This window comes from Atopobium fossor DSM 15642, assembly GCF_000483125.1.
Classification (GTDB): domain Bacteria; phylum Actinomycetota; class Coriobacteriia; order Coriobacteriales; family Atopobiaceae; genus Atopobium; species Atopobium fossor.
On record NZ_KI519553.1, the window covers coordinates 449968 to 507638 of the forward strand.

At 44.9% G+C, this 57671-nt stretch carries 52 protein-coding genes, 1 other RNA gene and 2 pseudogenes (1 of these 55 running past the window's edge); 49 read left to right on the plus strand and 6 right to left on the minus strand.

The window, feature by feature from the left end:
• Positions 1–116 precede the first annotated feature (116 nt).
• The 39 genes and pseudogenes from G469_RS08420 (at position 117) to G469_RS08455 (ending at position 40901) form a co-directional block, all read left to right on the plus strand.
• Positions 117–1496, plus strand: coding sequence for a replication-associated recombination protein A (locus G469_RS08420; protein ID WP_084522308.1), 1380 nt, complete (start codon positions 117–119; stop codon positions 1494–1496).
• Between the two features lie 93 nt (positions 1497–1589).
• Positions 1590–2183: a DUF948 domain-containing protein gene (locus tag G469_RS0104870; protein WP_028264092.1), complete on the plus strand. Its 594-nt coding sequence runs from the start codon at positions 1590–1592 to the stop codon at positions 2181–2183.
• Between the two features lie 66 nt (positions 2184–2249).
• On the plus strand, positions 2250–2621 hold the full coding sequence (locus tag G469_RS0104875) for a serine/threonine protein kinase (protein WP_028264093.1): 372 nt from the start codon (positions 2250–2252) through the stop codon (positions 2619–2621).
• Positions 2611–3399 (plus strand): SigB/SigF/SigG family RNA polymerase sigma factor, encoded by a 789-nt coding sequence (locus G469_RS0104880; RefSeq protein ID WP_028264094.1) that lies wholly within the window; start codon positions 2611–2613, stop codon positions 3397–3399. The genes G469_RS0104875 and G469_RS0104880 overlap by 11 nt, the downstream gene beginning before the upstream one ends.
• 12 nt (positions 3400–3411) lie before the next feature.
• Entirely contained in the window at positions 3412–4857 is a 1446-nt protein-coding gene (locus G469_RS0104885) for an AI-2E family transporter (RefSeq protein WP_028264095.1), read from the plus strand.
• Positions 4844–7495, plus strand: coding sequence for an alanine--tRNA ligase (gene alaS, locus G469_RS0104890; RefSeq protein WP_028264096.1), 2652 nt, complete (start codon positions 4844–4846; stop codon positions 7493–7495). Before G469_RS0104885 ends, alaS begins: the two co-directional genes overlap by 14 nt.
• A complete protein-coding gene (gene ruvX / locus G469_RS0104895) occupies positions 7496–7915 on the plus strand; it encodes a Holliday junction resolvase RuvX (RefSeq protein ID WP_028264097.1) in 420 nt (139 codons plus the stop codon).
• Positions 7916–7926: 11 nt separating this feature from the next.
• A complete protein-coding gene (gene mltG, locus G469_RS08425; RefSeq protein WP_051353773.1) occupies positions 7927–9129 on the plus strand; it encodes an endolytic transglycosylase MltG in 1203 nt (400 codons plus the stop codon).
• A gap of 30 nt (positions 9130–9159) precedes the next feature.
• A complete protein-coding gene (locus G469_RS0104905; RefSeq protein WP_028264098.1) occupies positions 9160–9672 on the plus strand; it encodes a YqeG family HAD IIIA-type phosphatase in 513 nt (170 codons plus the stop codon).
• A complete protein-coding gene (locus G469_RS0104910) occupies positions 9669–10082 on the plus strand; it encodes a prepilin peptidase (RefSeq protein ID WP_028264099.1) in 414 nt (137 codons plus the stop codon). The genes G469_RS0104905 and G469_RS0104910 overlap by 4 nt, the downstream gene beginning before the upstream one ends.
• Positions 10083–10205: 123 nt before the next feature.
• Complete coding sequence (locus G469_RS0104915) at positions 10206–10754, plus strand: shikimate kinase (RefSeq protein ID WP_051353774.1); 549 nt, start codon at positions 10206–10208, stop codon at positions 10752–10754.
• Positions 10751–11878, plus strand: coding sequence for a dehydroquinate synthase/iron-containing alcohol dehydrogenase family protein (locus tag G469_RS0104920; protein ID WP_028264101.1), 1128 nt, complete (start codon positions 10751–10753; stop codon positions 11876–11878). The genes G469_RS0104915 and G469_RS0104920 overlap by 4 nt, the downstream gene beginning before the upstream one ends.
• Before the next feature lie 82 nt (positions 11879–11960).
• A complete protein-coding gene (locus G469_RS0104925) occupies positions 11961–13085 on the plus strand; it encodes a M24 family metallopeptidase (RefSeq protein ID WP_028264102.1) in 1125 nt (374 codons plus the stop codon).
• Positions 13086–13189: 104 nt separating this feature from the next.
• The gene (efp, locus tag G469_RS0104930) at positions 13190–13753 is read left to right on the plus strand and encodes an elongation factor P (protein ID WP_028264103.1); all 564 of its coding nucleotides are present in this window, start codon (positions 13190–13192) and stop codon (positions 13751–13753) included.
• Between the two features lie 57 nt (positions 13754–13810).
• A complete protein-coding gene (locus tag G469_RS0104935; protein ID WP_028264104.1) occupies positions 13811–14173 on the plus strand; it encodes an Asp23/Gls24 family envelope stress response protein in 363 nt (120 codons plus the stop codon).
• Positions 14174–14175: 2 nt separating this feature from the next.
• Complete coding sequence (nusB, locus tag G469_RS08430; RefSeq protein WP_084522309.1) at positions 14176–14703, plus strand: transcription antitermination factor NusB; 528 nt, start codon at positions 14176–14178, stop codon at positions 14701–14703.
• A gap of 2 nt (positions 14704–14705) precedes the next feature.
• Positions 14706–14954: an exodeoxyribonuclease VII small subunit gene (locus tag G469_RS08435; protein ID WP_035425397.1), complete on the plus strand. Its 249-nt coding sequence runs from the start codon at positions 14706–14708 to the stop codon at positions 14952–14954.
• 5 nt (positions 14955–14959) lie between these two features.
• Positions 14960–15745 (plus strand): TlyA family RNA methyltransferase, encoded by a 786-nt coding sequence (locus tag G469_RS0104950; RefSeq protein ID WP_028264105.1) that lies wholly within the window; start codon positions 14960–14962, stop codon positions 15743–15745.
• Positions 15746–15795: 50 nt separating this feature from the next.
• Positions 15796–16650, plus strand: coding sequence for an NAD(+)/NADH kinase (locus G469_RS0104955; RefSeq protein WP_028264106.1), 855 nt, complete (start codon positions 15796–15798; stop codon positions 16648–16650).
• Positions 16651–18288 carry a DNA repair protein RecN gene (locus G469_RS0104960; RefSeq protein WP_028264107.1) on the plus strand — a complete coding sequence of 546 codons (1638 nt, stop codon included), beginning with the start codon at positions 16651–16653 and terminating at the stop codon, positions 18286–18288.
• An 11-nt stretch (positions 18289–18299) separates the two neighbouring features.
• Positions 18300–19208: a site-specific tyrosine recombinase XerD gene (xerD, locus tag G469_RS0104965; RefSeq protein ID WP_028264108.1), complete on the plus strand. Its 909-nt coding sequence runs from the start codon at positions 18300–18302 to the stop codon at positions 19206–19208.
• Between the two features lie 302 nt (positions 19209–19510).
• Entirely contained in the window at positions 19511–19942 is a 432-nt protein-coding gene (locus G469_RS0104970) for a division/cell wall cluster transcriptional repressor MraZ (protein WP_028264109.1), read from the plus strand.
• A 14-nt stretch (positions 19943–19956) separates the two neighbouring features.
• Entirely contained in the window at positions 19957–20928 is a 972-nt protein-coding gene (gene rsmH, locus G469_RS0104975; protein WP_028264110.1) for a 16S rRNA (cytosine(1402)-N(4))-methyltransferase RsmH, read from the plus strand.
• 74 nt (positions 20929–21002) lie between these two features.
• Positions 21003–21521, plus strand: coding sequence for an FtsB/FtsL family cell division protein (locus G469_RS08440; protein WP_051353775.1), 519 nt, complete (start codon positions 21003–21005; stop codon positions 21519–21521).
• Between the two features lie 13 nt (positions 21522–21534).
• Positions 21535–23313, plus strand: a complete 1779-nt coding sequence (locus tag G469_RS0104985) for a peptidoglycan D,D-transpeptidase FtsI family protein (protein ID WP_035425399.1) — start codon at positions 21535–21537, stop codon at positions 23311–23313.
• 16 nt (positions 23314–23329) lie between these two features.
• The gene (locus tag G469_RS0104990; protein ID WP_028264112.1) at positions 23330–24778 is read left to right on the plus strand and encodes a UDP-N-acetylmuramoyl-tripeptide--D-alanyl-D-alanine ligase; all 1449 of its coding nucleotides are present in this window, start codon (positions 23330–23332) and stop codon (positions 24776–24778) included.
• Positions 24778–25809, plus strand: a complete 1032-nt coding sequence (mraY, locus tag G469_RS0104995) for a phospho-N-acetylmuramoyl-pentapeptide-transferase (protein ID WP_028264113.1) — start codon at positions 24778–24780, stop codon at positions 25807–25809. Before G469_RS0104990 ends, mraY begins: the two co-directional genes overlap by 1 nt.
• A 99-nt stretch (positions 25810–25908) precedes the next feature.
• Positions 25909–27315 carry a UDP-N-acetylmuramoyl-L-alanine--D-glutamate ligase gene (gene murD, locus G469_RS0105000; RefSeq protein ID WP_028264114.1) on the plus strand — a complete coding sequence of 469 codons (1407 nt, stop codon included), beginning with the start codon at positions 25909–25911 and terminating at the stop codon, positions 27313–27315.
• 176 nt (positions 27316–27491) lie between these two features.
• Positions 27492–28553 (plus strand): annotated as a pseudogene (locus G469_RS08445) (FtsW/RodA/SpoVE family cell cycle protein); the annotation flags it as partial.
• A gap of 287 nt (positions 28554–28840) precedes the next feature.
• Positions 28841–29989 (plus strand): UDP-N-acetylglucosamine--N-acetylmuramyl-(pentapeptide) pyrophosphoryl-undecaprenol N-acetylglucosamine transferase, encoded by a 1149-nt coding sequence (locus tag G469_RS0105010; RefSeq protein ID WP_028264115.1) that lies wholly within the window; start codon positions 28841–28843, stop codon positions 29987–29989.
• Positions 29990–30055: 66 nt separating this feature from the next.
• Positions 30056–31477, plus strand: a complete 1422-nt coding sequence (gene murC / locus G469_RS0105015; protein ID WP_028264116.1) for a UDP-N-acetylmuramate--L-alanine ligase — start codon at positions 30056–30058, stop codon at positions 31475–31477.
• Positions 31478–31503: 26 nt separating this feature from the next.
• Positions 31504–32694: a cell division protein FtsQ/DivIB gene (locus G469_RS08450; protein ID WP_051353777.1), complete on the plus strand. Its 1191-nt coding sequence runs from the start codon at positions 31504–31506 to the stop codon at positions 32692–32694.
• Between the two features lie 272 nt (positions 32695–32966).
• Positions 32967–34103 carry a cell division protein FtsZ gene (gene ftsZ, locus G469_RS0105025; protein ID WP_028264117.1) on the plus strand — a complete coding sequence of 379 codons (1137 nt, stop codon included), beginning with the start codon at positions 32967–32969 and terminating at the stop codon, positions 34101–34103.
• 10 nt (positions 34104–34113) lie between these two features.
• Positions 34114–34917, plus strand: a complete 804-nt coding sequence (locus G469_RS0105030) for a polyphenol oxidase family protein (protein WP_028264118.1) — start codon at positions 34114–34116, stop codon at positions 34915–34917.
• A gap of 107 nt (positions 34918–35024) precedes the next feature.
• On the plus strand, positions 35025–35705 hold the full coding sequence (locus G469_RS0105035; RefSeq protein ID WP_051353840.1) for a YggS family pyridoxal phosphate-dependent enzyme: 681 nt from the start codon (positions 35025–35027) through the stop codon (positions 35703–35705).
• The gene (locus G469_RS0105040) at positions 35702–36346 is read left to right on the plus strand and encodes a cell division protein SepF (protein WP_028264120.1); all 645 of its coding nucleotides are present in this window, start codon (positions 35702–35704) and stop codon (positions 36344–36346) included. Before G469_RS0105035 ends, G469_RS0105040 begins: the two co-directional genes overlap by 4 nt.
• A gap of 5 nt (positions 36347–36351) precedes the next feature.
• A complete protein-coding gene (locus G469_RS0105045) occupies positions 36352–36615 on the plus strand; it encodes a YggT family protein (protein ID WP_028264121.1) in 264 nt (87 codons plus the stop codon).
• A 61-nt stretch (positions 36616–36676) separates the two neighbouring features.
• A complete protein-coding gene (locus G469_RS0105050) occupies positions 36677–37357 on the plus strand; it encodes a DivIVA domain-containing protein (protein ID WP_028264122.1) in 681 nt (226 codons plus the stop codon).
• A 340-nt stretch (positions 37358–37697) separates the two neighbouring features.
• Positions 37698–40901 (plus strand): coiled-coil domain-containing protein, encoded by a 3204-nt coding sequence (locus G469_RS08455; RefSeq protein ID WP_035425400.1) that lies wholly within the window; start codon positions 37698–37700, stop codon positions 40899–40901.
• Between the two features lie 93 nt (positions 40902–40994).
• On the opposite strand, the gene G469_RS0105060 is transcribed toward G469_RS08455, so the two are convergent.
• From G469_RS0105060 to rnpB, 4 genes are all read right to left on the minus strand, one after another.
• Complete coding sequence (locus G469_RS0105060) at positions 40995–41894, minus strand: TIGR03915 family putative DNA repair protein (RefSeq protein WP_028264123.1); 900 nt, start codon at positions 41892–41894, stop codon at positions 40995–40997.
• Positions 41866–43245 (minus strand): putative DNA modification/repair radical SAM protein, encoded by a 1380-nt coding sequence (locus G469_RS0105065; protein ID WP_084522352.1) that lies wholly within the window; start codon positions 43243–43245, stop codon positions 41866–41868. Before G469_RS0105065 ends, G469_RS0105060 begins: the two co-directional genes overlap by 29 nt.
• A gap of 207 nt (positions 43246–43452) precedes the next feature.
• A complete protein-coding gene (gene nox, locus G469_RS0105070) occupies positions 43453–44814 on the minus strand; it encodes a H2O-forming NADH oxidase (RefSeq protein ID WP_028264125.1) in 1362 nt (453 codons plus the stop codon).
• Positions 44815–44934: 120 nt separating this feature from the next.
• Positions 44935–45289, minus strand: an RNA gene (rnpB, locus tag G469_RS09005) — RNase P RNA component class A.
• Between the two features lie 110 nt (positions 45290–45399).
• Here rnpB and G469_RS0105075 point away from each other — a divergent pair.
• The 9 genes from G469_RS0105075 (at position 45400) to G469_RS0105115 (ending at position 56027) form a co-directional block, all read left to right on the plus strand.
• Positions 45400–45960: a hypothetical protein gene (locus G469_RS0105075; protein WP_028264126.1), complete on the plus strand. Its 561-nt coding sequence runs from the start codon at positions 45400–45402 to the stop codon at positions 45958–45960.
• Between the two features lie 246 nt (positions 45961–46206).
• A complete protein-coding gene (locus G469_RS0105080; RefSeq protein ID WP_028264127.1) occupies positions 46207–48786 on the plus strand; it encodes a type I restriction-modification system subunit M in 2580 nt (859 codons plus the stop codon).
• Between the two features lie 2 nt (positions 48787–48788).
• Entirely contained in the window at positions 48789–49922 is a 1134-nt protein-coding gene (locus G469_RS0105085; RefSeq protein ID WP_028264128.1) for a restriction endonuclease subunit S, read from the plus strand.
• Positions 49923–49952: 30 nt separating this feature from the next.
• Entirely contained in the window at positions 49953–50138 is a 186-nt protein-coding gene (locus tag G469_RS0105090; protein WP_028264129.1) for an antitoxin VbhA family protein, read from the plus strand.
• The gene (locus G469_RS08460; RefSeq protein WP_156908409.1) at positions 50119–50787 is read left to right on the plus strand and encodes a Fic/DOC family protein; all 669 of its coding nucleotides are present in this window, start codon (positions 50119–50121) and stop codon (positions 50785–50787) included. Before G469_RS0105090 ends, G469_RS08460 begins: the two co-directional genes overlap by 20 nt.
• Positions 50780–51346 (plus strand): restriction endonuclease subunit S domain-containing protein, encoded by a 567-nt coding sequence (locus G469_RS08465; protein ID WP_051353779.1) that lies wholly within the window; start codon positions 50780–50782, stop codon positions 51344–51346. Before G469_RS08460 ends, G469_RS08465 begins: the two co-directional genes overlap by 8 nt.
• Before the next feature lie 16 nt (positions 51347–51362).
• A complete protein-coding gene (locus tag G469_RS0105105) occupies positions 51363–54521 on the plus strand; it encodes a type I restriction endonuclease subunit R (protein WP_028264130.1) in 3159 nt (1052 codons plus the stop codon).
• Between the two features lie 17 nt (positions 54522–54538).
• Positions 54539–55096, plus strand: a complete 558-nt coding sequence (locus G469_RS08470; RefSeq protein ID WP_211225405.1) for a restriction endonuclease subunit S — start codon at positions 54539–54541, stop codon at positions 55094–55096.
• Positions 55097–55100: 4 nt separating this feature from the next.
• Positions 55101–56027: a site-specific integrase gene (locus G469_RS0105115; RefSeq protein ID WP_028264131.1), complete on the plus strand. Its 927-nt coding sequence runs from the start codon at positions 55101–55103 to the stop codon at positions 56025–56027.
• Here the strand turns inward: G469_RS0105115 and G469_RS08475 are convergent.
• Positions 56024–56551, minus strand: a pseudogene (locus G469_RS08475) (restriction endonuclease subunit S); the annotation flags it as partial. The gene G469_RS0105115 and the pseudogene G469_RS08475 sit on opposite strands and share 4 nt — an antisense overlap.
• A gap of 180 nt (positions 56552–56731) precedes the next feature.
• Between G469_RS08475 and G469_RS0105125 the strand changes: the two are divergent.
• The gene (locus G469_RS0105125; RefSeq protein WP_028264132.1) at positions 56732–57283 is read left to right on the plus strand and encodes a DUF4357 domain-containing protein; all 552 of its coding nucleotides are present in this window, start codon (positions 56732–56734) and stop codon (positions 57281–57283) included.
• A gap of 69 nt (positions 57284–57352) precedes the next feature.
• Here G469_RS0105125 and G469_RS0105130 read toward each other — a convergent pair whose 3' ends face one another.
• Positions 57353–57671, minus strand: partial view of a GntR family transcriptional regulator gene (locus G469_RS0105130; RefSeq protein WP_028264133.1) — the 3' portion only. The gene runs 335 nt beyond the window's last position; the window shows 319 of its 654 coding nt (coding positions 336–654); its start codon lies off the right edge, out of view — the gene reads right to left on this strand; it ends in the stop codon at positions 57353–57355.

Here is a 57671-nt window from a genome sequence, read left to right on the forward strand (position 1 = left end):
GCGTTTAAATGTGCGAAAAATAACGCAAGTTAACAACTTCTTATTGTTATTACGTAAAACAACACTGCGGCTCTCTTAGTGAGAAAACCAGCGTTTTACTGCGGTAAAATACGCATATGGATACTTTATTTAGTAGCGCTCAGCGCATTATTAAAAATAATAACGCTCCGATGGCCGCTAGAATGCGACCTACAAATTTGGATGATTTTGCTGGCCAAGCTGCGGCAGTTGGACCAAATTCGTGGTTGCGTCGTGCCATTGAGCATGATGTTTTATCGTCTGTTATTTTATATGGTCCAGCAGGTACGGGTAAGACAACCCTAGCTCGTATTGTTGCCAACTCTACTCATGCAGAGTTTGTAGAAGTCTCTGCTATTACGGGTACGGTTAAGGATTTACGCCGTGAGATTGAGCTGGCAGAATCGCGTCTACTTACCGGTGGACGCAGGACCATTTTGTTTGTGGATGAGATTCATCGTTTTAATCGTGGGCAACAAGATGCCTTACTTCATGCTGTTGAGGATCGCATTGTCATACTCATTGGTGCTACAACAGAAAACCCTTACTTTGAAGTTAACCAAGCACTTATTTCTCGCTCACGTGTGGTTGAGCTTACGGCACTTTCGGATGAGGAAATTACTTCTGTCATTAATCGTGCGCTTGAGTCACCGCTTGGCTTGGATGGCAGGTTTACGCTAACAGATGATGCGCTTGCAGAAATCGTATTGCTTTGTGGTGGAGATGCCCGTGCCGCTCTTACCACGTTAGAGCTGGCAAGCCAATTGGCAACGCCTCGTATGTCAGGTAAGACTGCCGAGAAGCCCGTTGAGTCTACAGAAAAAAATACCTCATCCTCTACAGAACCTCTCGTTATTACAAAAGAGCATATTGCTGATGCAAATCCGCGCCATGGCCTACCATATGACAAGTCAGGTGATATGCACTATGACATTATTTCTGCGTTTATTAAGTCCATGCGCGGTTCTGATCCTGATGCAGTGCTGTACTGGTTAGCGCGCATGATTGATGCGGGTGAAGACCCCAAGTTTATTGCACGTCGTATTATGATTGCTGCTTCCGAAGACATTGGCAATGCGGACCCGCAGGCACTTCTTGTGGCAGAAGCTGCCTTTAGGGCAGTTGAGGTTATTGGCTATCCGGAGTGCCGCATTAATTTGGCGCAGGCTGCGGTGTATAACGCACTAGCGCCAAAATCTAATGCGAGCTACGCAGGGCTTAATGCAGCAATGGCAGAAATTCATAACGGTCCTTTGCGGGATGTACCATCGCATTTGCGTGACCGTCATCGTCCGGGAGCGGAAAGTTATAAAGATTATTTTTATCCGCATGATTATGCAAAGGGATGGGTTTCTCAGCAGTATTTACCCGATGGGCTTTCTAAAGGAGCCTTCTTTACGCCTTCGGAGCGTGGTTGGGAAGCATGGCGTTATGAGGCATCAAATCGCGATCACGTGGACATACCGCCCGAAGAGTAAATGTAATTGCCTTTAAATGCTAGTGTGCGTTAAGGCATGCGTCTCAAACGGGTAGAATTAAAAAGATTATTGTTCTGAGGGAAGGTTGACGCGATGTCACCAATGGAAATTGCACTTATCGTTTTGGTGGTAGCTGGTATTTGGGCAGTTATTGAGCTTGCTGTGACCCTGCGTTCTTCGCGCAAGTCTATGAGTGAGCTTACCAATACGGTTAACGATGCTGTGGCTGAGGTTAAGCCTGTGGTGCAAAAATTGGATGGTGTGATAGATGAATTGCAGCAGTCTTCCAAACAGCTTGAGCCACTTCTAGAGAAGACCTCGGTAGCTGTGGATGCTATTACAGTTGATTTGATTCGTGTAGACGATATTTTATCTGATGTGTCCACCGTTACTGCTACGGGCGCAAATCTTTCGAGTGCTGTAAGCAAGGTTACTGCAGGTGCAGCAGATAGTGTTGCTGGCATTGTAGGCAAACTTACTACTACAGCAAGCAAGACAGTGAGTTCTAAGCTTGGGCTTTCTTCCTCACAAACAACCGCAGCTCTGCAAGACAGTGCTTCTGCTGACACGCAGGATGTTAATGACGCAGATTCTATGAAGCCACACAAGCAATCCAAACCTGCATACTTTACCTATCCAGATGTATCCAATGGTACAGCTGGAGCAGACGAGGCTTCCAAAGAATAGTACGCAAATCGCGCGTTCTTGCCGGGTTTCTTAACAGGTATAAAACGCGCACGTAAAAGGAGAGATATGTCCCAACAAGTTGTCTGTTTGAGTGTTCCTGCTCAACCTCTGTTTGCTCGTTCGGTTCGTATGATGGCAGCTAACTTAGCGGTTGTTATTAATATGGACGTGGACGATGTAGAAGATTTGCGTATGGCAGCAGAAGAAGGTTTTGTATACGCCTGTGCAACTAAGCCCGAAGCTTGCGATATTGTGTTTGAGTTGGATGAGTCCAGCATTGCAATTAACTTTACTTTAGGAGATAACACATCGTCTGATGATGATGCATTGCAGTATGCAAACTTGCTTCTTTCTGCTATTTGCGATGAGTATGATGTCGATCACGCCAACAAGAAACTTCGCTTGGTAAAGGTTTCGGGCGGTGCACATGCCAACTAGTACACGACGCTCTTCGAGCAGGCTTGCGTGGGATAAGCAGCGTACCCACGCGCTTTTTCGTAAGTATAAAGAGAAGGGCGATGAGGATGCACGTGAGCAACTCATTGTTAATCACCTTAATTTGGTGCGCTTCTTAGCTGCTAAGTTTAAGAATCGCGGTGAACCGTTAGACGATCTTATCCAGGTTGGTACCGTAGGACTTATTAAGGCAATTGATCGCTTTGATATTGAGCGTGGCTTAGAATTTACTACCTTTGCTACTCCTACCATTCTGGGTGAGATAAAGCGTCACTTCCGAGACAAGGGTTGGTCTGTACGCGTTCCTCGTCGTTTACAGGAGCTTTCTGCTAAGGTCAACCAGGCAACCGATACTTTGACCGAGCAGCTTCAGCGTAGTCCTTCTGTAGAAGAAATTGCTGAATATCTTGAAACATCGGTGGATGAAGTATTAGAGGCAATGGAATCTTCGAGTGCGTATAGCTCGGTACCTTTGGAGGGCGGCTCAAGTGATGATGAAGAGGCACCTTCCGTTATCGATAAGTACGTAAGTGAAGATACGGCACTTTCTACTGCGGATGATCGCATGGTAATCGAAGAGACTATTCGTGATTTTTCTCCGCGCGAGCAAGAAGTTATTCGCATGCGCTTTGTAGAAGGTCTTACACAGGTAGAGATTGCCGAAAAACTTGGTGTGTCACAGGTACAAGTTTCCCGATTACTTCGCCGTACGCTTAGGAAGATTCAAGAAAAGATTGATCCTGAGTCTTTGATGCAATAGGAAGGTATCCGGGTGAGCACATCTTTTAATTCGCAACAGGAGAATAACCATATATCCCATAGCCGTCGCATGCTTACCCTTGTATGGGCGGCTATTGGCTGTTTAGTGCTGTTTTTTATTACCATCCAAATTTTGGGAAAAGTTTGGCCAGCAGTACAGCTCATGTTATGGGGTATCATTATTGGCTTTATTTGCAGTCCTGTTACAAATTGGCTTGAAGATCATAAGGTTCCCCGCGGTCTTGCTGCATTTTTATCGTTGCTTTTTACGCTTAGTGTGGTTGCAATGGTTTTTACTATGTTGTTGCCACCTTTTATTGAGCAAACACTTAATTTACTACGCAGTGTGCCTGGATATATCACGTCTTTGCAAAACATGTTTATTCAATTTATGCAGCAGCATCAAACTATTGCAGGGACAGATGTTCAGGCTATGGTGTCGTCAAGTTTAAATTCATTGTCTGATGTGTTAAGTCGTTTAGCAACCGATATGGCAGGAAAGCTATCTGGCGGCATAGTTACTAATATTATGGGTACGCTGTCGGACTTATTCACCATGTTTTTAGGCTTAGTCATGGCCTATTGGCTGGCTAAAGACTATCCCGTTATTATTCGAGAAATTGCAATTTTGGTTGGTCCTAAGCATCGCGAGGGTATGACCATGCTGTTTGCTGTTATGAGTCGTTCTATGGGCGGCTATATGCGCGGCATTGTTATTACGTCATTTGTGGGTGGTTTTCTCAGCTATCTGGGCTTTGTGCTCATTGGTCATCCTTACGCAGGACTTATGGGTATCACCGTAGGAGTTCTGCATCTTATCCCTGTTATTGGTCCTTGGATTGCGGCCGGTCTTGCCATGCTGCTTGCCTTGTTTACAAGTCCAGCTTTAGCGCTCTTCTCGCTTATTGTTTCTGTGGTTGCGCAAAATATTACGGATAACGTGGTTTCACCTTTAGTTATGCAGTCTGCGGTTAAGGTTCATCCCATTATGTCGCTTACGGCAATTATTGTGGGAAATGCTTTAGGTGGCGTTTTAGGAATGGTGTTGGCCATTCCTCTTTCTGCAGCTCTTAAAGGTATTTTTGTATACGACTTTGAAGCACGTACGGGCAGACAAATTGTGTCGTATGAAGGTGCTATTTTTAAGTCCACACCCTTCCATGATAGTGAAGGAAATATTCTTCCATCCTTTGATGCATTGGATGACGATAGTTTTTTTGAACGTACAAGGCTTGTGCCCCGTGTAAAGAACGTGAATGTTACGGCAGAAACACCCCCAGATTCTATTCGTCCCACCATTGCGGACGTCGTTCGCAGGTACAATGAACAACTTGGAACGACACCGTTTCATATTGGATTGTCGCGTGATGCAAACAATTCAGAAGAAACAACTAATACACGTACTGTGACATCAGATACACCTACTACCGGTACCGAGGAGCACCATGACAACGTCTGACTACAAGACAATGACCACCGCAGAGATTCGTGAGCACTATCTGCGCTTCTTTGAAGCAAAGGGCTGCAAGTTGTATCCCAGCTCATCACTTATTCCTGACGATCCTTCTTTGTTGTTGGCAAATGCTGGCATGAACCAGTTTAAGGAGTACTACCAGGGAACCAAGACCATGCGCGAGATTGGTGCAACGTCTTGTCAGAAGTGTTTGCGTACCAATGATATTGATAACATCGGTGACGCCCGTCACCTGTCCTTCTTTGAAATGCTGGGCAACTTCTCCTTTGGTGGTTATTCCAAGGCTGATGCTATTGCTTGGGCGTATGAGTTTATTACCAGTCCAGAGCATCTGGGTCTTCCCAAGGACCGTCTCTACATGACCGTTTTTGAGGATGACGATGAAGCCATTGAGCTGTGGCATGAGCAGGGTGTAGAGTATGACCACATCTCTCGCTTGGGTGAAGAGGACAACTTCTGGGCAGCTGGTCCCACAGGTCCTTGTGGTCCTTGTTCCGAGATTTACTTTGACCAAGGTCCAGAGTTTGAGGGCGAGAAACCCGGTGATGATGGTGACCGTTACCTTGAATTTTGGAATCTCGTGTTTACGCAGTATGACCGCCAGGAAGACGGCTCTATGCCTGATTTGCCTCACCGCAATATTGATACCGGCATGGGACTTGAGCGCATTGCTGCCATTATGCAACATGAGGGTTCCAATTATGAGGGAGACGTCTTACGCTCGCTTATCCATGTGGGCGAAAAACTTGCTGGGGTAACCTATCACAGCTCTGAGTCCATAGATAAGTCTTTGCGTATTTTGGCAGATCATTCCCGTGCCGTATCCTTCATGATTGGTGACGGCATTCTTCCCTCCAATGAGGGCAGGGGTTACGTTCTTCGTCGTTTGCTCCGTCGTGCTGTATATCATGGTCGCCTGATAGGTATTAAGGGTGCGTTCCTCAACACGTATTTCCATGAGGTTCAGACTTTGTTGGGCGATGTGTATACCACTCTTGTTGATAACCAGGCACTCATTGAAGGTATCATTTCTGCAGAGGAAGAGCGTTTTTCTGCAACCTTAGATGCAGGTGAAAAAAGTCTTACTTCCGAACTTGCGTCTTTGGATGCTGGTGCCGTGCTTTCTGGTGAAGTGGCTTTTAAGTTGCACGATACATACGGTTTCCCCATTGATCTTACGCGTGAAATTGCAGAGAATGCTGGTCACTGCGTAGATATGGAAACCTTTGATAAACAAATGACTGCACAGCGCGATCGTGCCCGTGCAACCGCAAATCGTGATGCGTGGGGACAGGCCAACAATGTATGGAGTGCTCTGTCTGACGAGCATGAGCCTACGCGCTTTGAGGGTTACGACTCTGATGTGGTAGAAGCCGCCAAGGTAATTGCTTTAGTTATTGATGGACAGTCGGTCGATTCTGCTCCTGTAGATAGCCAGGTAGAAGTTGTTTTGGACGCTACGCCTTTCTATGCAGAAATGGGCGGCCAGGTGGGAGATACAGGCACCATTGCTGGTCCGGCCTTTACTATTGAGGTTACAGATACCAAAAGCCGTGGCGATGGCTTGGCAGCGCATATTGGTATTGTTCGCGAGGGAACTGTTGGTGTTGGCGCTACGGTAACCGCTACGATTGATCACAATCGCCGCGAGCTTATTCGCCGCAATCATACGGCAACTCATCTGCTGGATTCTGCCCTCAAGATTGTTTTGGGTGAGCATGTGAGCCAGGCTGGCTCTTTGGTAACCCCTGATCGTCTGCGTTTTGACTTTACCCACTTTGAAGCCATGACTGCAGATGAACTTGCTCGTGTAGAAGGGCTTATCAATGCAGAGATTTTTGCTGCAGAGCCTGTGATTACTCAAATCATGAGTTTGGATGAGGCTAAATCTTCGGGTGCTGTTGCTCTATTTGGCGAGAAGTACGGTGATACGGTACGAGTCCTTTCTACAGGCACTTCCGAGAAGCCCTTCTCGCGTGAGCTTTGTGGTGGTACTCACGCTCATAATACGGCAGACCTTGGTTTGTTCAAGATTGTTTCTGAGGGCTCTGTTGGCTCCAATGCTCGACGTATTGAGGCTGTTACCAGTGCTGGTGCTATAGAATATGTAGATGAGCGCTTGCTTGAACTATCCGAGATTGCCTCTGAACTTAAGTGTCGTCCTTCCGAGATTTTGTCTCGTGTAGCTCAGCTACAACAGGAGGTTCGTGACGCTAAGAAGCGTGTAGCTGAGCTCATGAGCGGAGCTGCTTCTGATGTGATAACTGACGCTCTTAAGAATGCTGTGGATGCTGGTGGTTACAAATGCGCTCTTGTTAAGCTTGATGGTGTATCCAGCAAGGAACTGCGTGGTGTTTGGGATGGTATCCGCGAAGGCGCTAAGGGACAGCCCATTGCCTGCGTTTTGGCTTCGGCTACTCCTGATGGTCAGGTTGGCTTGCTTGCAGCGGGTACCGATGCAGCCGTAGCTGCGGGATTTGCTGCCGGTGATATTGTCCGTAGTCTAGCCGAAAAAGTTGGTGGCCGTGGCGGTGGCCGTCCCACTATGGCACAAGCTGGTGGCAAGAATGTAGCCGGCATTGATGCTGCTCTTGAAGCTGCTCGCCACATGATTGGTGCATAAGTGCGTGCACTTGCCCTAGATATTGGAGAGGTTCGTATTGGCATCGCCGTATCTGATGCTACAGGAACCGTTGCGTCGCCCGTCAAAGTACTTCCTAGTCAAGAAGTACTTTTGGGTGCGCGTTCTTTTAGATATATTTTGGAAGACTACGAGCCAGATATTTTGGTGTGTGGTCGTCCTAAGACTATGACAGGTGAGGATGGTCCACAGGCACAGTGCGTGATGGATCAGGCTCAACAGATTGCAAAGCAATGTGGTCTGCCGCTGGAATTTGTTGATGAACGCCTATCATCCAGCGAGGCTAAGCGTATCTTGCGTGAACAAGGACTTTCCGAGAAAGACATGCGCGGCAAGATAGACATGATTGCTGCATCGTTGTTTTTGCAATCGTGGTTGGACGCTCAATCTGTAGAGCACTAAAGGAGAAGCGTATGGCTACCCCTCAAGAATCTCAATCGCCTCAACAACGTATGTCACGCGGCGCACACTTTGATAATACTCAAACAAACAATCCGAGGCAGTCGTCACGTGTGCAAAGTCCTCGTTCCTATCAACGTCCTACGGCGCCCAAAAAATCAAATGGTCTGCAACTTAGAATTATTGCCATTGTAATTGCACTTGTATGTGTAGCTGTTGCTGGGTTTGTTATTCATAGTTGTATGAATAGTCAGCAGGGCAACAACGGTGGGTTGTCCGCAGGTAAAGAAGTTACGGTAACTATTGCAGAGGGTTCTGGCGCTCAGGTGGTAGCCAAGTCTTTACTGGATGCCGGTGTAATTTCTAGTAGCGAGGATTTTCTGAAAGAGCTTACGCTTAAAAATGCAGACTCAAATCTTAAGCCGGGCACCTATTCTTTTGTAACAGGTATGTCGGTCAAAGATGTTGTGCGTCAGCTTGTAGAAGGTCCTAATACAGGTGCTAATAAACTTTCGGTTCCCGAGGGGCTTACGGTAAAAAAGACTGCCGCACTGGTAGAGAAGTCCTTAGGTATTAAGGCTGATGATTTTCTCGCCCAGGCTAAAGCTTCAAAATATGTACATGATTTCCCGTTTTTGCAGGGTGTTGCAGACGACTCTCTTGAGGGTTTTTTGTGTCCTAAAACCTATGACTTTAGTGGTAAGGAAATCACGGCCGATAGCGTTATTCGTGCCATGCTCAATCAGTATGAGTTGGAGTATGGAAGTTTAAATTTTGAGGCCGCACGCGCCAATATTCAGAGTTCGTATGGCATATCTATGAGCGATTACCAAATTCTTACGCTTGCCTCCATGGTTGAGCGCGAAGCTGTAACACAAGATGATCGTCCGTTGGTTTCATCGGTTTTTTATAACCGTCTTAAGCAGGGGATGGCTTTGCAGTCGGATGCCACTATGGGCTACGTGCTTGAGCGCGAAGTCAAGGCAGATGATCTTAAGACACAAAGCCCTTATAACACCTATCTTAATAAGGGTTTGACGCCTACACCTATTTGTACACCAAGCATTGCTTCCCTTAAGGCTGCAATGGAGCCAGCAAGTACGGACTACTTGTACTTCTTTATTGTCGAGAATGGCAGCTATTCAAACCACAGCTTCTCTAAAACGTATGAGGAGCATCAGCAGGTAATCGAGGCTGCTAAAAAGGCTCAGTCATAGCGTTGATGTTTTGGCGACGTGGTGGATGCTATGGGTTTCTTACAAGCTACAAAATATGTGGCGTCTTTGCCACAGGTAAACATAGATGAGCTTGTTTGTGCAGATGTGCACTGCGTCTTGTTAGATCGTGATAATACCTGTGTACCTCAAGGTACTAAGCAGGTGCCACCAGAGGTTAAATCATGGGTTGAGCGAGCAAAACATGCTGGTTTACGTATTTGCTTGATATCTAATAACTTTTTTAGTACCGATGTGGCACAAACGGCCGATGAGTTTGGTGTTCTCAAAATTGATCACGCCATGAAGCCTGCACCATTTGCCCTATGGAGAGCTCTTAGGCGCATGGGCGTATCACGCGATAAAGCTGTGTTGATTGGAGATCAAGTCTTTACTGATGTCCTTGCAGGTAATCTAGCAGGTGTTTCTACCATTCTTGTTAGACCGCAGTCAGTCACCGATTTGTTTTACACCAAACTCTTCCGTATAGCAGAACATAGAGTCCTCAATAACGTGACGTTTGAAGGGGATGAGTTACAACAGTGATAGTAGCCGTTCTTATATCGCTATTGGCTTCTGCTCAGGATATAAGAACGCGCAGTATTGCAAATGTAATTCCACTATCGTTAGCTGTTGTGGGTCTGATATGGCGTTTTACCTGTGCGCCACAAACACTTCTATTGTATATGGGCTTCTCGGCAGCATTGTGTGTGCTTATGACTGTAGGAGAGATGGCGTTTCGTAAACTGAATAGACGCATGGCTATAGGCATGGGCGATATTAAATTTATTACTGCATGGAGTATATGGCTGGGACTTCCCGTATTTTTTGGTTTTGGTGCGGGATGCTTTTTAGCCGCAATGTTTGGCGTTATAACAAAGCAAAAAACAATAGCACTTGTGCCCTGGCTTACAGCAGGTTTTGTGTTCACCATTGTGCTGTGTTGGTTTATGTAGGGTGCTTGCAGTCTTTGTGACCTGCTGGAGGATGATAGAATCTAAAAACTAAGAACTTGTGCAGACTAAACGTAATGTTTTTGGATAAGTCAAGATAAATGTACGCTGCGTGCGAGGAGTATTGTGCAAACGCTGAATGACGGATATGTTGTGCATGAAGGGTGTGACCACGTCTTTTTTGTGGGATTCCTTGGTGCTGGCAAATCCACGCTAGCGCGCAATATTGGACGCTTGTTTAGTCGGCCATTTACGGATACAGATCGCATTGTAGAACGCATGTATCATTGTTCTTTGGCGCAGATTTATGCAGATGGTGGAGAGCAAGCTATGCGCAATGCAGAAACACACGCACTTAAAAGTCTGCAGTCGCAAAAAAGTTTGCTAGTAAGTTGCGGTGGCGGGATTGTAGAAAGTGAACATAATTGTCAGCTCATGCATGAAATGGGCACTATTGTGTATTTAGAAGGCAAGCTGTCTGACTCACTTAAGCAAATTCAGCGAACTGATCGTAGGCCAGATTTGGATTTATGTTCCAGCCCAGAAGAATTGTTTGAAAAACGTCGTCCGCTGTATCAAAAAGTCTCTGATTACTCAGTTAGTATTACTAACAAAACATTTGACGAGGTTGCACAAATTACTGCACAACTCTTGTGGGAGAAGGGCTTGTTATGAGTCAGGAAGAAGCTCAGCAATCAGTTATTCGCCAGTCCATAACCTTGCCTGGCAGTTCATGTGATATGCGCATTGGTAAAGACGCACTCTACAACATGGGGCGAGAACTTCGTTTATTGGTTGGTAAACCTCGTAAAGCAGCGCTTATTTGTGGTGCAGATGTTTCTGGTGATTTGGCAGAAGAGCTTTGTCGCCAACTGTCGGATGGTGGTTTTGCTGCTGCGGAAGCAGGTCTTCCTGCCAATGAGCACATAACAACCCTTGATATTGCTCACGAATTATTTATTTTCTTAAGCAATGAAGGCATTACAGCAGATGATGTGCTAGTTTTTGCAGGTAACGAACAGGTAGCCGGCCTTGCCTCTTATATTGCAAGTGCTTGGTGTGGTGGGATGGAATTTGCTTTTGTTCCTACTACAGCTCTTGGAGCAGTACAGGGTATTACTACACCTCCTGCATTGAGTGCCACAGCAGTCTCTGCTCCTGTGGTAGCAACTAAGGCTCGTCCTCGCATGGCTTTTTGTGATTTAACTTATATGGATCTGACTGGAGAAGAACAGTTCCAAACTGCTTTGGCATACGCTGTTTCTACTGCAGTGTGTGACAACACAGATGCCTTTGGCCGTCTAGCGGAAAAGGCTCAGAAAATCATGGAACACGATGAACAAACTATCGTAGATCAGCTAGTGGATACTATTAAATGTCGTGGTCGCATTGAAGCTTCCACCTCTTTGGCAATACGTCAAAGTAACTCCTACGGTTTTATTTTTGAAGCTGCATTAGATCATTTGTTTGATGGCATTCCACGTGCACTTAAGATTGCAGAGGGTTTACGTGTAAACGCACGCTTATCTGTAGGTCTTGAAGAAGCGGATATGGATTTGATGTATAGCCAAGATGCACTTCTTACCAGCTTGGGTATTGGTCAGATTGCGTGTGAAGTACAAGCACAAGAACTTATTGATGCACTTAAGGCAGTTTGTTTTGCACGTACCAATCGTTTTTTGTTGCCCTTGCCTTTAGCAATGGGTCGTGTGCGTTATACGGCTGTACCAGATGAGCTGCTTTACGAACACCTCCAGGCTTGGTGTGTGTTGCACAAGCAGTTGCTTTCTAACACATAAGCAAGTAGTAATGCAGGCCATCAGTAATCTAGGTCGTACGCTTAACATATTTGGATCTTATCATCGGAAAGGATGTTTACTTATGGCAGATGCACAAGTGTGTATGGCACGCATCAATCGTTTGCGTGAGGTAATGGCGCAGCGTGGTTATGATGCAGTAATCTTGAGAAATAATGCAGATTTGCGCTGGCTTACGGGTTCTGAACGTACCTTTGACAACGAAATCGCACACACTGCATTTATTACGGCAACAAACCAATATATACATACAGACTCTCGTTATTACAATACCTTTATTACACGCATGGGTGCGGATACTGCGTGGACTATAGATATGGAGCTTGTAGACCCAGCAATGTGGGCTGCAAATCTTATTATTCAGACGCAAAGTCGTATGGTTGGTATAGAAGATACTTGTGATTTGGCGTTTTACGATGACCTCACAATGAGCGTACATCGGCTTTCTGGTGCTTGTATGTTACCTCGTTTACATGGTGACATCGCGTCTTTGCGCATGGTTAAGGATGTAGAAGAGTTAGAACTTATGCAGCATGCCCAGGATATTACCGATGCTGCTTTTGAGTACATTTGTAGCTATATCAAGCCCGGTATGACCGAGCAAGACATTCGTGTAGCGCTGGAAAATTATATACTCACACATGGCGCAGACGCGCTATCGTTTGACACTATCATTGCTACAGGCGCAAATGGTGCAAATCCTCATGCGCAACCTGGCTCTACCGTAGTGCAGGTAGGCGATCTTATTGTTATTGATTATGGTGCTGGCTATCACGATTATCATTCCGATATGACACGTACTGTATGCATAGGCACTCCCTCTGAAGAACAGAAGAAGGTATACGATATAGTACGTTTAGCTCACGAGACTTGCGCGGAGTATGTAAGGCCTGGTGTTATTGGTAAGGATGTCCATAACCTAGCCGTTAAGGTTATTACAGATGCTGGGTATGGTGACTACTTTAAACACGGTTTAGGTCATGGCGTTGGTCTAGAGATTCATGAGAAACCTAATTTTGGTCGCCTGTATGATCTGCCCATTGCCGAGGGTTCGGTTGTAACCATTGAGCCCGGTATTTATTTGCCTGGTAAATTTGGCATTCGCCTGGAGGATTTTGGCGTGGTTACTGCAGATGGCTATAAGCCCTTTACTAAATCATCGCATGACCTTGTTTGTATCTCCTGTTAAGTCTGTATCGCGCTTCTCGATAAGTGGGCATACAACGGTATACTAAAATGTACCTGTGAATAATTTGCCTCAATAGGCAAATATCAAATAGAAAGTGAGTTATTGTGGCAAGCATTAGCACTGCTGATTTTAAGAACGGTATGGGTCTTAAGATTGATAACAAGTATTACACCATCGTAGAGTTTCAGCATGTAAAGCCTGGTAAGGGTGGCGCATTTGTTCGCTACAAGATTAAGGACTTGCGCGATGGTCGCACTATTGATCAGACTTGCAACGCTGGTTCTAAGTTTGAGAGCGTGCAACTTATCACCAAGGAGATGCAGTATCTCTACAATGATGGCGATGCATATAACTTTATGGATATGGAAACCTACGATCAGATTCCTGTTTCCGATGATTACATTGGTGATAACGCAAAGTGGCTCAAAGAGAATGATGTGTGTCAGTTGCTGTATGCAGACACTGAGCTTTTGGGCGTTAATCCTCCCATGTTTATCGAGGTAGAGGTAATCGAGACCGACCCCGGCTTCAAGGGCGATACCGTACAGGGTGGCAGCAAGCCTGCTGTTATTGAGACCGGTGCAACTATTCAGGTTCCTATGTATCTTAATCAGGGCGAGCGTGTAAAGGTTGATACCCGCACTGGCAAGTTTGTGCAGCGCGTCTAGTACGATAGTAAGGCGTTGCCCAGAGTGAGTGTGGCTCGTAGTGTGAAAGGAACTCCTATGGAACAGACCGAGATTTTGATCTCTGGCATTGGTATTTCTAAGAGTGTTATTGGTACCGTTGTTACATCTGCTGTAAACAAGGTAGAGGGCGTTGCTCGCGTAGGCGGCAACGATATTACGTCGAGCCTCATTTCTGTATTTACGAGTAAGACGGTACAGTCTGGTCGTGCGGTAGAGTGCGAATCTGACGAGCATGGTCTTATCGTTACGGTTCATTTGGCAGTCTTCTTTGGCTACACCTTTACCAAGTTGGCTGAGCAAGTTCGTATTGCAGCATCTCAGGCTATTACCGAGCAGATTGGCGTAAATGTAAGTGCCGTTAATGTTTGCATTGATAGTCTCGTATTTCCCAAGGAGTAGGTTTGAGCACTCCCGCTTATCAAACACGTAGGCTTGCACGTAGTCAGGCACTTCAGATTTTATTCCAGGCTGAGGCAACTGGTCGCAGTGTCTTAGATGTGCTATCGGGTGATTATGCGTTGTCCGATGGACCTCTTAACCCATATGCCCAAACCCTCGCATTAACAGTGAGCGATAAGATTCCTGCGCTTGATGGCATTATTAGTCGTTTTTCTAAGCGTTGGGAAGTTATGCGCATGCCGGCAGTGGACCGCAATTTACTGCGTTTGACTGTGTGTGAGATGCTATGCATCGACGAGGTAGACATTGCTGTTTGCATTAACGAGTCTGTAGAGCTCGCTCGCGATTATGGTACAGATGAGTCTTCTCGTTTTATTAATGGTGTATTAGGAGCTATAGCTCTTGCAGCTCAGGCTGGTGAGGATTTGTTTGCTACGACGCCAGAGCTTGATGTGAGTGTACGATCAGTCAAACATACAGATTCTGCTTTGGAACATGCAGCTCAAGTTTCTGATGAGGTAGAGGAATAGCTATGGCAAGGGTTGATACCTCTACATACAAATCTTTTGATGATATTGTTGGTCGCTTAGATGAGATTGTGGGTGTTGTCCGCGATAAGGATACATCTCTTGAGCGGTCTTTGGATTTGTTTGAAGAGGCCATTAGTTTGGGCTCTAAAGCAGTAGATATGGTAGATAAAGTAGACTTTACGGCTCAGGAGTTGGCTCAAATGGAGGAAGAGGCTCAGGCTGATTCTGACTCTGATTCTGAGATTGAGTAGTTAGTATGGCTCGTGTTCGTCTTGATGTGGAGCTGGTTAATCAAGGTTTTTTTGCAACGACCAGCGATGCCATGCGAGCCGTAATGGCTGGCGATGTATTTACCACTAACCGCAAGCTCACCAGTGCAGGTGAGCAGGTTAAACCAGGAATAGAACTCCATGTTCGTGGAGGAAATGTATATGTAAGCCGCGGCGGGATAAAACTCGAGCGCGGCTTAACTGCATTTAAAGTTGATCCTGCAGGTTGTGCTTGTGTGGACGTAGGCTGTTCCACCGGTGGCTTTACAGATTGTTTATTGCGCCATGGAGCTGCGTCGGTTTTATCGGTAGATGTAGGTTATGCTCAATTTGATTGGTCTTTGCGTAACGATAAACGTGTAACGCTTTTAGAGCGAACTAACATTGTGGACGTTGCAACACCCGAGCGTGTAGGTACTATTGATTTGGCTGTTTGTGATGTTTCGTTTACCTCGGTACGTGCTGTTGCGGGCGCAGTATGGGATTTACTGCGTGAGGACGGGACATTTCTTACTCTGGTAAAGCCTCAGTTTGAGACCGCTCGCAATCAAGTGGAAGAGGGCGGCGTGGTGCGCAGCCCCACTGTTTGGTTGGAGTGTTTGGAAACGGTAAGTCAAGACCTTTTGCACAAAGGTTTTGCTGTGCTTGATGTGTGTGCCAGTCCTATTGTGGGGCACAAAGGAAACCATGAGTTTTTGCTGCTTGCAAGTAAAGGCGAGCAAAGAAGCTCCGTAGATTTTTCTAAAGCGATTGCTCAAATCACCACTTCTTAGTATGCGGTGATACACTTTTTATGTCTGTCGTGTAGCTAAGGAGGAGCTTCATGAAGGTCCTTTTGGTGCCAAATTATTCTCGTCCCGTTGCTGTAGAAGCTGCTTCGGAAATTTCTAACTGGCTTGAGGCTCAGGGTATAGAAGTTAGCTGGGCTCACGATAAGAAAAAATATCCTACCTGTGTTACTTCCGCCCAGGGAAGTGACTTGGTAGTTTCTCTTGGTGGAGATGGTACATTGCTGCGCGCGGCAAATATTGTTTCCTATGCAGAAATTCCTTTGCTTGGTTTATCGTTTGGGCACCTTGGGTTTTTGACTGCTGGAGATTCAGAAAACGTGGTGGGCAGCGTTGCTTCTGCTTTAGCAGGAGAGATGCATGTTTCTCGTCGTACCGCTTTGGATGTTGAGTTGCATATGACGGATAAAGAAACAGGTGAGGCTGAGGTTACTCATTATTTTGCCCTTAATGAATTGGCGGTTACTCGTGGTGCCGATGGTGACATGATTGAGTTTGATGTTGAGGTTTCTGGCCACCATATTGATCGCTTGCGCGGTGATGGTGTGGTTGTTTCTACGGCTACAGGTTCTACGGGTTATGCTTTGGCAGCTGGTGGTCCCATTGTGCATCCTGATTTTAAGGGTATGCTCATTACTCCCATTGCACCGCATACTATTTTGGCGCGTTCGTTTATGACGGGTGCTTCTGATGTGGTAGAGATTGCTACTTCGCATGATCGCCCTGCTGATCGTTCCGCATTTGTCGATGGTCAGCTTGCAAATAGGGGGAAGGCTGTGGAGCTGGCATGTGTACGTCGAGGTCCTGGTGACATTGTGCTGCTTGATGGTGGTCCTTCTAGCTTTTACAATTCTGTCTCCCGTGTATTTTACGGAAGGACGAGAAAATAGATGATTGATCAGCTACATGTTCAAAATGTGGCGCTCATCAAGGATGCGTCACTTGAGTTCTCAAGTGGTCTTACTGTTCTGACGGGCGAGACAGGTGCGGGTAAAACAGCATTGCTAGGTGCGCTTAAGCTACTCATTGGCGAGCGCGCAGATAGCTCTTCTGTGCGCGAGGGTACCGAGGAGTTGTTGGTAGAAGGTCGGATATTCTCGTCAGATGATCCCGATGGACACGTGATTCGTCGTCGTGTAAGTACAACGGGTCGTGGTCGTATAGATATTGATGGACAAATGGCTTCCGTGCATGAGCTGGCACAAGGTATTGGTGCAACAGTAGATTTGTGTGGTCAGCATGAGCATCAGCAATTACTATCCTTAGCAGCACATGTGGAGCTTTTGGATAATTGGGCAGCTCAAACGGTCAATCCTGCCAAGGAGAAGTTTTGTGAGGCTTTGATTGCTGCTCGCGCAGCAGCACAAGAATTAGAACACATACAAACGGCTGCGCAAGAAAGCTCTAGTCGTTTAGATGAGGCTCAGTTTGTGCTTGCTCGTATTGATGAAGTTGCACCTCAAGAAGGTGAACTCGAGCAGCTACAATCTACGCTTGATATTGCACAGCATGCGGAGTCTTTATTTGTCAATGTAGAAAGTGCTCATAGTGCGCTTTCTGACGATGATGCAGCACTTGATAAGCTTGCGGAGGCAATTACGAGCCTTGAGACTGCAGCGCGTTATGATACAGCCTTGATACATAAGATTGAGATTCTCAAAAGTTCGCTTTTGGACGCGGAAGATGTATCTCGTGAATTGCGAGACTATCGTTCGTCAATGGAGTTTGATCCTGCGCAACTTAATACCATGCAAACTCGCATGTCACGTTTGCAAGGTCTATTACGTAGCTATGGTCCAAGTATGGAGCACGTGTTTGAACGTCGTGCATGGGCTGCGGGTGTCGTAGATGCTTCAGGTGATAACGGCCAAGCTTTACGTGATGCTCAGGCTGTCCTTGATGCTGCCGAGAAAACCTTAGCTCATGCAGCTGATGCTCTTGATGCAGCACGTTTAGCGGCTGCCCCCTTACTTGCACAGCGCATTACTGAGCAAATGCATCGCTTAGAAATGGGTACGGCAGAGCTTCAGATTGATGTGGAACGTCTTGAGCGTAATCAGTGGACGAGTACAGGTCCTAGCAGAGTAGAACTTTTGTATAAACCTGCCGCTGGTATGAGCGCGCGTCCCTTACGTCGCATTGCCTCTGGCGGTGAGGTTAGTCGTGTTATGCTTGCCTGCAAGGTGGTTTTGGGTGAGGCAGATGCAGTAGATACCTTGGTGTTTGATGAGGTAGATGCAGGTGTTGGTGGTGCTACAGCAGTAGCATTGGCAGCAGTACTGTCAGATTTGGCACGCACACATCAGGTGTTAGTAGTTACTCATTTGGCTCAGGTTGCTGTTGCAGCAACACGTCATTACGTAGTGCACAAAACAGATGGCACCAAGCAAGATACCATTCCTCAGACCTTTATTGATGAAGTAGTAGGAGAAGATCGCGTGGCGGAGGTTGCACGGTTGTTATCTGGAGATACCAACGCTGCTTCTTTGGAACATGCTCGTGCGCTGCTTAATGGGGTTTCTCACTAAAGGATATACATATGGATCTTGCTCGTGCCCTTAAAGAGTATGTGGCCTATCTTGCGGTTGAGCGGGGAAGTGCGGCCAATACCGTGGAGGCATACGGGCGAGATTTGTTGCGGTATACAACGTATTTGGCACAGCAGGGCATTTCTCAGCCAGCACAAGTGATGCGTTCGGATGTTGAACGATACCTCCAAGCGCTTAGTTCGTTGGAGCTGGCATCCTCTTCTGTTGAACGTGCCACCTCTGCAATAAAGGGTTTTCACCGTTTTATGGTGGCAGAACAAATTTGTGACTCTCATCCTGCAGTGGATATTCCACTACCCAAAAAGCCCGATCGTCTGCCAGATGTTATTTCTCCTCAACAAGCTGCGGCGTTGTTAGACCAGCCCTTTTTACAAACGTCTGCATCCCAGCGTGACCGTACTATATTAGAAGTTCTCTATGGTTGTGGACTTCGTGTGTCTGAGCTTTGTGGCTTAGACTTGCAAAATGTCTTGCTGACAGATGAAGTGCTGCGCGTATATGGCAAGGGTTCCAAGGAACGAATTGTTCCCATTATGGGAACGGCTGCGTGTGCTCTGCAAGAGTATTTGGAACAGTGGCGTAGTGGACTTGTGCGCTCGCATGTTACTCATGAGAACGCTTCGGCTGTGTTTTTGAATGTACGAGGCGGACGAATTTCTCGGCAGTCTGTGCATAGCTTGGTCGAGAAGTATGGTCGTGTAGCTGGACTTATGGGGCTGCATCCTCATACGTTGCGGCATAGTTTTGCTACCCATATGTTGCAGGGCGGTGCAGATTTGCGTGTGGTGCAAGAACTCTTGGGACACTCGGATATTTCCACTACACAGTTGTACACACATGTAGATCGTACACACGTGCGCATGGCTTACATGGGGGCTCATCCACGCGCTCATTCATAAGGTTGCAGTCATAAGCTTGCATCCACCGTGCCTACATATTTGAATCACTAATATCATAAAAATTTTTTTAAGTCACCCACCGTCTAACCCACTACTTAACCATACAAGTAGTGGGTCTTTTGTTGCTTAACCACAATATATTGTGGTTGAAAGGCTGAAAGCATTTTTATCATCCCAAAGGTGGGGAATTTGGGGGATAAAGTGGGGGAAAGTGTTGAGAAATGTTGCAAAAGAACGTATAGTTATGTATACGCAACGTGGACACGACTCCACGCAGACCGCAAAGCGAAAGGAGGGTGAGTATGTATTTGACCGACCACTACAATCGAAACCTAGACGTCAAGTCCCGTCTCACCCTTCCTGCGGACTTCCGCAAGCAGTTTGCTAATAAGGTTTGCTTGGTTCCTTTTCATGGCGCGTTGTGTGGTTTTACCCCTGAAGGACATCAGGAGTGGATGCAAAGTTTCTTTCCTGAGGGCTTTGACCCAAAGGATAAGGAGCAGGACGCCATCCGTCGTAGGCTCTCGGCGCTTACTACTACAGTTGATATTGATACTGCTGGTCGTATTGCCTTGAGTAAAGTCTCGGAACAAATTCGCGAGAAGTTCGAACTCGGCCGCGAACTCGAGATTGTGGGCAATGTGGATCACTTTGAGATCTTCAGTGCCTCTAAATGGGAGCAAATGCAAGCAAGCTTCCTGGATGACGACTTTGATTCACTCCTGTTTGGCTAGTGAAGGGGACCGCTTTGACAGAAGAATATCGGCACGTTCCCGTAATGCTTAATGAGGTCCTTCAAGCGTTGGACCCCCAAAAGGGAGACGTTGTATGCGACTGCACGCTGGGCGGTGCTGGTCACACCATACAGATGGCTAAGCTGGTAGCTCCAGAAGGCTTATCTATAGGAATTGATCAGGACGATATGGCTCTAGCAGCAGCAACACAACGTTTTGAGAAGGAAGTTCCAGGCGCACATCATACGTTTCTTAAGGGAAACTTTGGCGATTTGGATAACCTCCTCTTGCAAGCCCACGTATCTGGTGTGGATTGTTTCCTCTTTGACCTTGGAGTTTCATCTCCACAACTCGATATTCCCATGAGGGGTTTTTCGTATCACGAGGATGCCCCACTCGACATGCGTATGGATCCGGGTAATAACACCCTAACCGCAGCAGAGGTCGTAAACACCTATAACGAAGCAGATCTCGCTCGGATTCTTCGCGTGTATGGGGATGAGAGTTACGCAAAAAGCATTGCCAAGCAGATGATTTACCACAGAGCAAAAGCGCCAATTACAACAACGCTTGAGCTGGTGGAGGTTATCAAAGCAGGTATTCCTGCAGCTGCACGGCGTCATGGTGGACATCCTGCACGTAAGAGCTTTCAAGCGCTTCGTATTGAAGTAAACCATGAACTTGAAGTACTTGAACAGGGGCTTCGCGCGGCAGTTCGCTGGGCAAATGAAGGTGGTAGGATTTGCGTCATTAGCTATCACTCGTTAGAAGACCGCATCGTTAAGCATATTTTTTCTCAGCTTTCTCAAGGCTGTGTATGTCCTCCGGAACTTCCGGTGTGCATGTGTGGCCAGGTGCCGATACTCAACGTTATAACGCGTAAACCACTTGTTGCAACGCAGCAAGAGATCGAGAAGAACCCTCGAGCTCGCAGTGCAAAGACGCGCGTAGCAGTAAAGCTTTTTGCTCCGCGTAACAACAAGTAGCCACACACTTGCTCTAACACACTATAAACGCAGTATCACTACATTTGATTTACACCATAAGGAGCACCAACATCATGGCTTATCCACTTACACAGGCGCAAAGCCTTGAGGCTCAGGAGAGTAGGCGCGTTGCGCGTCAGACTCGTCCTGCCTTTGAGGTTGTAGAGGGCGCCGGCCTTGATGCGCGTGTACGCCAAGGTGTATCCGATGTATTTTTGTCTCGCGTTCGTATGGCAGCTTTAGCAATTGTGGTTTTTGCAGTGCTGGCCATTACGCGTGTAACGCTTTACGCTGCTACCGCAAGCTCTTTACAGGCAAATGCAGAGCTTCGCAGCCAAATTAAAATGGCACAAAGTCTAGAAAATGACCTTAAGGTAACGTCCTCTGCACTTTCTAATAGTTCTCGTATTGATCGTATTGCTACACAAAATTACGGTATGGTACGTGCTTCTCAAACTGAAGTTATTAGTCTTGGTGGCAGCACACAGGATAGCTTTATAGCTTCTACCGGCGATAATGACAAGCAGATTGAGGGCAGCAAAAAGAGCACTAACGAGTCCACTAAGACCAACGCTTCTACTAGCGTAAAGTAATACAATCTTTGTTGTGGGTAGTAAAAATCGACAGAGAAACAAAAGACGTGTTCGCGGCTCCTCCTATGATGAGGTGCCGCGCACTTCTCGTAGGGGCTTAGGATCTAACGAGTCCTCTAATACATTACTTGCTGTAGGTCAGTTTGGTTGGGTTCCCGTTATTTTTGTGGGACTCTTTTTGCTTGTTATTTTGCGCCTAGTGTATCTACAGGTTATTGATGCACCTCGTTTAGCTGCAAAAGCTCATGCTAACCATACCAATGTTATTACCATTTCATACAAGCGCGGTACGATTTATGATCGCAATGGTAATGTGCTGGCTACGAGTGAGGATTGCCAAACTATTTACGTTAACCCCAAAGAGGTGGCTGATGTAGATATTACCTCTCAGATTTTGGCTCAAGACTTGGGTGGCAAACAGGAAGACTATAGGGCAGTTTTATCTCAAAATACCACTTTTGCCTACATTCAGCACAAAGTTGATTTACCACTTATAGAGCAGCTTAAAGAGGACCTTAAAAAGGCAAAGCAGACCGGTATTTATTACCTAGCAGATACTAAGCGTGTGTATCCCTATGGATCGCTTGCTGGTCAGATTTTGGGTGTTGTAGGTACCGATGGTAATGGTCTTACGGGTCTTGAGCTGTATTACGACAAGATTTTGAGTGGCACCAATGGCCAAATGACCATGGAAGTTGGTGCTGATGGTACTCCTATTGCAGGTGGAGCCAATCAAATCACCGAAGCAAAAAATGGTCAGGATATCGTATTGTCATTAGACGTAGATGTCCAACAAGTAGCAGAGAACAAAATTACTGAGGCTATCGAGACATATGGTGCAGAGTCTGGCATGGTTATGGTTACAGACCCTAAATCCGGAGAAATTTTAGCTGCATGCTCTACGCCTCTTCTTAACATTACCGATCCTACATCCTATACCGATGAACAGCTGGCCTTAAAGATGGTCTCGAGCTCGTATGAGCCTGGATCCATGTTTAAGGTTCTTACCATGTCCATTGCCATTGATAACGGCATTTTGACGCCCGATTCTGTACTTACGGTACCTGCTGGTGTGAAGGTGGGAGACGATATCGTAAGGGATGACGATGGTCGTGACTACACGATGGATATGTCGCTCATAGAAATTCTGCGTCGCTCTTCTAACACAGGTTCAATTTTGGTTGGCCGTGCAAATGGTGCAGATACCTTTGCGGCGGGTGTGGAGAAGTTTGGCATTGGCTCCAAGACTGGTATTGACTATCCCGGTGAGGTTGAAGGTTTGGTGCCCAAGCGCTCCGAATATACAGGTACTACGCTGGGAACTATGTCGTTTGGTCAAGGTACCGCAATGCCCATGGTACAAATCGTACGCGCTATAGGCGTTGTTGCTAACAAGGGTGTACTCACCACTCCTCACTTCTTAATCTCCAAGGGTGGTGAGAAGGTCGATTGGTCTGGCAATAACAAGCAGGTTATATCCGAAGAGACTGCTCAAAAGATGACAACAATGATGCAGGTTGTCGTAGATGAGGGTACGGGTGCTGCTGGTAAGGTAGACGGTTATGCAGTTGCCGGCAAGACCGGTACAGGCGAGCAAGCTGGTGAGAACGGCTATAAGGAAAACGTCTACTTAAGCTCTTTAATTGGTTTTGCAAATGCCGATGACCCTCAAGTTATGGTTTACGTTGGTCTAAACGGAACGAGTTATCTGGCTTCAAGTTCTGCTGCGCCGGTTTTCTCGTCAATTATGAGTGAGGCGCTCAGCGATATGGGCGTACAGCCTGTTTCCTAAGCGTGGGGAGGATAACATGTTTACTTGGGATGTTGCTTCTATTTGTGCAGCTACAGAAGCTACTTTGCTGACTGCCAATAGTGATCGTGTGGTTAGGGGTGTAGCAATTGATTCTCGTGAGGTAACCACAGACGGACTGTTTGTTGCATTTTCCGGAGAGCATGTAGATGGCAATGCATACGCACCTGCAGCAATACAAAACGGTGCTGGCTGTGTAGTGCTTACCTCAGCTCCCACAGACGAACTTCTTGTGTTAGCAGCAGAGAAGAAATGCGCCATTGTTCGCGCAGCTCATGATGATGGGGAAGAATTCATGCTGCGCCTTGCACAAGCTTGGCGAGAAATACACGCAAACTGGTTTGTAGTTGGCGTTACAGGATCGGTAGGCAAAACCACCACTAAGGATATGTTGGCAGCGGCTATCTCTGCTCGTTATACAACACATGCTACTAAGGGCAACTTTAATAACCTTATTGGCTTGCCGCTTACACTGCTTTCTGCTCCTGAGGATACGCAAGTTATTGTGGCCGAGATGGGCATGAATCATTTTGGTGAGATTACTCGCTTGGCTGCTGTAGCTCATCCAACCTTAGCTGTTATTACCAATGTGGGAACTAGCCATATTGGTCTTCTTGGCTCGCGAGAAAATATTGCAAAAGCTAAGGCAGAAATAGTATCCGGAATGGTTCAAGACTCACTTGAGGGTATGCAAATTAAACCCTGTCTATACCTAGTGAGTTCTGATGACTTTAGTACCTATATCGATACTCAGTATGCACAACCTTCTGGCATAGTTACCTCATATATTGGTACTTCTATAGATGATAATCTGAGTGCTCGTAACATTAAGCTTACAGATGAGGGTTATGTTTCTTGTGATGTATATTATGAAAATGGCGATATTCAGCAAGCACAATTACCAATTCCAGGAAAACATTTGATAAGTGACTATCTTTTAGCGCTTGCAGTTGCCGATAAACTTAATATCAACCATCAAGCTAGTATTGAAGCTATACAAAATATGCCACAAACGCATATGCGCTTAGAAATTGTTGGTGGTAAAGATAAGCCACGCATGATTGATGATAGCTATAATGCAAGCCCTAGCTCCATGGCAGCTGCTCTTGACGTCTTAACTTCACTGCCTTGTAAGGGTAAGCGTGTGGCAGTTCTGGGAGAAATGGGCGAGATGGGGGATATGGCTGTACAGCTTCACAATTACGTTGGTGCCTATGCTGCTGCCAAACCTTTGGATATGCTCGTTCTTATCGGAAGTGAATTTGTGGGTGGGATGCGCGAAGCAGCTATCACAATGGGTATGTCTGACGATAAAATTGAAACGTTTGAAACTGTGGATGCAGCGGTTGGTGCACTCAAACCAATCTTGGAGTCCAACGATTTAGTGCTGGCTAAAGCTTCAAGATCGAGTGCGCTTGACCTATTTGTAAAGGGGGTGCTCGCATAGTGTTTGGTAAGCCAAGCTATCCGAGCTATCAAGTCTTTTTGGCAATTGGACTTTCGGCAGTTATTGTCTTGGTTTTAATGCCGTTATTTATTAGGCTCATGCGTCGTGAAGGAGTAGGCCAACAAATCCGCGCCGACGGTCCCCAGCGTCATCTGATTAAACAAGGAACTCCAACCATGGGCGGGTTTATCATCTTGCTTGCCATGGGCATTACCTGTGTACTTCTTGCTCGTTGGACATCCGATTTGATTATTGGTTTTGGTGCAACTATCATCACGGCACTTTTGGGTATTGCGGATGACATAGAATCAGTTGCTCATGGGCGTTCGCTTGGCTTGACACCAAAACAAAAGATGATTGGCCTTTTTCTTATTTCTGTTTCTTTTGGTTTGCTTGCAGTAAATTTGTGTGGCATTGCACCACTTTTGCGCTTTCCTGGTGGCTTTGATATTGATCTTGGCATTTTAACCAGTACTTTTGTAGTTAATGGTATGAACATTGCTGTACCTTGGTTATATATCTTCTTTGTATTTCTACTTATGGCTGGTATGTCCAATGCAGTAAACCTGACTGACGGCTTGGATGGTTTATCTGGCGGTACGGTGCTTGTGGTTATGCTTATGATGGCTGCTGTTGCTTTTAGCTATTCCGAAGTAAATTTAGCGGTATTTGCAGCTTCCATTGCAGGTGGTTTGATTGGGTTTTTGTGGTTTAACTGCCATCCTGCATCCATCTTTATGGGAGATACGGGTTCGCTTGCCTTTGGCTCTGCCTTTGCTGCCTTGGCTGTGCTTACCAAGACCGAGGTTGTTTCGGTAGTTATGGGTGGCTTATTTGTAGTTGAAGCGCTGTCCGTTATGATTCAGGTCTGTAGCTTCAAGCTTACTGGTAAGCGTGTTTTCTTAATGGCGCCCATTCATCATCATTTTGAGAAGCTTGGCTGGAGCGAAACCAAAGTTGTTATCAGATTTTGGATTATTTCGGCGGCATTTGCTGCCCTTGGCTTTGCTCTGTACTTCCAGCTAAAGTAACTATTGAGGCAGGAAGACAATACATGAATGTATGTGCGCTTCTGTCCAAATTGGGCGGGAGCGCCTGTGCGTAAAAGAACAATAAAAGTTAGGTATAGCATGGCTGTGTGGAACTTAGGAAACGTACTTGTACTCGGACTTGGCAAAACAGGAGTTGCTGTTTGCGAGTACCTCTTAAGCCTTGGGCCTGCTCGCGTTGCGTCTATTACTTTGTATGGTGGCGCCTCGTCTGTTGCTACCAAGAAAACCTCAGAACTTGAAGCTCAGGGTGTTTGTGTGGTTGTGGGAACCGATACGGTAAAGGGTAGGTATGACCTTGCCATCTCTTCACCTGGGATTTCTGAGTTTTGTGACTTCTTTCTAAGTGCTCAAGCTCATGCCACCCTCATTATGGGTGAACCTGAATTTGCGTATCGAGAAAGTCCTACCAATTGGATTGGTATTACGGGTACCAATGGTAAGACCACTACAACCCTGCTTACGTGCGCATTGTTGCAAAAAGCAGGCTTATCTGCGCAAACAGTGGGAAATATTGGCACCTTGAGCATTAGCCAAGTTCCTTCTCGGCAGCAAAACGAGTGGTTTGTGGCAGAGCTTTCCAGCTTCCAGCTAGCGGGCACTTCTACTTTGCATCCTCGCGTGGCAGTGTTGCTTAATCTCACGCCTGACCATATTGCATGGCACCAGACCTGGGAACATTATGCAGGCTCTAAGGAGCGCATTTTTGCCAATCTCAACTCGGATGATCTTGCAGTAATTTCTTCTGATGCCAACTTGGAGCCTATGGTAAAACGTCTTTTGGAGCGCAACATTCGTACGTGCATAATAGATGCTACATCAGATCCTCAAACCTATAACGCTGGTTTTGTTCGTAACAACATGCTGGTTGTACGTCTAAACGGAAAAGAACATACACTTATTTGTGTTGATGATTTGCTCATTAAGGGCGTTCATAATGTACAAAACGCTCTGGCTTCTGCTGCTGTTGCACTGGAAGTGGGTGTGTCTGCTACATGTATTTCTCAGACCTTGGTACAGTTTGGTGCGCTTGAGCATCGTATTGAGCCTGTGGGTCAGCTTAATGGCGTTCATTTTATAAATGATTCTAAGGCAACCAATACAGATGCTGTGATTAAAGCACTTACTGCTTTTGCACCTCAGACAGTGATTCTCATGGTCGGCGGACATGATAAGGGTACGGATCTTACCAGTTTTTGTAAGGCGGTATTGGCAGGTTGTAAAGCTGTTGTGTGCTTTGGAGAAGCTGGTAAACGTTTTGAATCTGAACTTACAGCAGCTGTTGCGGCTGCCGATATACCCGTTAAGCTAGAAGTGGTACACGCTCAGCATTTAGCAGATGCACTGGACTGTGCCTATGAACTTGCAACATCGGGAGATAGTATCTTATTTTCTCCTGCCTGCTCATCATTTGATGAGTTTTCCAGTTATGAAGAACGTGGCCGTGTTTTTAAGCATTTGGTCGCAACCAAAATTCAGGAGCGCTAAGTATGGCAGCTTCCACACGTGGCACTTCTCAACAGCCTAAGCGCACTACAGCTAACAAGCGCAGTTCTGCTAAAGCATCGGGACGCAGCACGGCGCGTATAGATGCAGCTAGCAAACGTACAAACAACAAGAAACCATTTTTAGAGCGTATAACTGCCGGTGTTCCAGCTCGCTTTATGGAGCCTCGACTCATTTTGTCACTTATAACAGCTGCACTGGTAGTGTTTGGCTTGGTTATGATTTATTCAGCAAGTTCCGTCAAGGCTCTTCAAACTACGGGTGATGCTGCTTACTTTTTTAAGCGCCAGCTTGTATATGCACTGGTGGGCGGTGGTGTAGCAATTTTGCTTGGTATAAGCAATTATCATACTTTGCGTAAAGGTCTTCGTCTGGCATGGGTGGCATCGCTTCTGGTTTTGCTTTTAACGGCTGGTTTGGGTGCTGCTACTAAGGGTGCTGTACGCTGGCTTACCATTGCTGGTTTTTCTTTTCAGCCATCAGAATTTGTAAAGGTTGTTCTTGTTCTATATGCAGCAGATATTTTGCACAGGTATTACGCAGAACACTCAATTGGTCTCACTACATTTGCTATAGAAGCTGGATTGCGCATAGCGGCCCCTCTACTTCTTATTTTGATTCAGCCCGATAAGGGAACTACGCTTATTTTGGGTGGTACCATTTTGGTAATGGCGTATCTGTCTGGCTTGTCCATGCGTTTTTTGGTTCCAGCTGTAGGTATAGCCGTAGCATTTATTGTTGTGCTTATCTTAGCGGACGATTATTCTCGTGCGCGTGTTATTACCATGTTTAATCCAGAAGCAGATCCCTATGGTGCTGGCTATCAGTTGTTACAGGGATTTTATGCGTTTGGAAGTGGCAGCTTTATGGGTGCTGGTATTGGTATGTCACGCCAAAAATACGCCTACCTACCCGAGGCACACAATGATTTTATCTTTGCTGTTGTTGGTGAGGAAACCGGTCTTATTGGCACAATTGGTGTAATTCTAGGTTTTTGTGCCTTTCTATATTATGGATACCGTATTGCCAAAAATGCACCAGATTTGTGTGGAAAGCTCATTGCTGCTGGTTGTACATCTCTTATCATCATCCAGTTGTTTGTAAATGTCATGGGCATCTTAGGTATTGCTCCTATGACGGGCAAACCATTACCTTTTTTGTCCTATGGTGGCTCGTCCATTATGTCTACTTTGGCGCTGGTGGGACTTATCATATCGGTTTCCAAGCAAAGCGTTTTGCCCGAGACTGAGTTTGATCGTAGGCGCAGCCAAATGAGTCTGGCAAGTACACCCGAACAAAATCTCTCTACTGCTGAGTCATCTGCAGACAAGCCTCAGAAGGCTGGTGTTTTTACCTTCCACACAACAGCCGAGCGTATGGGCATTACCCGTACGCAATCAGGCCATCGCTCAAATAATCAACGTATAGACTTAGGACCCAGTCCTACAGAGCGCTTACGCTCGCGCCGCTCGGATTCGTCAAAGGATAATCGCAGGAGGTAATCCAATTGACAGATACTACGCATTCACAGCAGCTTGAAGTTGCCATTGCTGCTGGTGGTACTGCTGGCCACGTTAATCCAGCTCTTGCTTTGGCAGAGGAACTTACACAACGTGGACATCATGTTACGTTTTATGGGCAGCCCAATCGCCTAGAGGCCAAGCTTGTGCCTGAGGCAGGCTATGATTTTGTTCCTTTACGCGTGACTGGTTTTGATCGTTCTCGTCCTTGGACGCTTGCAACGGCGTTATGGCGTATCCACAAGGCAAAGATAGAGCTTGACCGCCGTTTTAGCACTACTGGCGCGCCTGATGTTGCTGTTGGCTTTGGTGCTTATGTAGAACTGCCACTTATTGATTGGTGCGCCGCTCATAAGGTTCCTGTGGTGTTGCACGAGCAAAACTCTGTTCCCGGTTTAGCTAACAAGACTTCTGCAAAAAAGGCTTCTGCTGTTTGTGTAGCTTTTCCTGCGGCTACGGAAGCCTTCCAAAAAATCTTGGGTTCGCATGATGGTCGCATTAAGATAACCGGCAATCCTGTACGCAAGTCCATAGTTTTGTCCACGCGTGAGGCTGGTCGTCAGGCCATTGGTATTCCGCAAGATGCCCGTTTGTTGGTAGTCTTTGGTGGAAGTTTGGGTGCTAAGCACCTTAATGCTGCTATTGCAGCGCTTAAGTCTAAGCTGCTAGCGCGACAAGATTTGTATGTTATTCACTCAACGGGTACTGCGGATTTTGATAAAACTGTACTGAATTTGGATCTTACCCCATCAGAACAGCAGCGCTATAGGGTTATGCCCTATATTTCCAATATGGGAGATATGCTTGCTGCGGCAGATTTTGTTATCTCACGTGCGGGAGCTTCTTCCATTGCAGAAATTGCTGCACTATCGGTTCCCTCTGTGTTGGTTCCGTATCCCTTTGCGACTGCCGATCATCAAACTACCAATGCGCACTTGCTGGTAGATTGTGGTGCCGCACACTTGGTGCCCGATAGCCAGTTGGACGAAAAGATTTTCTCGCAAACGGTTATATCGCTTATTGATAATCCCGCTCAGCTTGCCAGTATGCGTGCTGCTGCAGATGGCTTGGGTTCAGCTGGTGCTGCCGCCTTACTTGCCAACGAAGTGGAGAGCGTGTCAAAGGCAGGAGCGTAGCTATCCGCACACCCTCAAGATAGGGTAGAGTTATACCGTACTTTTACTAAACCCATAGGAGATACTATGTCCCAAACCGCATCCACTTTGCCTTTTTCAAGTGCACATTTTGTTGGTATTGGCGGTGCTGGTATGAGCGGCATTGCATTGGTATTACATCAGCGCGGAGCTAGTGTGAGTGGCTCTGATCTTAAGCAGTCCCATTATGTGCGTGAGCTCGTAGAGGCTGGTATTGAGGTTCGTGTGGGTCATGAAGCCAAAAACATTGATGACCTTATGCCAGACGTAGTTGTTATTTCTTCTGCTATTCCAGAGACCAATCCTGAGGTTATTCGCGCACGTGAGCTAGGTATTCAGATTTGGCCACGCGCCAAGATGCTTGCTGCGTTGGGTCGCGGTCGTACAGAGATTGCTGTTGCTGGTACGCATGGCAAAACCACCACATCTTCCATGGTTTCTTCCATGTTAGACCACATGGGTAAGGATCCCGCATTTCTTATTGGTGGCATCGTAGAGGAGTATGGCACCAATGGTCGTGATGGTAAGGGCGGCTATTTTGTATGTGAGGCAGATGAGTCTGATGGCTCTTTCTTATATCTTGATCCTTCCATTGCGGTTATCACCAACATTGAGGCCGATCACCTTGATCACTATGGCACTATCGAGAATGTCGAGAAAACCTTCTGCCAGTTTATGGACTTGGTAGGAGAAGCTGGTTGTGTAGTTATCAATGGTGATGACCCACATTTTGTAGAACTTGCGCGGTCTGTTGGTCGTAAGTTTGTGACCTATGGTTTTAAAGATTCCAATGACTATGTTGTAGCGGCTGGTCAGCGTGGAGCTGGCATTACCAGCAACTTTACGATAACCACTCCTGCTGGTACAAGCGTTGCTGTAACTCTTACGGCTAATCCCGGCAATCATAATATGGCAAATGCTACAGCTGCTCTTGCTGTTGCAGACATACTAGGTTTTGATGTATCTGAGGCAGCTGAGGCGTTGTCGCACTTTGGCGGTGCACATCGTCGCTTCACGCATGTGGGTGATGTGGCTGGCATTACCGTTGTGGATGACTATGGACATCACCCAACAGAGGTTGCTGCTACGCTTGCTGCTGCTAAGCCCTTGGACTTTAAACGCATTATTGTATGTTTCCAGCCTCATCGTTATTCTCGCACGCAGGCTTTGGCAGATCAGTTTGGCGTAGCGTTTAATGATGCAGACCTGCTCTTTGTTACCGATGTATTCTCTGCTGGCGAGATGCCCATTCCAGGTGTTTCTGGCAAGACTATTTCTAATGCCGTAAAGAAGCTGGGGACTGTGTCCGAAGTATCTTTTGTACCAGTGCATCATGGTCTTATAGAAAAGCTGTGTGACGTATGTCAGGAAGGTGACCTGCTTATTACACAGGGAGCTGGTGATGTAACCTTGCTGGGGCCTCAGTTTATTGAGGCTATGCAGGCACGTCTTGATGGCGCTGTGCAGTAGTGTAAGTAACGAGCAGTTAGCACATAATGGCAGCCGATTTGGGTCGAAAGGGCTTAAAGCCTACACCCCGCAAAAAACCAACAAAGCGAGAAGAGAAACGCGCGGTTAAACAGCTCAAGAAGCGCGGTGCTAGTCCTGCGCGCATAGCAGCTAAGCAATCTATGCAGGCACGTATGCAAAACGTGAATGTACGTGATGCGGCGGCGGGCTTGAACAGTACTGGTACTGCAAAAACTGCAGCGGCTTCTAAAGGTTTCTCTTTTAGCTTGCCGCAGCTGTCATTTTCTCCTATCCGTGCACTGATTGGCATTGCCGTAACAGCAATTTCTTTGCTCTTATTGTTACTTATTTTGTCTCAACTGCCCGTGTTTGTAATCGAGTCCATCGATGCAGATTCTACTCAGCATATGGATTCTGAGTCTATTGCAAAGCTGGCATCTGTACCTGCGGGTACTACGCTACTTAATGTGAATACTTCAGAAATTGCCCAAAACATCCAAAAGAATCCTTGGGCGGGAGAAGTTCATATTAGGCGAGAATTTCCCAATAAGTTAAAAGTACAGGTGGAAGAGCGTAAGGCCTCTGCTATTGTGCTCATGAGCTCGGGTGATATTGCTTGGTATATTGGTGATGACGGTGTATGGATTGAGCCGTTTAAAATCACCACATCCAAAGATGAGTCTGCTACAGATGTAGCTTTGCGCCAGGCTAACCAGTTGGGTTGTTTGCTTATTACCAGCGTGCCTTCCTCTGTTACTCCTAAAGCTGCCAGTAAGACAACGGATGCAACAGTGCTTGCAGTGCTTAAATATATCAATGGCTTTAGCTCAGACTTTTCCAAGAATATAGTGAGCTATTCAGCTGCGAGTACGGAATCTATCTCCTGTGTATTATCCAGCGGGGTAGAGGTTTCCTTAGGTACCGCTTCAGATATTACTACTAAGGAAAGCGTAGTTTCTCAGCTCCTTACTCAATATCCCAATCAGATTACCTACATTAATGTACGTGTTCCTTCCAAGCCAAGTTATCGTAAAGTTGGTGCGGAATCGGTTAACCCTGGGTCTGGTGGTCGTGTGGTGAACGACGGTACGGGCAATCCTCCTTCAGATGCGGATGAAGCTGCTGCAAAGGCAAAAGAAGCGTCTGAGAATCAACAGTCCAAAAACTCCGATGACTCCAATACTTCCGAGTCTGATAAGAACTCCAATAACGGTTAAACATAACGCTTGAGTATCTATAAGTCTCAAGTAGAAGGTTTGCTCTGTGCATAATTGCCCAAAATCATGCAAAGTCTGAGGTAACCCTTTAAGGTTGAGAATGTTAGAAAGCAAACAGCTTACCTGCAATTTTCATCTTTTATACAAATTGGTTGCATCTGAAGCGTGGCTGTGTAATTATTACGCGCTTTACCTCATGCTTTGAGTTTAAGTTGAACTTTAAGGTTTGCATACTTCATGGTGTGCGCAAGCTAAATGATTTAGGAGGAACCATGGCAGACGTAGATACTCCAAACAACTACCTTGCAGTCATCAAGGTTGTTGGTGTAGGTGGCGGCGGTACCAACGCTGTTAACCGCATGATTGAGGAGGGCATCCGTGGCGTTGAGTTTGTAGCGGTAAATACAGACGCACAGGCTCTTGCTATTTCTGAGGCAGACATCAAGGTGCACATTGGTACCGATATTACTAAGGGTCTTGGTGCTGGTGCTAATCCTGAGGTTGGTGCAGAAGCTGCCGAGGAAAGCCGTGATGAGATTAAGCGTGCTCTTGCCGGTGCAGACATGGTATTTATCACTGCTGGCGAGGGTGGTGGCACAGGAACTGGTGCTGCTCCCATTGTTGCTAACATCGCAAAAAATGATGTAGGTGCTCTTACTGTTGCTGTAGTAACCAAACCTTTTACCTTTGAGGGCCGCAAGCGCGCTGGTTCTGCTGTAGAGGGTATTAAGAATCTTGCAGAGGCAGTAGATACCCTGATTGTTATTCCTAATGATCGCCTGCTTTCCATTTCCGAGAAGAAGACCACCATGTTGGAAGCATTCCGCATGGCGGATGATGTTTTATGCCAGGGCACCCAGGGCATTACGGACCTCATTACCGTACCTGGTTTGATTAATCTTGACTTTGCAGATGTTTGCACTGTTATGCGCGGTGCTGGTTCTGCAATGATGGGTATTGGCCTTGCTTCTGGTGATAACCGTGCAGCAGATGCTGCTCAGCAGGCTATTTCCAGCCCCTTGTTGGAGAGCTCCATTGATGGTGCAACTCGCGTATTGCTGTCTGTTGCTGGAAACAAGGATCTTGGTATCCAGGAAATTAATGAGGCTGCAGATTTGGTAGCTTCTAATGTTGATCCCGAGGCAAATATCATCTTTGGTACGGTTGTAGATGAGTCTTTGGGTGACCAGGTTCGTGTAACCGTCATTGCTACTGGCTTTGATGATGCCAATGCAACTCAAATGCCCGATTTGCTTGGTCGTAGGAGCGTAAGTCGTCCTGCAGCTCAGCCTCCTGTATCTGCACCTGCGCCTCGTCCAGTTCAGCCTGCTCGCCCTAGTCGTCCCGCTAACGACTTTGGCAATCAGGCCTTTGATATCCCTGAGTTCCTCAGGAACAGCCGCGCATAAGGGGAGCAACGTGTTTCCTCGCGTGAGCGAATACGAATCGTGTGGCGTGACCCTGTTGGGCGATACTGCTTGCCCGGCTGGGGTCACGCTCGCTTTTTCTCAACGACATGGGGGCTTCTCGGCAGCACCGTATGCTTCGCTTAATGTGGGTGCGCATGTGGGGGATGACCCTAAAATGGTACAGAAAAACCGTGAGCTTGTACTTAAAGCCATGGGACACGAAGAGTTTGCTTCCAACTTGGTAGTACCTCACCAGGTACACGGAAGCACGGTATGTACCATTTCCAGCATTGAGCAAATATCTGCGTTTCGTGAGCGTATTGCACAGGGTTGTGATGCCATAGTGTGCACTACACCACAGGTGCCTGTATTGCTTTGCTATGCAGATTGCACACCAGTAATCCTTGTGGCAACTCAGGGCACCAAACCAGGCTTTGCGGTTATCCATTCTGGATGGCGTGGTACGTTTGCTCGCATTGCTGCTGCGGCACTCCAAGAGCTTTGTGCTCAAACGGCAAGCATGCCCCAAAACGTACTGGCCTATATTGGCCCCCATATTTCTGGTGCAGATTATGAAGTATCGTCTGAACTTCTCCAGAAATTTGTGACCGAGTTTGGTCAGGATGTGTGCGTGGGACAGCATAACCTCAATATGAGCGCTGCTATAAAGATTTCTTTGCTTGCTGTGGGTCTTAGCTCTAAACATTTTGTGGATTGCGAGCGTTCAACCGCGAGTGAAGTAGATAAGTTTTTCTCGTATCGTGCAGAGCAAGGCGTGTGTGGACGCCACGGCGCTCTAGCATTTTTAGCATAGTCATAGCGTCAGTGTGGCTACAACGTAGTTCTTGAAGTGTTTTTGTAGTGCGAGGGGAGGGAAAGTTGGAGTATTCAGACTTTATTGCTGTAAGGCGCACACACATCATGGCAGATGTAGAGGCTGCTTGTGCCGTTGCTGGTCGTAAACCCAGCGAGGTAAGCGTAGTTGCGGTTTCCAAAACGGTAGATGTGCCACAGGTTCAGGCAGCCATTGCGGCTGGTTGGAACCATTTTGCAGAGAGCCGTCCTCAAGAGTTGGTTCGCAAGACAGATGCGTTGCCTGCTGTACGTTTTGACATGATTGGTAATTTACAAACCAACAAAATCAATCACGTGCTTAATCGTGCAACACTTATTCATTCGGTTTCATCACTTGATTTGGCGGATGCCATTAACAAGCGTGTGCTTACGCGCAATACTAATGCTACTCTGACTGCTTTGCAGCCGGTACTGGTTGAAGTCAATATTTCTGGCGAGCAAAGCAAGAGCGGTTTTACTCCCGCAGAGCTTTGTCAAACAGCACAACAGCTAATTGATCTGAAGGGGCTAGACTGGCAAGGCCTCATGACCATGGCTCCAGCTCATAATCCCGATGCTGCAAAGCGCACTTTTGAGGGTTTGCGAGAACTGCGTGACAAGTTACAAGTACAGCTAGGCCATGAATTGCCGGTACTATCTTGCGGAATGAGTGATGATTTTAAGATTGCTATTGCGCAGGGTTCAACACTTATTAGGCTGGGTAGGATTGTGTTTGATCCAAATTATGCAAAGGGAGTAACACGATGAGTTTTTTGGACACTATTAAGGACAAGCTTCGCTTGGAACCCCAAGAAGAGTATTACGATGACATCTATGATGAGCAAGACTACGATGATACTCCAGATGCATATGATCAACCTCGATATGACCAATCTCGTGATGTAGCTGGAGCTGCAAGCAATGGTCTGCTAGGTAATACTCCTCGCCCCGAGGCAGATAGCGTGTCTGTATATACGCGCTCTGGCCGTCCTTTAGGTGGCAACGGTGGCTCTGCTGGTGCAACTACCTACACGCGCGATGAAGAGTATGAGGTTGCTTCTCGGCCAAGCTATGCACGCTCTACGCCCATCTCCGAGCGCGCGGCTGCCATTCCTCGTTCTGGCAGTCAACTTCCTGCCTATGTACTTACGCCACAGTCTTACGATGATTGTCAGACAGTTGTTCGTCGCGTACGTACTAACCAGCCTGTTGTTTTGTCGTTTAGAAACACCAATGTGGATGCAGCCAAGCGCATCTTTGATTTTTGTGCTGGTCTAGCTTGTGGTGTGGGTGGTCAGATTCAGGAATTAGGCACCCAATGTTTTGTTGTTCTTCCTGCCGGTAAGGAGCTTTCGCAAAACGAGGTCGATAAGCTCATTGCAGATGGCACGATTGTTCGCAAGGATTAAAACGCATGATTGCAAGTGGTATCTCCGCGCTTTTTAGATTTTACGAGTTCTTGATTATTGCCTGGTGTATCCTTTCGTGGTTTCCTCTGCGTAGTGAGTGGAGTCAGGATTTAGGCAGTGCACTCAATGCACTCGTTGCTCCCTATATGAATTTGTTTAGACGTTTCATTCCTCCCATAGGCGGTATTGATTTCTCGCCAATCTTAGGAATTATCGTCTTACAATTTATTGCACGTTTTGTAGTCCGTTTCTTTGTAGGTATACTTTAAAAAGCACAGCTCTCTTTGCGTTGTTGCGCAAGCCGCCGCGCTCATATGAAAGGAACTAACAATGGCTATTACTCCGGCAGATATTGATCAGCTTACCTTCTCGCCATCCAAGCATGGTTATGACACAGAAGAGGTAGATGCGTTTCTTGAGCAGCTCTCTGGTGAGCTTGATGCAATGCTCCAAAAGATTGCAGACCTTAAGGGCCGTCTTAACAATTCCGAGCAGCAGCTTGCTGCGGCTCAGGACCAGGTAGCACAGCTTACCGAGCAGGCAGCAGAGGCTTCCTCATACATGACACCCGAGGCGTCAGCCGTTGTTACTCCTGCTCAGTCCGATGTAAATGCATCAGAAGCTCAGATTTCTCGCGTTCTTATTGTTGCTCAGCAGTCTGCGGATCAGATTGTTGCAGACGCTAAGGAATCTGCCGATAAAATCCGTACCGAGGCAGATCAGCGTGCACGCGAGGTTATTCGTGCCGCGTTGGCAGAGAAGCAAAACGAGCTTGATGAGATTGATCGTCTTAAGGCTTCTCGTGAGGAGTTCCGTTCTGAGTATAAGACGCTGTTGCAGCACTTTATGGATGATGCAGACGCGGCATTTCCTAATCAGGTGCTTTCTAATTCCACCTCTTCCGAGTACCACGCAGTCGCTCCTTCCGTAAGCGTTCCTAGCGCTATGGATGCAGCCTCTGTTTCTGTGCCAGAACAGACTCCTGCTATTAGTTTGGATGACTTGGACTAGGCTTGTAGTTATTGCAATATTACTGAGCCATGCTCAAGTTTTTGAGAAATTAAAAAATGAAGATATGTTGTACGTGCCTAGTGTTGGTTTCACATCAACGCTAGGCACTTTAATAATATTTTCCTTAAAAGTCCCTGTATTTAGGTACAAATAAGATATTCAGGTTAAAAGAATACAAAAAAGCTTTTTTACCTGCTTTTATAAGAGCATTGACAATATATATGATAGCTTTGATATACCTGAGTAGAAACTGCAAATTTTGTCTTGCGTTTGCCGCCAAGCTGTGAAGGCGGCTTTTCGCTGGCAACGGATGGGGCATTAAGAGCGGAGTGCAATCAAGATGAACAACAAACTGAAGAAAACTATTGGTATCACTACGTCAGCAATGATGATAGCGGGCATGAGTGTGCCAACTACCACATATGCTGATGTTACTGCTTTGCCCGATACCACTACAGCTCCCAAAAAGACAACCACAGCTACTCATTGGAGGTCTGCGCCCACCACACAAACGGAGGCTCAGCAAAACGTTGATGCAGCCAAGGCGGATGTAGATGCCGCTAAGCAAGAGGTGGACAAGAAGAAGGCAGCAAACGATGCCGCTGCTGCAGAGGTTGATGCTGCCAAGGCAGATGTTGACAAAGCAAGTTCAGACATCAGTACTGCAGACGAAGGTATGAGCAAGGCTGTCTTAGACGCTCAGGATGTTGCAAAGAAGCAAGCAGATGCAGATGCTCAGGCTGCCACTAAAGCACAGCAGGAGTCCGAGGCTGCTCAGCAGGCGGTAGACGAGGCCCAATCCAATGTTGATGCTGCAAACAATGAGCTCACGCAGGCACAATGCGATGTCAAAAATGCAAAGGCTGCAGTTGATGCTCTTGACGCCAACAAGGAGCAGATTGCAAAAAAGGCCTATGACGATGCTGTTGCCAAAAGTGATGAGGCTGCTCGCAAGGTAACCGAAGCTGCAAAGGATGTTGAGTCAGCAAAGCATGATGTAGAGGTTGCAGCCGAGCGTAAGACTAACGCTGAATCTGAGGTCCAGAAGGCCAAGCAGTATAAACAAGATGCTGATGCTAACGTAACTACAGCACAGCAGGAGCTTGATAAGGCCAACGCTGCTCTGGAGAAGGCAAAGCAGGATGCAAAGGACAATGAGCGGGCCATCGCTCATGTTCAGTCTGCGATCCAGGACGCAAAACGTGCACTTGAAACTGCAAAGCAAGAGCAGGCTGATGCTGAGTCTACCTATAAGGCAGCGAGTGAGTCTGTAAAGAGTGCAAACAATGCTGTTGACGAGGCAAACAAAGTTCTTACAGAGGCAAGCAAACATAAGACTAAAGCCGAAGAAGCTGCTCAGAAGGCCCAAGAGGCTCTTGCTGCTGCGCAGGTTGATGCAAACAAAGATTTTGATCAGACCAAAGTTGGTAAAAATGTACTTAAGGCCTTGAATGATGCTAAGAATGAACTTCGTGATGCCGAGAATTCATTTACCAAGGCAGAAGAGAAGCTCACAAAGGCTGAGGAGACACTTAATAAGGCTAAGGAAAACTTACAGAAGGTTAAGGAAGCTGCTGGTCAAACTATCAATGCAGACGCTTCTAAGGGTTCTCTTGGTTTTTATGAATGGTTATTATCTAAGGATCCATCTGCTCAGAAGGCTATTGACTTGTTAACTGATTCTAGCAAGACTGGCGTTGATAAGAATAGCGGCAAGACATTCCTGTCTTTTACCAAGATGGGTGTTGATGGTGACGCGACTTCGCTTGAGAACATGAAGAAGGCGCTTGATTTTATTAAGCAGGGGAATAAGATTCGTACAACCTCTCCTGATAAGCCTGGTCTGGCTGATTGGAAGGTTAGTGCTTTTGCTATGGCTTTAGCCCAAATTAATGCTAACTGGAGCTATCGTACTGTTCCAGATAGTAAGAATCCACATGCAGCTCACAATGGTGAAGCTGTTTATGCTGGCGAAAACATTGCTGCATCTTATGGAGAGAATAATGATTGGAATCCATATGATGGTTGGTATACTGAGGAGCGCAAGCTATGGCTCGCCGATCATAACACGAATAAGGCGGGTCATTATCACAATATCCTTGAATCTAGGAACAACCTTAATGCAGTAACTGGATTTGGGTATCATCAAAGTGCTGGAACGGAAGACGATTATAGAAATATTTTTGCCCAAGAGTTTTTCTATTATGGAAAAAATGGCGAAAGTATCAATGGCAAAGCTTATACCATTGACGAGTTTGTTGCTCTCTTTGAACAATATTACAACGCCGCAATGAACAATTCTGGCAGTTCTAATGCTATTAAGGAAGCAGAGAAGCAGGTAGAAGTTGCTCAAAAGAATTATGAGCTGGCACAACAAGATCTTAAGAAGGTAATTGATCATCTTAAGGATAGCCAGAATGTATTCAATAATGCCCAACGTTCTTACGATGACCAAAAGGCTGATTACGAGAGCAAGGCACAAGAGAATATTCTTACTGCTCAGAATAATTTGCAGGATGCTAATAATAAGGTAGCTGACGCTCAATCCAAGGTAGACGATGCCAAGTCTGAGCTTGATAAGGCAAATGACCTCCTCAAGAACGCTAATGAGCATCTTGCTACTGCAAAGAATGAGAAGAAAGCAGCTGACGCAAAAGTAACAGAGAAGCAAACTGTCCTTAAGGAAGCCGAGCAAAAGCTTGCTGATATTGAAGGCGGCGTTGATCTTGCTAAGGCTCAGGAGCGCGCAGCTTCCGCTCAGAAGGACTTTAACGTTGCCAAAGGTGCTGCTGTAACTGCAAGTACTGCATACAACAATGCATTAAATGAGGTACAGGATGCTGCTCAGGCACTTGGGCAAGCAAACAAGAAGTTTGCCGATGCAACCGTCGCACACGAACAGGCAAAAACCAATGCCGAGACTGCAAAAACTGAACTTGCTACTGCTTTGAGTGAGTACAACGGTTACAAGTCTATCCATGATGCCTATAACAAGGCCCTAAAGACGCTTGACGAGAAAAATCACCTTCTTGCTGAGGTCAGGGGTAAATATGATGTAGCCATCAAGATGGGTAAAGAAAAAGAAGCTGCAGCTCTGGACGCTACCAAGAAGGCACGTGAGTCTGCTGCCAAGCAACAGGTGCTCGCAAACGTTACTGTCGAAGGTATTCTTGATGGTACATACACCACGCCAGCAGCACTTGTTGATGCAGTTAAGGCACTTGCTCAGAAGAAAGCCAATGCAACAATCCGTCTTGATGCTGCTAGGAAACGTCATGCGTTGGCTCAGGCGCGTTATGGTATTACTGCACAGGAATACTCAGATGCAAAGAATGCTTATTTGCAGGCGCTTGTTGTGGCATTTGAGGCCAACGAGACGTATGATAAATTCCGTGCTCAGCATCCACACGCCAAGACGGTCAAGCCACAAGAACTTCCTCAGACAGGTGAAGCATCCTTGCCTATAGCGGCTTATGCAGCTCTTGGTCTAGCTAGTCTTGGCACAGGTGTTGCAGCCGCTCATATGAGGCGCAAGTCGCAATAGTTTTGCTATAGTACCTAAATAAAACCGCATCTTTTAGTCTTGGATTTTCTATCTCCAAGATTTGAGGGTGCGGTTTTTATAGTTGGAGTTCTTTTATGGTTCTAGCTCGTGTAAGTTACTCCAAAAGCGCTTGGGCACCCAGCTTGTACGTAGGTCATAACCACGTTCCAATTGATTGCGTCCACTAAAACCAATCTTTTTATAAAACATCTTCCACATATCGCGAATATAGCGCTCTTCATCAGAGAGATGTTTTGCTTGTAAGAGTTCTTGTAACAATGCTTTGTCAAGTAGCGTTATGCTACAGCGTGTATCTCCAGCTATATGGCTTATAACTACGCTATGCTTTGGGTCTACAATGGCAAAATTTTCCGTACGCAGTCTACCTGCAAAGTATGATGCTACTAGAGGAAGAACATTTGCCTTGCAACTAAAACGAGCAAAATATGATCCATCTTCCATTTTGCTCATACGAATGAATTGACGAGCATGCTCACATTCATTGCGCCCCTTACGTACAAAGTTCAAAAATGCTTCCGACTGCGGTGCTGCTAGCATAGATCGCGATTGCTTTTTGCACTGTAGCACCATGCGTATCCATTCATATACTGCTTGCGGCATAGAAGGGTCATCATAGCTGCAGGCGTAGGCAACAAAATATCTTGCTGGTTTATCGTAGTTGCGCTGTAATTGCACAAGCAAACGTTGTACTAAACCTAAATCTTGTAGTCCATCAAGAGGGCCAAGCAAAACCTCATCCAGCTGTGGTTGACAGCGGTCTTCTAGGCATAGCCGTAGGCAGTTGCTTTTTACGTTGGCATAGTACGTAAGTGCCGTGGTAACAAGAATGGATTCGATTGAAGGTTTGCATAGTAATACAACCTGTTGGCCATAATCTACAGCCATCCTAATCTTTGTAACAAGCTCTTGTGCTTCTGTTGATAATTCACAGATGTGTACATCGTTAGAATAATCTAAGCTGCTGTTCTTCAAGTTCTTTTCTTCTTTGGTTGTATGTACTGGCTTTGGCATCATTCACCACCCGATGCCTAATGAGCTGTGGATCAAGTGGACTGTGAGGGTCGCGTTTACCACAGCAAGTCAAAAAATGCCGAGCCCTTTTAAGGGTAACATGCATGCGTTTTAAATCATCAAAGGTCAAGAGGGTAGTGTGCCGCGACTGTATAATACGCCTTGCACCAACAGGTCCTACTCCTGGAACGCGCAATAACAGCTCCAATGAAGCATCCATTACCTCAATGGGAAAACAATCCAAATGTTTAAGTGCCCATGCAAGCTTGGGATCTACTTCCAAATCAAGCCACGGAGCATCGGGATTTACTAATTCATCAGCATCAAAATTGTAATACCGCATAAGCCAGTCTGCTTGATAGAGCCTGTGCTCTCTGCGTAGAGGGACGGGTGTACCAAGTTCTGGTAAGCGTGCATCTTCGAGCATGGGCATATAGGCAGAGAAGAATACACGTTTAAGATCAAACTTTCTATACAGTGAACTCGAAAGTTTGAGAATATGATTATCATCTTCGGGACTGGCACCCACGATAATCTGTGTAGATTGTCCTGCCGCAGCAAAGCTCCTAAGAGAGCTTCCTACACCTGAAGTTTTTCTCATGGTGCAGGAAGTCCCACGAGAGATAAGTGCCTGCCCAGAGCATTTAGAGTAGCCGAGGTTTCCAAAGGATTGAGATTGTCTAGCAAAAGATCTTTGAGTACTTCCTAGCAAGTGAGTTTCTTCTTCAAGTCGCTTGCTGTGGATAAGCGCCATAGGCTCCAAGAGAGAAGCAGCAGTTTTATCTGGACACAGTATGTCTAAAGAGCTGGCACTTGGTAGTTCTAAGTTAATGGATAAACGGTCCGAGAGTTTGCCAACAATGTCTATCAATTCTGGACTGGTGCCAGGAATTATTTTGGTATGAATATAGCCATTAAACTGGAGTTCTTCTCGTAAGATATGCAAGCATGCAATCATGCGTTCTACGGTAGCATCTGCTGTTCCAAGAACGCCAGAAGACAAAAATAGACCTTCAATATAATTGTGTTTGTAAAACTCAATTGTAAGTTCTGCGAGCTCACGCGGAGTAAAAGTAGCACGAGCACAGCTTGCACTCTTACGATTAACACAGTAGGCACAATCAAAGCTACAAGCGTTTGACATAAGGACTTTGAGCAGAGTAATGCAACGCCCATCTTCTGTAAAACTATGACAGCAGCCAGCAGCGTGAGTGGTACCAAGTTTGCCAGCCTTAGTGTTTTTATTGGAACCGGAAGACGTGCAGGCTACATCAAAGCGTGCAGCTTCTGCAAGAATCTCTAGCTTTGACATAGTATCCACGATATACTCCTTACTAGAACAAATGTTCTAGTAAGGATAACATGTAGATACATACAGTACAAGTGTTCTTATTTTGATAGTGGGATGTTGGACGCAGCATTAGAGCTTAATTTTTGTAACAAAAAGCGGCGACCCCCAAAGGAGCCGCCGTTACTCAAAAAAGAACACCTTACAAGCAAGTCTTATCTAAGCGCAATTTTATAGCTTAACAGCAGAAAGAGCAGCCATGGTAATGTAGTTGTAGGGTTCATTAAAGTGAGGCATAAAGAAAATGTCGCACAAAGCAAGGTGCTCAATGCTTACATGCTCTTGGATGGCTAAAGAGAACATATGAATGGCAGCAGACATATCATGTTCGCTCATAAGCTGGGCACCAATAACAGCATGGTCATCTGTGCGATACACAATGCGGATATGTACATCTGGATTAGCGCCTGTCTCATCCATAAAACCAGGTTTTTGTTTGGCGGTGTACTCGCACATCTGCGCTTCGATACCATGTGATGCTGCAGTTTCGACCGTTTGACCAGTGCAGACCATCTTAAGACCATAGAGACATAGGCCAGAAGAACCCTGTACGCCTAAGGAAGGAATCTCTACGCCACTAGCATTAAAAGCAGCAACAAGGCCAGAGCGAACAGCGTTGGTTGCAAGTGCAATGTAGTTAGCGGCACGAAGTGAGTTGTCGTAGACCGTAGCGCAGTCTCCAATGGCATACACATCAGGCATAGAGGTTTGTTGCTTTGTATCTACTAAAATGGCCCCATTGCTAAAGCGCTCAAGTTTGTCTGCACCAAGCTCATTGTTAGGTCTAAAGCCAATGCACATCATAACAAGGTCAGCATCAAAGGTTTGTTGGTCAGTAACAACGCGACAAACGCGGCCCTGGTTGTCGCCTTCAAAAGACTGAACTTTTTGGCCAAGTGCTACCGCGATGCCATGAGATTCAAGACGTGTCTTCATAACGTCAGAGAAGTCTTTGTCAAAGTGGGTGCCCAAAATACGGTCCAGTGCATCTATAAGAACAACCTGCTTGCCAACACGCTCGTAAGCCTCTGCTAGTTCGGCACCAATGTAGCCAGCACCTACAACAACAACCTTACGAATGTGGTCATCATGGGCAATTTGTTCTACGGCTAGTTGAGCGTCTTGGAAAAGCTTAGCGCGCTGAATATAGGCAAGATCAATGCCGGGAATGGATGGAATAATGGGGGAGGAACCAGTGGCGATAATAAGCTTATCAAAAGGGAGCTTTTGTGAAGTATTGCTCTTGTTTTGATGGTAGGTAATGGTTTTTGCCTGGTAGTTTATACAATCAACAGTGGTTTCCATATAGACATGGGCGCCCTTGGCTTCAAGGTCCTCTTTACTGGAATAAAAAAGTCCTTCACCTTTGGTAATTTGATTACCAATCCACAGTGCCATGCCACATCCCAAAAAACTAATGTTGGAGTTACGGTCAAATACGTATATCTCATCATCAGGATTGAGCGCAAGGAGCTGGTTAACGCAGGCAACACCTGCATGGTTTGCGCCAATAACAACAAATCGCTTACCCATAAACTCTCTTTTCTTTTAATGGCTCATTATGCACGAACATGTATATGCATATTTTGTCATAATCTTAATAACATTTATAGAAAAAATATAGAGAAAACTTTGTAAAGTTGTATATAAAAAGTGCGAAGTGAGCCTATGAGCCGGGTTCTGTCGAGGACGATCATTTATCTACGAACGTTGTTACCAACGCCCTCTAGCGCGCAACCCGAACGCTTAGCGGGCAGCTTCATAGCGTTCCTATTTGCGTTTGCTCCGGATGGGGCTTGCCAAGCCGCCGTATTACTACGACGCTGGTAGTCTCTTACACTACCGTTTCAGCTTTTCTCTTACTCGCAAGCGAGCAGTGGGAGTCTTCTTTTCTGCGGCGCTTTCCGTCGGGTCACCCCGCCTGGCCGTTAGCCAGCATCCTGCCCTATGGAGCCCGGACTTTCCTCATGGGTAGCGTTGCCACCCCCGCGATCGTCTAGCTCACTTCGCATGTGCGATTGTAACACGCCTTGCTGCTTGCCAATAAACCCTTGTAGTTTCAGTTGATATCATCGTAGCTATTCCATATGCTAGACACATGTAAAGGAGGTGGTGTGCATGTCCATTGTTGAGTCTTCATTGTTGGGTTGGCTGATTGTACTTGTTTGGAGTGACATATTATTTCTTTTCAAAAAATGTTGCTTAGATAAAGTAGAAAATGGATTCTTAAAATATATGCTGGGCATGGTGTTTGCACATAGTTTAGTTCTGTTGCTTTATATTACAGCGATGCGCATCAGCTTCTTAAGAACGGTATTACAAAATTGGCGCTTTGGAATTATATACGGACCTCCGGGTGCACTCATGTTGTTTATAATCCCTGGATTTTATTCCATCTTTTTAATAGGAAAAGGTTACTTCAATGAAGGTGGAAATCAGGCATCTTGGGAATGGAAATTAAAGATGATGGCTTCTCTATTTTTTAATGGATTTGCTACTCTTTTTGGTTTGCTATGGGTTTACCTTCTTCTGCAAGGAACAAGTTTTTCTGAGTTGGTTTTTATCATTCGAGATAGCTTTCAATACATGGATTGGTGGGGGATGCTTGCGTTTGCTGCTTCATGCATCCTTTTGGTGTTTGTCATGTGGGTTGATCATAAAAAATGCCATAGTATTTAGAGTATCTTTCACAAAAGATTAAAGAAATAATTAATCCTTTCTGTCCTATTCAGAGGACAGTTGGAGTAAAAGCAGTGTATTACACTCTAAAATCAACTTATAGAGTAAGTGAATAATAGGAGTATGAACATGTTTCTGCTTTAAGAATATTTTTGAATTACGTTTATCGAATAATCTAGCAGGTCATAAGGCTGTAATGAGATAATTACGATTGTTTTCAGCGTAAGTATTCCAAAGGAGTTCAAGGTGAATAAGCAAGAATTATCTAATAATATTTGGAAGCAGGCAAACAAGATGCGCGGCAAGATTGATGCTTCGGAATATAAAGATTTTATTCTTGGTTTTATCTTTTATAAGTTTTTGTCTGAGCGAGAAATAAGCTGTGCCCTTGCCAATGAAATGGACAAGTCCGAGCTTGTGGAGCTTGAAGAAACCAATATAGAAGTTCGTGAGCTTATCCAAAGCGAGCTTGGATATTTTATTAATTACAAAGACCTCTTTAGCACTTGGATTTCGAGTGGTTACGATTTTGAAATTGCAAATGTTTATGACGCGCTTTCTGCGTTTAATCGTAATATTGTTCCATCTCATAAAAAAGTCTTTGAGAAGATTTTTGACAGCCTAGAGACTGGTCTTTCAAAGCTTGGTACTAGTGCGTCAGCTCAAACAAAATCTGCACGAGATATTATGCAGCTCATTAACAAGATTCCCATGGATGGTAAGCAAGGCTATGACGTGCTTGGCTACATTTACGAGGATCTTATCAGTAAATTTGCTTCTACAGCAGGTAAAAAAGCTGGCGAATTTTATACCCCGCATGAAGTTTCAACGGTAATGGCAAATATCGTTGCTTATTATCTTCGCAATAAAGATAGTGTAGAGGTGTATGACCCCACTTCTGGTTCTGGCTCGCTTCTCATTACTATTGGTAAAGCAGCTGCTCAGTATTCTGGCACACTTAATAGTATTAAGTTTTATGCTCAAGAGCTTAACCAGAACACCTACAATCTAACGCGTATGAATTTGATTATGCGTGGTATTGCACCAGATAACCTGTATACAAGAAATGCAGATACACTAGACGATGACTGGCCTTATTTTGATGAAAATGACCCTAGTGGTACCTATAATCCTTTATTTGTAAATGCGGTTGTCTCTAATCCTCCGTATTCTCAAGATTGGCACTCAGAGAACAAAGAGAATGACCCTCGCTATAGCTTTGGTTTAGCTCCAAAATCTACTGCAGACTATGCATTCTTACTACATGACCTTTATCATCTTCAGCCAGATGGAGTTATGACAATCGTTTTGCCTCATGGCGTGTTGTTCCGCGGAGGATCTGAGGGAGAAATTCGACGTAATCTGCTTGAGAATCATCATATCGAGGCAGTAATTGGTTTACCAGCAAACATTTTCTTTGGTACGGGAATTCCTACTATTATTATGGTTTTGCGTAAGCAGCGAGTTGCAGATAACGTTCTATTCATTGATGCCTCAAAAGGTTTTGAGAAAAAGGGAACACAAAATGTGCTGCGCGCCTGCGATATTAAGCGTATTACAGACACCATTATTGCCCATGAAACTGTTGAGGGTTATTCGCGTGTAGTGCCCTTGGAAGAGATTCGTAATAACGATTACAACCTTAATATCCCTCGTTATATTGACACATCAGAAAAAGCTGAGTCGTGGGATATATATGCTTCGATGTTTGGTGGAATTCCAAATTCAGAAATTGATGCTTTAAAGGATTACTGGGATGCATTTTCTGGTCTACGCGAAACTCTATTTACTAGCCTTAATGAAAAGTACTCGAAAGCCAGTCTTGATACATCAGATGCTTTTGCACTAGAAGATAAGATTACTAACTATGCAAAAGTAAAGGATTATGAAGCTGTTTATAAATCGAAACTTTCTGGAATTCAGCAGATACTTCAAGAGTCTCTAATCAATAATCTTATGTCTATAGAGCCTAATGTCGAAAAAAATAGCATTTCAGATGCTTTGTTCACCATGCTTGATGGTATTCCTCTGGTTGATAAATATGACGTGTATCAAGTGTTTGCAGCAGTTTGGGAGCATGTAGAGCAGGATATAGAAGTCATTCATGCAGATGGTTTTGAGTCAATTAAAACTGTAGAGCCAAATATGGTTACTAAAACCAAGGGTGGTGAAGAAGTAGACGTACAAGAAGGATGGAAGGGTCATATTTTCCCCTATGAGTTTGTGCAGCAGCGCTATCTTAAAGATGACTTGGCTCGATTAACAGCATTGACGCAACGTCTTGATGAAATAAACTCCGAGCGTAATGACATTTTTGAATCTCTTTCCGAAGAAGAGAAAAGTCATGATGTTGTGAATGATTCAAGTACCGCATTTGTTACTGCCGCTATAAAGAAATATGCAAAAGAATTCAAGAAAGATTTTATTGAAGAAGATTCGTTTGAAGAGAAAATTATTAATGTATCAGCTCTTGCTAATGAGGAAACAACGCTCAAAAGAACTATTAAAGAGATGAACGCATTACTTGAAGCAAACACACGTAAGCAAATTGAAAACCTTACTGACGACCAGATATATATACTTTTAAAAGATAAGTGGATTACTCCAATTATCGATGGCGTATTTGAATTACCGCAGGTAGTAATTACTGATTTGTCAAAGAAGGTATCTGGGTTATGCAAAAAGTACGCAACTACTCTTAGTGATTTGCAACAAGAGATTAATACTGCTGAAGCTGAGCTAATTGGCTCCCTTGATCAGCTTGTTGGTGATGAGTATGACATGCTTGGTCTTGAGCAATTTAAAAAATTGCTCGGAGGTGAGTAAACATGCTGGAAAAGAGGGATGTTCCACAGATTCGTTTTTCTGGTTTTACTGACCCTTGGGAACAGCGTAAGTTCTCTGATTTCGCTCAACGTGAATCTACTTTTCAATCGTCATCATCTGAATATCCAAGCATTGAGTATGAAGATGTTGTCGCCGAGGAAGGACGCCTAAATAAAGATGTCCGAAAGAAAGAAATACAGAAAAAGGGTATAGCTTTCGATGGAACTCAGGTGCTATATGGAAAGCTCCGTCCGTATCTACATAACTGGCTAAGCCCTGATTTTACAGGCGTTGCTGCTGGTGACTGGTGGGTTTTGAGACCGGTTGGAATGGATAAGAAATTCCTTTATAGACTGATTCAGACGCAGCAATTTGATAAAATTGCCAATCAATCATCTGGCTCAAAAATGCCTCGTGCAGACTGGAATCTTGTATCAAATACGGAATTTGTCGTTCCCGTTTCGCTTGGTGAACAACGACAGATAGCGGAGACTTTTGACAGCCTCGACTCCCTCATCACCCTTCATCAGCGTAAGTGTGACAAATTGGTTGACTTCAAGAAGTCTATGCTTGAAAAGATGTTTCCAAAAGAAGGAGAAGTAGAACCTGAAATACGTTTTTCTGGTTTTACTGACCCTTGGGAACAGCGTAAGCTGGGGGAGTTGTTTAGTTACGAGCGTCCCGATGCTTATATTGTTAATGACGAAGAATATGACGACTCAAATCCGACTCCAGTGCTCACAGCGAATAAAGGTTTTATTCTCGGATACACTGCAGAAAGGCAAACACATAAAGAACCCTGTGTAATTTTTGATGACTTTACGCTCAACTGCAAGCTTGTGACCTTTCCTTTTATGGTTAAGTCTTCAGCAATAAAAATTCTTCATGCCTATGACGATGTTGATCTAACTTTCGCATACGAGCGTCTTTGTTCATCGAATATAGAAGTTTTGGGACATGCTCGACACTACATTAATGTTGTTCAAAATACCGAAGTTGCAGTTTCTACTTACACTGAGCAGCGTGCCATTGGCAAAGTATTTAGCAACCTCAATTCCCTCATCACCCTTCATCAGCGTAAGTTAGAAATGCTTAAAAAAATGAAACAAGCAATGCTCGAAAAGATGTTCGTATAAATTCAAATCACAACAGTAGGAGGTTTTTCAATGGATCGCAAGCGTGCAGTTGAGGAATCCGTTCACTCAAGCGAAATGGAGGGTGCTTACGTGTCTGCCGAGTTCCGCAAGGATGCTGAGGAATACGTGAAGGGTGACATCCCTATAGAGGAGCTCATGCGCAGGACAAAACGTCGTTGGGACCCTGGTAGGAAGGGTGAGGCGGCGCATGTCTGACGAGTTTGTCGATCCCTATATTGATCCAAATACAGGCATTCTGCAAAATCTTGTTGGTGCAAGAACATGGGACGAGTTGAACAACGCTGAAGGTGAGCTTGTCTCTGCTCGCATGAGCGAGTTTCTCAAGGAGCTTCCCATTAATCCGACAGGCACACTTGATGACCTGATGTACATTCACTGGTGGCTGTTCCAAGATGTGTTTGAGTGGGCGGGAAAAATTAGAACCATCGAAATTCGTAAGGCGAGTGAGGAGTCACAGTTCTTTCTTCCGTCAGCAAACATAACAACAGGCGCTGCTTGGGCGTGTGGCGAGCTTGAAAAGGACGGTTTTTTCAGGGAAGTGTCACTGGAAGACTTTCCTAGACGTATGGCCTATCACTATGACAACTACAACTTTATTCATCCATTTCGCGAAGGTAACGGCCGAACCCAGCGTCTGTTCTGGTCTCTTCTTTGTCACAAAGCGGGTTTTGACCTCGATTGGAGGGGAGTCTCTGGTGTGGAGAATGACGAAGCGAGTCGCATGGCAACGGAGGACCGCGATATGGGGCCGCTAGAATCCATCTTTGCAAGGATTGTCACCCCATGTGATCCATCCGTGTCTCTCAACGCTGAGATGATACGAGCAGGGCATCTTGATGGGTAGGAAATCGATTGACCCTTGGGAACAGCGTAAGCTGGAAAATTTTCTTTCATTGAGTCGAATACCGGGGCATACGGGTATCGATGCAAGAAAATTAACGGTAAAGCTCTGGTCTAAAGGAGTTGTCGAAAAAATAGATACTTATTCCGGAAGTGAAAATACACAGTACTACATTCGTCATGCCGGTCAGTTTATGTATGGGAAGCTAGATTTCTTACATGCGGCATTCGGGATTGTACCCGATAGCCTTGATGGATATGAATCTACCTTGGATTCTCCCGCGTTCGATATGCGAGATATAGACAGTTCTTTTTTACTGAATCGCGTAAGTAAGGTGGACTTCTATATTCGACAAGGTAACATTGCAAATGGTAGTCGGAAGGCAAAGCGCATACATGAAGATACGTTCCTCGCAATGCCAATAACGATTCCCTCGCTTGAAGAGCAAAGACTCATCGGATTGATGTTCGTCCACCTCGATTCCCTCATCACCCTTCATCAGCGTAAGTGTGACAAATTGGTTGACTTCAAGAAGTCTATGCTCGAAAAGATGTTCGTATAGGAAGGAAAGCCAAAAAATGGTTTTCGAGAGTGAAGCAGCGTTTGAAAATGCGGTTATCGAAAGTCTGATTCAACATGGCTGGAGTTCAGAGATTCTAAAAAATCCAACCAAACAGGATCTTCTCGATAATTGGGCTGATATTCTATATCGCAATAATATAGATATTGATCGTCTTAATGGTCAGCCGTTAACTGCTTCCGAGATGAATCAGGTTATTGAGCAAATTAATGTTCTTCGTACACCAAGTCAGTTAAATGAGTTCATTAATGGTAAGAGCGTATCTATCAAACGTGATAATCCAGCTGATAAGCTTCATCTTGGCAAGATTGTTAGTCTTCAAATTTATAATCGTAACGAAGTTGCTGGTGGAAAAAGTATTTATCAAATTGCTCAGCAGCCAATTTTTGATACTCCAATAAAAGAGGTTCACAATAGGAGGGGAGACTTACTCCTTCTGATTTGTGGTATGCCTGTCATTCATATTGAGCTTAAAGGCTCAAATGTTCCTATTAGTCAGGCAGTAACTCAGATTAAAAAGTATATGCATGAAGGTGTTTATCACGGCATTTACTCTCTTGTGCAGGTCTTTTTTGCAATGAATCCAAATGAAACAAAATACTTTGCAAACCCTGGTTCTGAGGATGCCTTCAAGCCTGAGTTTCAGTTTCATTGGGGAGATTTCTACAACAATCCAATTAATGACTGGAAAGAAATCACTTCTACGATCTTGAGTATCCCCATGGCTCATCAGCTTATTGGTTTTTATATTATTGCAGATAGTTCTGATGGCGTTTTAAAAGTTATGCGCAGCTATCAAATTAAAGCTGTTGAGAAAATTACAGATCGCGTAATTACACAGCGTTGGGGAGAGAAGAATCAGCGTGGTGGCTACATTTGGCATACTACTGGTTCTGGTAAGACAATGACGAGCTTTAAAGCAGCTGAGCTTATTGCTAATTCTCATGCTGCAGATAAAGTCATTTTCTTGATGGATCGAATTGAGCTCAGTACACAGTCCTTGCGTCAATATAACGACTTTACTTCCTTAAACGAAGAGGTTCAAGGCACTAATAACACCTATGACTTACGCAATAAGCTGCGCAGTACAGATCCAAGTAACACACTTATTGTTACTTCAATCCAAAAAATGAGTAACATTCATTTGGACGCTAATGGCATTACGGATGAAGAAATTGCAATACTCAATAAAAAACGTATGGTTGTAATTGTTGATGAATGCCATCGTTCCACTTTTGGTGATGAAATGGCAATTATTAAGAGAACATTCCCATTCGCTCTGTTTTTTGGCTTTACAGGTACTCCTATTCAAGGCGAAAATGAAAAAAATAAGTCTCAAACGTCAGATATTTTTGGCAATGAGCTCCATCGCTACAGTATTGCAGACGGAATCCGAGATAAGAATGTATTGGGTTTTGACCCCTACATGATCTGTGTGTATAAAGATAAAGATATACGTAGAGAAGTTGCTCTTCATCAGGCTAAAGCTAGTTCTGTCAAAGAGGCTCTGTCTGACCTAAATAAGAAAAAAATATACCTTCATTTTATGAATAAGAATGTGGTTCCAGAAGCTGGTTATAGAGATGCTAGTGGTGAATACCATAAGGGAATTGAGGACTATATTCCTAAATCTCAATTTGATAATGATGACTATAGAAGTGCAGTAGTAAAAGATATTGCAGAGAGTTTTGAAACTCACAGTTTAAACCATCGTTATCATGCAATTTTTGCAACTAGCAGCATTCATGAAGCAATTGCGTACTATCGTCTATTTAAGCAGCTTGCACCTGAGATTGTAACGACTGCACTATTTGACCCAAATATTGATAATAATGAGGGTGCTATAGAAAAAAGTGATGGGCTTGCAGAACTAATCAAAGATTATAATCAGCGATTTGATCGTGAATATACGGCAGCCAAATTCCAGGATATGAAAAAGGACATTTCTTCCCGCTTAGCTCATAAGAGTCCTTATAAAGGTATTGAAAAAGATAAGAGTCAGCAAATTGATATTCTGATAGTTGTAGACCAGATGTTAACTGGTTTTGACTCAAAATGGGTTAACACGTTGTACCTTGACAAAGTATTAAAGTATGAAGGGTTAATTCAGGCATTTTCTCGTACAAACCGTCTGTTCAGAAGCGATGAAAAACCTTATGGCATAATCCGCTATTACCGACTTCCTCATACAATGAAGAGAAACGTCAAAGATGCAATTAAACTTTACTCTGGAGACGTTCCTTTTGGTCTTTTTGTTGATAAATTGCATGTCAATTTGAAGAAGATTGATTCTCTATTTTTGGAGATAGAGAGCTTGTTTAATTCGAACGGGGTAGAGAATTTTGCATCATTGCCAGAATCTTATGAATCTCGTGCTAAGTTTTCCCAGTTATTTAGAGATCTTTTTCAAACAGTTGCCGCAGCAAAATTGCAGGGTTTTGTTTGGAGAGATGATTTTCACTACGAAATTAATATTGAAACTGAAACCAATGACGATAGTGATACGGAAGTTATTGAACTTTCTATTGATGAAAGAGCTTATGAAACGCTTATTCAACGTTATAAGGAGTTGCAATCAAATGAGGCTACTGGCTCAGACAGCAGCAGTTCATATGCTTCTTATGAGCTAGATCCCTATATCACTGAGTATGATTTGGTTCGAATTGATGCTGATTATATGAACCATAATTTCAAAAAATGGATCAAAGCAAAAAATGATGACAAGGTATCAGTTGAACGAGTGCAACAAGTTTTACAACAGCTTCACCGCTCATATGCCTCTTTATCTCAAGAGCTACAAGAGATAGCAAATCTTGTAATTCATGATATTGATGCCGGTGACCTAGAAGTTGAATCTGATAAGGATTTCATGACTTATATAACTCAGTATCAGGCAAAAGCTTTTGAAGATGAAGTTACAAAAATTGTTGATAACTTTGGATTAGATGAGCAGCTCTTTAGATCAATTATTGCAACAAATGTGACCGAAGCAAATCTTAATGAATACGAGCGTTTTGATAAGCTAAAGGCTTCTGTTGATAAGGGAAAAGCTGCAAATTATATAGAGTCCGTAGATGGAGAAACACTTAAAGGTTTTCGCTTAAATGCGCGAATAAACAAGCTGTTAAAGTCGATTCTTTTGGAGTGGAATAAGTAAACATAAAAGCGAGCCTGTTGACTCGCTTTTATGTTTCTTGGGAACAGCGTAAGCTGGGGGAGCTCGGAACAACTTACGGCGGTCTGACCGGCAAGACAAAGGACGACTTTGGGCATGGCGAGGCGAGATTCGTTCCTTATATGAATGTTTTCGACAACCCTATTGGCGACCCAACGCGACTTGGAGAGGTCGAAATCGACACAAGCCAAAATCGCGTTTTGCGTGGTGATACCCTGTTCACGGTGTCATCTGAGACTTCTGAAGAGGTTGGCATGTCATCCGTTTGGCTCTCTGAACTCGAGAACCTTTACCTGAACAGCTTCTGTTTCGGGTATAGGCAAAACGGTAGTTTCTACCCATATTACCTTGCTTACATGTTGAGATCCCATTTCGTTCGCAAAGCCATTGAATTGCTTGCCCAAGGAATATCGCGTTTCAACATTTCCAAGGGAAAGGTTATGGAGGTAGAAGTGCCTGTGCCAGATATGATCGAGCAGAGGCAGATTGGCAACTTCTTCTATCAGCTTGATTCCCTCATCACCCTTCATCAGCGTAAGCGTATAGATATGAGGTGAATAATTGTTCGGCTGGAAAAAGAACACCTTACTGTTTTGTGACTATTATGAGCAATGGGTTTCAACATATAAAGAAGGTGCAATTCGCGATATTACAATGCGCAAATATGCGCTAACTCAGAGATGGATTAGAGATCTAGTTCCAAATCTTTATGTTCATGACCTTGATAGGGTAGTGTACCAAGGAATTATTAATGCATATGCTCTTTCTCATGAGAGGCAAACGGTCATGGATTTTCATCATCAGCTTAAAGGTGCAATCTTAGATGCTGTTGATGAAGGAATGATTGCAAGAGATCCAACAAGAAAAGTGATAATAAAGGGCAGGGAAGCGAGACAAAAGAAGCCAAAATATCTCAATCAGTTTGAACTTCATAAATTGCTAGAGGTTCTTCATTTGGGTAATCAATTAAATTGGGATTGGATGCTATTGCTTATAGCAAAAACCGGTATTCGTTTTTCTGAAGCACTGGCCTTAACTCCCGCAGATTTTGATTTTTCAAGACAAACACTTTTGATTAATAAAACGTGGAATTACAAGGGGAGTGGGGGATACCTGCCCACAAAAAATAAATCTTCTATCCGAAAAGTACCCATTGATTGGCAACTAATCGTTCAATTTTCAGAACTTTCCAAAGGATTGCCTGATGATAAGCCTATTTTTGTAAAAGGTAAAACGTACAACTCAACAGTTAACTCAATCTTGACGCGTAGATGCAAAGAAGCTGGAGTACCTGCAATTTCTATTCATGGTCTGAGGCATACGCACGCATCTATCTTGTTATTTGCAGGGGTTTCTATTGCAAGTGTGGCGCGCAGATTAGGTCATGCAAGCATGAATACGACTCAAAAGACATATCTGCACGTTATTCAAGAATTAGAAAATAAAGATATTGATGTAGTAATGAGAACATTATCGAGTTTGACTTAATGAATCATAAATACAAGAGGCTTACGCTGATGAAGGGTGATAAGGGAATCCAAGTTGAGCACAAGAGACGTAATGACTTGTTGCTCCTCTATCGTTGGATAGGTTAATTCGACATCAGCAATGTCGTCGCCATGAACATGAACGACCGATTTCCCCTGTGCTCTCTTTGCAAGGTCTTCGTGGGCTTTGCCATATGTAATGCCAATCGCAGTGTAGTCCGGGTCTAAGCTGTTGTCTGGCGTAACAACATTTAGGTCGCCACCTAAAATAATCCCTGACCTGCGAACTGACGACGCAACGGCAATATCTTCCGCTGTCTCTCCGGATGCAGGTACGATCACTTCGACGCCCTTCGACAGCAAGGAGCCTTCTTGTTCGACGGCAAAGGTATCGACCTCTTCGATGCGAGATTCGTATTGAGTATATAGACGTCCATAGAGGATTAAGGGCGTTCCAGAATCTCGTATATCAGCCTTGCTGTAACCGTGGCCTTTCGTAAACGTACAAAGCTCACCCAGCTTACGCTGTTCCCAAGGGTAATCTGACTAATAAAGAAATTACCCGATTTACCACGTCGAGGTATTTATTTTTTACTTGACGAAGACCATGGAGTTTTAAGTAGAGTATATGCTGGTCAGACTACACAGGGGTTATCGCGACTTGATGCTCATAAATCAAAGAAAGAGTTTTGGAACAGGGCAGTAATGTTTCTGGATGTTGATAGCAACATTGATCGTGATGTGCTAGATGCATTGGAAGCAAAGGCAATCAAATATGTAAACGAACATGGTTCTTACGAGACTGATAACTCAGTTATTCCGAGCACACATAGCAATCCTTATAAAGAAGAGGCTGTTGATAATTTATTTGAACGAATTCTTTTTCGTATGGAAGTGCTTGGCTATGATTTAAATCGAATTGAAAGTACCTATGTGGTTGAAGAAAGCATATTCCATACAAAGAGAAATGGCATTCGGGCACAAGGTCGTTATGATGTAAACACGGGACGCTTTACCGTTTTGCCAGAATCCGATATTGATTTGAGTCGAGACGTAATAAAAAATCAAACTGCAGCAATTATGCGTGAGCAGATTTTTGGTAATCAAAAGGTCAAAGCAGTGCTTAATTGTGAGATAGAGTTTTCAAGTCCTTCTACAGCTGCAGTATTTGTACTTGGTGGTAGCCAAAATGGTTGGACAGAATGGATTAATGCACGGAATCAGACACTTGATTTTGTGTATAGGCAGCAGAACTAATAGACGTCTGGCAAGAAGTCCAAGTTGTTGTATGTAAACAGCAATTGTTTTAATAGTGAGTATCGAGTGCTACCAAGATAAATACTTGGCATTATCCAACGACCAGTGCACATCACGAATATATTTTTGCAAACTACTACCATCACGCTTTTTGAATAACGCAACAATATGAGCATGTTCTTTATTTGCCTTGCGAGCATTTGCTTCCAAAATTTCGGGTTTCTCTTGTAAATAAGCGCGCTTCATAAAAAAGCGATTGAGATCTTCTATGTAATGAGAAAGGCGTGTGTTGCCACACTTACATACATAAGTCTGATGGAACTCACGTTGTAGGTCATCATAGCGGTCATACAGTCCACTATTTATAGCCAGTTGCATGCTATTGCAC

Coding starts and splice junctions, on each gene's coding strand:
- G469_RS08420 (WP_084522308.1), top strand. CDS start 117: ATGGATACTTTATTTAGTAGCGCTCAGCGCATTATTAAAAATAATAAC.
- G469_RS0104870 (WP_028264092.1), top strand. CDS start 1,590: ATGTCACCAATGGAAATTGCACTTATCGTTTTGGTGGTAGCTGGTATT.
- G469_RS0104875 (WP_028264093.1), top strand. CDS start 2,250: ATGTCCCAACAAGTTGTCTGTTTGAGTGTTCCTGCTCAACCTCTGTTT.
- G469_RS0104880 (WP_028264094.1), top strand. CDS start 2,611: ATGCCAACTAGTACACGACGCTCTTCGAGCAGGCTTGCGTGGGATAAG.
- alaS (WP_028264096.1), top strand. CDS start 4,844: ATGACAACGTCTGACTACAAGACAATGACCACCGCAGAGATTCGTGAG.
- mltG (WP_051353773.1), top strand. CDS start 7,927: ATGGCTACCCCTCAAGAATCTCAATCGCCTCAACAACGTATGTCACGC.
- G469_RS0104905 (WP_028264098.1), top strand. CDS start 9,160: ATGGGTTTCTTACAAGCTACAAAATATGTGGCGTCTTTGCCACAGGTA.
- G469_RS0104920 (WP_028264101.1), top strand. CDS start 10,751: ATGAGTCAGGAAGAAGCTCAGCAATCAGTTATTCGCCAGTCCATAACC.
- G469_RS0104925 (WP_028264102.1), top strand. CDS start 11,961: ATGGCAGATGCACAAGTGTGTATGGCACGCATCAATCGTTTGCGTGAG.
- G469_RS0104935 (WP_028264104.1), top strand. CDS start 13,811: ATGGAACAGACCGAGATTTTGATCTCTGGCATTGGTATTTCTAAGAGT.
- G469_RS08435 (WP_035425397.1), top strand. CDS start 14,706: ATGGCAAGGGTTGATACCTCTACATACAAATCTTTTGATGATATTGTT.
- G469_RS0104950 (WP_028264105.1), top strand. CDS start 14,960: ATGGCTCGTGTTCGTCTTGATGTGGAGCTGGTTAATCAAGGTTTTTTT.
- G469_RS0104955 (WP_028264106.1), top strand. CDS start 15,796: ATGAAGGTCCTTTTGGTGCCAAATTATTCTCGTCCCGTTGCTGTAGAA.
- G469_RS0104960 (WP_028264107.1), top strand. CDS start 16,651: ATGATTGATCAGCTACATGTTCAAAATGTGGCGCTCATCAAGGATGCG.
- xerD (WP_028264108.1), top strand. CDS start 18,300: ATGGATCTTGCTCGTGCCCTTAAAGAGTATGTGGCCTATCTTGCGGTT.
- G469_RS0104970 (WP_028264109.1), top strand. CDS start 19,511: ATGTATTTGACCGACCACTACAATCGAAACCTAGACGTCAAGTCCCGT.
- G469_RS08440 (WP_051353775.1), top strand. CDS start 21,003: ATGGCTTATCCACTTACACAGGCGCAAAGCCTTGAGGCTCAGGAGAGT.
- G469_RS0104990 (WP_028264112.1), top strand. CDS start 23,330: ATGTTTACTTGGGATGTTGCTTCTATTTGTGCAGCTACAGAAGCTACT.
- murD (WP_028264114.1), top strand. CDS start 25,909: ATGGCTGTGTGGAACTTAGGAAACGTACTTGTACTCGGACTTGGCAAA.
- murC (WP_028264116.1), top strand. CDS start 30,056: ATGTCCCAAACCGCATCCACTTTGCCTTTTTCAAGTGCACATTTTGTT.
- G469_RS08450 (WP_051353777.1), top strand. CDS start 31,504: ATGGCAGCCGATTTGGGTCGAAAGGGCTTAAAGCCTACACCCCGCAAA.
- ftsZ (WP_028264117.1), top strand. CDS start 32,967: ATGGCAGACGTAGATACTCCAAACAACTACCTTGCAGTCATCAAGGTT.
- G469_RS0105035 (WP_051353840.1), top strand. CDS start 35,025: ATGGCAGATGTAGAGGCTGCTTGTGCCGTTGCTGGTCGTAAACCCAGC.
- G469_RS0105040 (WP_028264120.1), top strand. CDS start 35,702: ATGAGTTTTTTGGACACTATTAAGGACAAGCTTCGCTTGGAACCCCAA.
- G469_RS0105045 (WP_028264121.1), top strand. CDS start 36,352: ATGATTGCAAGTGGTATCTCCGCGCTTTTTAGATTTTACGAGTTCTTG.
- G469_RS0105050 (WP_028264122.1), top strand. CDS start 36,677: ATGGCTATTACTCCGGCAGATATTGATCAGCTTACCTTCTCGCCATCC.
- G469_RS08455 (WP_035425400.1), top strand. CDS start 37,698: ATGAACAACAAACTGAAGAAAACTATTGGTATCACTACGTCAGCAATG.
- G469_RS0105065 (WP_084522352.1), bottom strand. CDS start 43,245: ATGTCAAAGCTAGAGATTCTTGCAGAAGCTGCACGCTTTGATGTAGCC.
- nox (WP_028264125.1), bottom strand. CDS start 44,814: ATGGGTAAGCGATTTGTTGTTATTGGCGCAAACCATGCAGGTGTTGCC.
- G469_RS0105075 (WP_028264126.1), top strand. CDS start 45,400: ATGTCCATTGTTGAGTCTTCATTGTTGGGTTGGCTGATTGTACTTGTT.
- G469_RS0105085 (WP_028264128.1), top strand. CDS start 48,789: ATGCTGGAAAAGAGGGATGTTCCACAGATTCGTTTTTCTGGTTTTACT.
- G469_RS0105090 (WP_028264129.1), top strand. CDS start 49,953: ATGGATCGCAAGCGTGCAGTTGAGGAATCCGTTCACTCAAGCGAAATG.
- G469_RS08465 (WP_051353779.1), top strand. CDS start 50,780: ATGGGTAGGAAATCGATTGACCCTTGGGAACAGCGTAAGCTGGAAAAT.
- G469_RS0105105 (WP_028264130.1), top strand. CDS start 51,363: ATGGTTTTCGAGAGTGAAGCAGCGTTTGAAAATGCGGTTATCGAAAGT.
- G469_RS0105125 (WP_028264132.1), top strand. CDS start 56,732: ATGTTTCTGGATGTTGATAGCAACATTGATCGTGATGTGCTAGATGCA.